Source organism: Photobacterium proteolyticum (assembly GCF_001939735.1).
In the GTDB taxonomy this organism is placed as follows: domain Bacteria; phylum Pseudomonadota; class Gammaproteobacteria; order Enterobacterales; family Vibrionaceae; genus Photobacterium; species Photobacterium proteolyticum.
The window spans coordinates 57,672-115,342 of sequence record NZ_MJIL01000083.1 but is presented as its reverse complement, the minus strand read 5'-3'; the positions used below and the strand labels follow the sequence as shown (position 1 = coordinate 115,342).

47 protein-coding genes (2 of these 47 cut by a window edge) are annotated in these 57,671 nt (G+C 46.2%); 28 read left to right on the top strand and 19 right to left on the bottom strand.

Annotated elements, in window-relative coordinates; all coding sequences use genetic code 11:
* A protein-coding gene (locus BIT28_RS16385; protein ID WP_075765619.1) for an ABC-F family ATPase crosses the window boundary here: on the bottom strand, positions 1-1,090 show its 5' portion. Its footprint begins 506 nt before the window's first position; 1,090 of the gene's 1,596 nt are visible here — the first part of the coding sequence; it begins with the start codon at positions 1,088-1,090; the stop codon falls past the left edge of the window.
* Between the two features lie 221 nt (positions 1,091-1,311).
* Entirely contained in the window at positions 1,312-2,460 is a 1,149-nt protein-coding gene (locus BIT28_RS16380; RefSeq protein WP_075765617.1) for a glycosyltransferase, read from the bottom strand.
* 321 nt (positions 2,461-2,781) lie between these two features.
* On the opposite strand from BIT28_RS16380, the gene BIT28_RS16375 reads away from it, so the two are divergent.
* Positions 2,782-3,735: a glycosyltransferase family 2 protein gene (locus BIT28_RS16375; RefSeq protein ID WP_075765615.1), complete on the top strand. Its 954-nt coding sequence runs from the start codon at positions 2,782-2,784 to the stop codon at positions 3,733-3,735.
* 76 nt (positions 3,736-3,811) lie between these two features.
* The gene (locus tag BIT28_RS16370) at positions 3,812-5,230 is read left to right on the top strand and encodes a lipopolysaccharide biosynthesis protein (RefSeq protein ID WP_083651908.1); all 1,419 of its coding nucleotides are present in this window, start codon (positions 3,812-3,814) and stop codon (positions 5,228-5,230) included.
* A 66-nt stretch (positions 5,231-5,296) separates the two neighbouring features.
* Here the strand turns inward: BIT28_RS16370 and tdh are convergent, their stop codons facing one another.
* Positions 5,297-6,328, bottom strand: a complete 1,032-nt coding sequence (gene tdh / locus BIT28_RS16365) for an L-threonine 3-dehydrogenase (protein ID WP_075765611.1) — start codon at positions 6,326-6,328, stop codon at positions 5,297-5,299.
* A 123-nt stretch (positions 6,329-6,451) separates the two neighbouring features.
* Entirely contained in the window at positions 6,452-7,645 is a 1,194-nt protein-coding gene (locus tag BIT28_RS16360; RefSeq protein WP_075765609.1) for a glycine C-acetyltransferase, read from the bottom strand.
* 190 nt (positions 7,646-7,835) lie between these two features.
* Here BIT28_RS16360 and BIT28_RS16355 point away from each other — a divergent pair, with 190 nt between their 5' ends.
* The 10 genes from BIT28_RS16355 to BIT28_RS16310 all read left to right on the top strand — a co-directional run bounded on the left by BIT28_RS16355 (position 7,836) and on the right by BIT28_RS16310 (position 22,693).
* Positions 7,836-8,759 (top strand): LysR family transcriptional regulator, encoded by a 924-nt coding sequence (locus BIT28_RS16355; RefSeq protein WP_075765607.1) that lies wholly within the window; start codon positions 7,836-7,838, stop codon positions 8,757-8,759.
* Between the two features lie 204 nt (positions 8,760-8,963).
* Complete coding sequence (locus BIT28_RS16350; RefSeq protein ID WP_075765605.1) at positions 8,964-9,407, top strand: DUF4174 domain-containing protein; 444 nt, start codon at positions 8,964-8,966, stop codon at positions 9,405-9,407.
* 156 nt (positions 9,408-9,563) lie between these two features.
* Entirely contained in the window at positions 9,564-11,414 is a 1,851-nt protein-coding gene (gene malZ / locus BIT28_RS16345) for a maltodextrin glucosidase (protein WP_075765655.1), read from the top strand.
* 136 nt (positions 11,415-11,550) lie between these two features.
* The gene (locus BIT28_RS16340) at positions 11,551-12,648 is read left to right on the top strand and encodes an anhydro-N-acetylmuramic acid kinase (protein WP_075765603.1); all 1,098 of its coding nucleotides are present in this window, start codon (positions 11,551-11,553) and stop codon (positions 12,646-12,648) included.
* Positions 12,649-12,824: 176 nt separating this feature from the next.
* Entirely contained in the window at positions 12,825-14,534 is a 1,710-nt protein-coding gene (locus tag BIT28_RS16335) for a GGDEF domain-containing protein (protein ID WP_083651907.1), read from the top strand.
* A gap of 328 nt (positions 14,535-14,862) precedes the next feature.
* Positions 14,863-16,302, top strand: a complete 1,440-nt coding sequence (locus BIT28_RS16330; RefSeq protein WP_075765599.1) for a glyceraldehyde-3-phosphate dehydrogenase — start codon at positions 14,863-14,865, stop codon at positions 16,300-16,302.
* 296 nt (positions 16,303-16,598) lie between these two features.
* Entirely contained in the window at positions 16,599-17,465 is an 867-nt protein-coding gene (locus BIT28_RS16325; protein ID WP_075765597.1) for an ABC transporter six-transmembrane domain-containing protein, read from the top strand.
* A 10-nt stretch (positions 17,466-17,475) separates the two neighbouring features.
* Positions 17,476-18,639, top strand: coding sequence for an efflux RND transporter periplasmic adaptor subunit (locus BIT28_RS16320; RefSeq protein WP_075765595.1), 1,164 nt, complete (start codon positions 17,476-17,478; stop codon positions 18,637-18,639).
* Positions 18,636-21,770 carry an efflux RND transporter permease subunit gene (locus BIT28_RS16315; RefSeq protein WP_075765593.1) on the top strand — a complete coding sequence of 1,045 codons (3,135 nt, stop codon included), beginning with the start codon at positions 18,636-18,638 and terminating at the stop codon, positions 21,768-21,770. Before BIT28_RS16320 ends, BIT28_RS16315 begins: the two co-directional genes overlap by 4 nt.
* Positions 21,771-21,787: 17 nt before the next feature.
* Complete coding sequence (locus BIT28_RS16310) at positions 21,788-22,693, top strand: helix-turn-helix domain-containing protein (protein ID WP_075765591.1); 906 nt, start codon at positions 21,788-21,790, stop codon at positions 22,691-22,693.
* Between the two features lie 11 nt (positions 22,694-22,704).
* Here the strand turns inward: BIT28_RS16310 and BIT28_RS16305 are convergent, their stop codons facing one another.
* Positions 22,705-23,628 (bottom strand): LysR family transcriptional regulator, encoded by a 924-nt coding sequence (locus BIT28_RS16305; RefSeq protein ID WP_075765589.1) that lies wholly within the window; start codon positions 23,626-23,628, stop codon positions 22,705-22,707.
* A gap of 168 nt (positions 23,629-23,796) precedes the next feature.
* Here BIT28_RS16305 and BIT28_RS16300 point away from each other — a divergent pair, with 168 nt between their 5' ends.
* Complete coding sequence (locus BIT28_RS16300) at positions 23,797-24,822, top strand: zinc-binding alcohol dehydrogenase family protein (protein WP_075765587.1); 1,026 nt, start codon at positions 23,797-23,799, stop codon at positions 24,820-24,822.
* A gap of 72 nt (positions 24,823-24,894) precedes the next feature.
* On the opposite strand, the gene BIT28_RS16295 is transcribed toward BIT28_RS16300, so the two are convergent.
* Entirely contained in the window at positions 24,895-25,377 is a 483-nt protein-coding gene (locus BIT28_RS16295) for a hypothetical protein (protein WP_075765653.1), read from the bottom strand.
* Positions 25,378-25,545: 168 nt separating this feature from the next.
* On the opposite strand from BIT28_RS16295, the gene BIT28_RS16290 reads away from it, so the two are divergent.
* A complete protein-coding gene (locus BIT28_RS16290) occupies positions 25,546-25,989 on the top strand; it encodes a DUF3319 domain-containing protein (RefSeq protein ID WP_175577551.1) in 444 nt (147 codons plus the stop codon).
* A 52-nt stretch (positions 25,990-26,041) separates the two neighbouring features.
* On the opposite strand, the gene accD is transcribed toward BIT28_RS16290, so the two are convergent.
* Positions 26,042-26,908 carry an acetyl-CoA carboxylase, carboxyltransferase subunit beta gene (gene accD / locus BIT28_RS16285; RefSeq protein ID WP_075765585.1) on the bottom strand — a complete coding sequence of 289 codons (867 nt, stop codon included), beginning with the start codon at positions 26,906-26,908 and terminating at the stop codon, positions 26,042-26,044.
* Between the two features lie 108 nt (positions 26,909-27,016).
* Here accD and BIT28_RS16280 point away from each other — a divergent pair, with 108 nt between their 5' ends.
* Positions 27,017-27,922 (top strand): LysR family transcriptional regulator, encoded by a 906-nt coding sequence (locus BIT28_RS16280; RefSeq protein ID WP_175577550.1) that lies wholly within the window; start codon positions 27,017-27,019, stop codon positions 27,920-27,922.
* Between the two features lie 39 nt (positions 27,923-27,961).
* On the opposite strand, the gene BIT28_RS16275 is transcribed toward BIT28_RS16280, so the two are convergent.
* The 4 genes from BIT28_RS16275 to BIT28_RS16260 all read right to left on the bottom strand — a co-directional run bounded on the left by BIT28_RS16275 (position 27,962) and on the right by BIT28_RS16260 (position 31,717).
* Positions 27,962-29,149: a MerR family transcriptional regulator gene (locus BIT28_RS16275; protein WP_075765581.1), complete on the bottom strand. Its 1,188-nt coding sequence runs from the start codon at positions 29,147-29,149 to the stop codon at positions 27,962-27,964.
* Between the two features lie 26 nt (positions 29,150-29,175).
* Positions 29,176-29,712: a GNAT family N-acetyltransferase gene (locus BIT28_RS16270; protein ID WP_075765579.1), complete on the bottom strand. Its 537-nt coding sequence runs from the start codon at positions 29,710-29,712 to the stop codon at positions 29,176-29,178.
* 137 nt (positions 29,713-29,849) lie between these two features.
* A complete protein-coding gene (locus BIT28_RS16265) occupies positions 29,850-30,989 on the bottom strand; it encodes a hypothetical protein (protein WP_075765577.1) in 1,140 nt (379 codons plus the stop codon).
* A gap of 140 nt (positions 30,990-31,129) precedes the next feature.
* The gene (locus BIT28_RS16260) at positions 31,130-31,717 is read right to left on the bottom strand and encodes an AAA family ATPase (protein ID WP_075765575.1); all 588 of its coding nucleotides are present in this window, start codon (positions 31,715-31,717) and stop codon (positions 31,130-31,132) included.
* A 157-nt stretch (positions 31,718-31,874) separates the two neighbouring features.
* Between BIT28_RS16260 and BIT28_RS16255 the strand changes: the two genes are divergently transcribed.
* Both BIT28_RS16255 and BIT28_RS16245 read left to right on the top strand, forming a co-directional pair.
* Positions 31,875-32,489, top strand: coding sequence for a LysE family translocator (locus tag BIT28_RS16255; protein WP_075765573.1), 615 nt, complete (start codon positions 31,875-31,877; stop codon positions 32,487-32,489).
* Between the two features lie 613 nt (positions 32,490-33,102).
* A complete protein-coding gene (locus BIT28_RS16245) occupies positions 33,103-33,504 on the top strand; it encodes an H-NS family histone-like protein (protein ID WP_075765569.1) in 402 nt (133 codons plus the stop codon).
* 164 nt (positions 33,505-33,668) lie between these two features.
* Here BIT28_RS16245 and BIT28_RS16240 read toward each other — a convergent pair whose 3' ends face one another.
* The gene (locus tag BIT28_RS16240; protein ID WP_075765567.1) at positions 33,669-34,220 is read right to left on the bottom strand and encodes a dihydrofolate reductase family protein; all 552 of its coding nucleotides are present in this window, start codon (positions 34,218-34,220) and stop codon (positions 33,669-33,671) included.
* Between the two features lie 120 nt (positions 34,221-34,340).
* Between BIT28_RS16240 and BIT28_RS16235 the strand changes: the two genes are divergently transcribed.
* Entirely contained in the window at positions 34,341-34,901 is a 561-nt protein-coding gene (locus tag BIT28_RS16235; protein WP_075765565.1) for a TetR/AcrR family transcriptional regulator, read from the top strand.
* Positions 34,902-34,912: 11 nt separating this feature from the next.
* Here BIT28_RS16235 and BIT28_RS16230 read toward each other — a convergent pair whose 3' ends face one another.
* The gene (locus BIT28_RS16230; protein WP_075765563.1) at positions 34,913-36,049 is read right to left on the bottom strand and encodes a diguanylate cyclase; all 1,137 of its coding nucleotides are present in this window, start codon (positions 36,047-36,049) and stop codon (positions 34,913-34,915) included.
* Positions 36,050-36,322: 273 nt separating this feature from the next.
* Between BIT28_RS16230 and BIT28_RS29605 the strand changes: the two genes are divergently transcribed.
* Positions 36,323-36,472 carry a hypothetical protein gene (locus tag BIT28_RS29605; protein ID WP_175577549.1) on the top strand — a complete coding sequence of 50 codons (150 nt, stop codon included), beginning with the start codon at positions 36,323-36,325 and terminating at the stop codon, positions 36,470-36,472.
* Positions 36,473-36,723: 251 nt separating this feature from the next.
* On the opposite strand, the gene BIT28_RS16225 is transcribed toward BIT28_RS29605, so the two are convergent.
* Entirely contained in the window at positions 36,724-38,967 is a 2,244-nt protein-coding gene (locus tag BIT28_RS16225) for a peptidase U32 family protein (protein ID WP_075765561.1), read from the bottom strand.
* Positions 38,968-39,211: 244 nt separating this feature from the next.
* Positions 39,212-41,581, bottom strand: a complete 2,370-nt coding sequence (gene ppsA, locus BIT28_RS16220) for a phosphoenolpyruvate synthase (RefSeq protein WP_075765559.1) — start codon at positions 41,579-41,581, stop codon at positions 39,212-39,214.
* A gap of 219 nt (positions 41,582-41,800) precedes the next feature.
* Between ppsA and ppsR the strand changes: the two genes are divergently transcribed.
* Both ppsR and BIT28_RS16210 read left to right on the top strand, forming a co-directional pair.
* Positions 41,801-42,634: a posphoenolpyruvate synthetase regulatory kinase/phosphorylase PpsR gene (gene ppsR, locus BIT28_RS16215; RefSeq protein ID WP_075765557.1), complete on the top strand. Its 834-nt coding sequence runs from the start codon at positions 41,801-41,803 to the stop codon at positions 42,632-42,634.
* Between the two features lie 408 nt (positions 42,635-43,042).
* Entirely contained in the window at positions 43,043-43,648 is a 606-nt protein-coding gene (locus BIT28_RS16210) for a hypothetical protein (protein WP_083651904.1), read from the top strand.
* Between the two features lie 296 nt (positions 43,649-43,944).
* Here BIT28_RS16210 and fruA read toward each other — a convergent pair whose 3' ends face one another.
* The 3 genes from fruA to fruB are packed head-to-tail and all read right to left on the bottom strand — an operon-like array spanning position 43,945 to position 47,824.
* Positions 43,945-45,693, bottom strand: coding sequence for a PTS fructose transporter subunit IIBC (gene fruA, locus BIT28_RS16205; protein ID WP_075765649.1), 1,749 nt, complete (start codon positions 45,691-45,693; stop codon positions 43,945-43,947).
* Positions 45,693-46,673 (bottom strand): 1-phosphofructokinase, encoded by a 981-nt coding sequence (gene pfkB / locus BIT28_RS16200; RefSeq protein ID WP_075765647.1) that lies wholly within the window; start codon positions 46,671-46,673, stop codon positions 45,693-45,695. The genes fruA and pfkB overlap by 1 nt, the downstream gene beginning before the upstream one ends.
* Before the next feature lie 32 nt (positions 46,674-46,705).
* Positions 46,706-47,824: a fused PTS fructose transporter subunit IIA/HPr protein gene (gene fruB / locus BIT28_RS16195; protein ID WP_075765553.1), complete on the bottom strand. Its 1,119-nt coding sequence runs from the start codon at positions 47,822-47,824 to the stop codon at positions 46,706-46,708.
* Between the two features lie 273 nt (positions 47,825-48,097).
* On the opposite strand from fruB, the gene cra reads away from it, so the two are divergent.
* Positions 48,098-49,081 (top strand): catabolite repressor/activator, encoded by a 984-nt coding sequence (gene cra / locus BIT28_RS16190; protein WP_075765551.1) that lies wholly within the window; start codon positions 48,098-48,100, stop codon positions 49,079-49,081.
* Between the two features lie 66 nt (positions 49,082-49,147).
* Here cra and BIT28_RS16185 read toward each other — a convergent pair whose 3' ends face one another.
* The gene (locus BIT28_RS16185; RefSeq protein WP_075765549.1) at positions 49,148-50,713 is read right to left on the bottom strand and encodes a methyl-accepting chemotaxis protein; all 1,566 of its coding nucleotides are present in this window, start codon (positions 50,711-50,713) and stop codon (positions 49,148-49,150) included.
* A gap of 513 nt (positions 50,714-51,226) precedes the next feature.
* Here BIT28_RS16185 and BIT28_RS16180 point away from each other — a divergent pair.
* From BIT28_RS16180 to sufB, 6 genes are all read left to right on the top strand, one after another.
* A complete protein-coding gene (locus tag BIT28_RS16180) occupies positions 51,227-53,260 on the top strand; it encodes a S8 family serine peptidase (RefSeq protein WP_075765547.1) in 2,034 nt (677 codons plus the stop codon).
* Between the two features lie 9 nt (positions 53,261-53,269).
* On the top strand, positions 53,270-53,674 hold the full coding sequence (locus tag BIT28_RS16175; RefSeq protein ID WP_075765545.1) for a hypothetical protein: 405 nt from the start codon (positions 53,270-53,272) through the stop codon (positions 53,672-53,674).
* A gap of 302 nt (positions 53,675-53,976) precedes the next feature.
* On the top strand, positions 53,977-55,134 hold the full coding sequence (locus BIT28_RS16170; protein ID WP_075765543.1) for a cyclic di-GMP phosphodiesterase: 1,158 nt from the start codon (positions 53,977-53,979) through the stop codon (positions 55,132-55,134).
* Positions 55,135-55,258: 124 nt separating this feature from the next.
* On the top strand, positions 55,259-56,794 hold the full coding sequence (locus tag BIT28_RS16165; RefSeq protein WP_075765541.1) for a bifunctional GNAT family N-acetyltransferase/carbon-nitrogen hydrolase family protein: 1,536 nt from the start codon (positions 55,259-55,261) through the stop codon (positions 56,792-56,794).
* 134 nt (positions 56,795-56,928) lie between these two features.
* Positions 56,929-57,363, top strand: coding sequence for an SUF system Fe-S cluster assembly regulator (locus BIT28_RS16160; protein WP_075765539.1), 435 nt, complete (start codon positions 56,929-56,931; stop codon positions 57,361-57,363).
* 41 nt (positions 57,364-57,404) lie between these two features.
* Positions 57,405-57,671: the beginning of a Fe-S cluster assembly protein SufB gene (gene sufB / locus BIT28_RS16155; RefSeq protein ID WP_075765537.1), read on the top strand. It continues 1,188 nt past the right edge of the window; 267 of the gene's 1,455 nt are visible here — the first part of the coding sequence; its start codon is at positions 57,405-57,407; its stop codon lies off the right edge, out of view.

Here is a 57,671-nt window from a genome sequence, read left to right as displayed (position 1 = left end):
TATTTAGGAAGGTTGATTTACCGATACCGTTTTCACCGATAATCGCAATACGCTCACCCACTTCAACCAACAGTTTCACACCATTGATAAGGATGTTTTCGCCGTAACCCTGTTTTAGGTTTTCGACCTCAAGTGCGTTACGGAACAGTTCTTTCTCTTGTTCAAAACGGATAAATGGCGACTGGCGGCTCGATGCTTTCACTTCGTCAAGCTGGATCTTATCAAGCTGCTTCTGGCGTGAAGTTGCCTGCTTTGCTTTAGAAGCATTTGCAGAGAAACGGCTAACGAAAGTTTGAAGCTCAGCCATTTGCGCTTTTTTCTTGGCGTTGTCAGCAAGTAGACGTTCACGCGCAGCTTCAGCGGCTGTCATGTACTCGTCGTAGTTGCCAGGGAATAGACGAAGCTCACCGTAATCCAAATCAGCCATATGAGTACATACGCTGTTTAGGAAGTGACGGTCGTGCGAAATGATAATCATAGTGCAGTTACGCTCAAGCAAAACCTGCTCAAGCCAGCTGATAGTGTGAATATCCAAGTTGTTCGTCGGTTCGTCAAGCAGCATGATATCTGGATCTGCAAACAGAACCTGAGCTAGCAGAACACGAACTTTAAGGCCAGGTGCAACTGCACTCATCAACCCAAAGTGCTGCTCTTCTGGGATACCCAAGCCAAGTAGCAATTCACCGGCACGCGCTTCAGCAGAGTAGCCGTCCATTTCGGCGAATTCAGTTTCCAGATCGGCAACACGCATACCGTCTTCTTCAGACATTTCAGGTAGCGAGTAAATACGGTCGCGCTCTTCTTTAATCTTCCACAGTTCTTTGTGACCCATGATCACGGTATCAACTACTGTGTACTCCTCGAACGCGAACTGGTCCTGACCCAGTTTTGCCATACGCTCGTTCGGATCTGTTGAAACAGTACCTGCCGACTGCTCAAGTTCGCCACCCAGAATTTTCATGAATGTCGACTTACCACAGCCATTCGCGCCGATAAGACCGTAACGGTTACCTTCACCGAATTTAACCGAGATGTTTTCAAACAATGGCTTATCGCCAAACTGCATTGTGATGTTAGCGGTAGAAATCAATGTACTGTTCCAATAATGATTTATGTATCAAGCATTAAAAAAGCCGCCGATTTCAGGCGACTTTAGCAACGAAATTGGCGGCAAGGATAACAGAATTCGTGAACTATATCACTATGATTCCCTACTTTTGGCCTTTGATACGCACTCCTTCCACATACAGATATGCATTCAGCGTCATTTAAATAGAACAAGCCAGTACGGCTTGCCTTGAATGTACACATTCAATGTGCCGCAGACTCTATCCACCGGGATAACACTCTAGCTTGCTTGAGAGCATCAAAATTACGTTCAACATTGCGACGCGCATCTTGCCCCATCTGCTGACGCCTTTCAGCAGGTAAACGCAAAAACCGTTCAATTGCCTGGGCCAAAGCTGTTGCATCTTTCTCATTCACCATTAGGCCCGTTCCGGGAGCGACAATCTCTTTACACCCCATAATATTGGTCGTTATCACAGGTACTCCCACGGCCATTGCTTCTTTTAATACTAAAGGCCCGGTATCAACCAGGCCGGATTGTGCGACACAAAAAGGTGCAACCAAACAATCATATTGAGGGAGATTTTCCTGTACCCAACACGGCTCTTTCGAGCCAAGAAAATTGACATGTTTTGCAATACCTAAAGCTAAGGCTTGATGTTTAAGCTCCTCTGACAGTTCGCCGTCTCCAACAATATCAAGAGTAACCGGATACGTTTCACATAAGCCTTGCATACTTTGAAGCAAATAAGTAACGCCTTTAGGTTCGACAAGCCTACCCAAGAAGACCAGTCGTATTTTGTTATGCTTTAGCTTCGACTGGGGCTTGAATAACGAAGTTTTCACTCCACAGTGCAGGAGCTTGATATTGTTATTGCCCAGCTTTAAAAAGTCTTCCTTCATGTCGTTGCACACTGCCACGGCAAAATCACTTCTTTTGAGCTTTAGAGGGATATCAAAGGCATGCTCATAAATATCATGGCCGTGGCTAACAAACGAGCAGGAAATACCAAGCAACTTAGCTGCAGCTATGCTGTGAGAAGTTGTATGTTGGGCAAAATGAGCGTGGACATGTTCGACATTTAACTTCGCCATTTGAGATGCCAATTTGACGCTGTAATAAAATAGAGACCGCTTCGGCATCGATTGTTGTTCCATCACAAACTGAATACAGTTGTAAAGATTACTTGGGCTGATTCGCGCCAAGAAGTTAAAACTAAAACTCTCACCAACCTCATAAATTGGATAACTAAACTTCTGTGCCGAAAGATGTTTCTCAAAGGTCATCACACAAACATCGTGACCGCAGGATTCAATGGAATCAATTTCAGTTCGGATAAACGTTTCACTCAACACCGGAAATGTAGGTGCAACGAAGGCTACTTTTTTCATTATTACGCTCTCTATAGCAAATGTTTACACTATGAAAAGCAATAACTGTTCCTATCTTCTCAACATTATATGGCCGTTTATTCTCGCATTCTGCAATGCAGATAAGAAAATACTGGCAATAAGCAACATATCATCTGGCACACCATCTACTGCACTTCATCCACTCCCCCCTCTCTTCAGCACAGTATAAACACCACTTCCCTCTTTCAATATAACCCATAAAATTCAATGATATAGCAACCAGCCGTTCAGCAACTGATGCTATACGCACGATTTAGGTATGAATTCTGCTTCACCCTATAAAACTAAAGGGAGCCAGCCATGGATAAAGTATCTGTAGTCATACCAACATATAATTGCCTACCTTATCTGCCTAAGGCGATTGAGAGCGTTCTCGCCCAGGATTATAAAAATATCGAGCTTCTTATTGTTAACGATAACAGCAGCGATGGCACTGACAAGTATCTGGCTACCCTAAGCAAAACACATAACAATATTATCGTCATAAACACAGACGGGGTCGGTGCCGCATCAGCCAGAAATATCGCCATCAAACAATCATCAGGACACTACGTGGCTTTTCTGGATGCCGATGACTGTTGGTACAGTGGAAAAGTCTCCGAACAAGTCAGAGTTCATCAAGAAAACAAACACCTTGGAATGACTTTTACCAACTACGATCACCTCAACGAAAACAATGAATTAATTATCGACTGTCTGGCGTACTGGAATAAGTACAATAGTGACCAGAACACTGTTCACTTCTTTGACAACCCGCTCAATGATATTTTTGCCAACAACATTATCGGTACATCAACTGTCATGATTAACAAAGCTGTCTTTCAAAAGATTGGCTTTTTCAATGAAGAGATGAGTTATTGCGAGGACTGGCATTTTTGGTTAAAGGTGTGCGAGCATTTTGATGTTGCACTATTGAAGCACTCTTACACCGGGTATCTCATGAGAGCAGGCTCAATAACCCAAACAGATTCTAAGCGATGGAATAATTTGCTTTCTGTCTCTGAGGTTATTTCACATTATCAGGATCGTAATACATCAATCAGTAAGAAGTCGTTATCACAAGCTCGGGCAAGGCTTCAAGAAGGCTATGCTGACTATTTCAGAACCAAAGGTGATATATATACCGCCCTGCTGCACGACTTCCACTCTTTGCTGATTGATCCCCAAACCAGACGTGTAAAACATACGCTCGGCGACATGAAGAAATGCCTTATGCCATCTCAAAAGCACAAGCAATCAGTACCGATCAAGTAGCTGTCACCATTTCAATTTGGCGACATCGCCAGCGTAGAAATGTATTGGGAATTGATATAGCTAAATAGGGTTTATGATGAGTGCATTAAAACAGTCTGCCTATTATGGCGTCGGAATAATAATGATGAAGGGAGTATCATTGTTCATGATGCCATATGTGACTTCCCGACTGACGCCGTATGAGTATGGTTCGCTAGAGTCACTCATATTGTTGACAGATATCGGCACCATCATTATCGGCTTTGGTATTATTGAATCTCTGTACCGTTATGTCGGCCCGAGCGACGGGCGAAAGCGCAGTGAACTGATTTCCAACTGTTTTCTACTAAGCCTGATAGTCGCACTAGTCGCTAGCTTCCTTATTTGGTTGATGTTGCCTTTGCTGCTGGCAAACCTACCCCATGAATTTGAGCCCTACCAAATCGTACTCATTGCCGTTCCGACCCTGCTGGAGGGATTAATTGCGATTCCGCTGACATTGATGCGTATGGAATCACTAGCCAGAAAATTCTGTATCTACAACGTCGTCAAAGCCATTTTTCAGGCATTAGTTATTATCATCTTACTGGAAGCTGGTTATGGCATTGATGCCTTACTGATTGCCGGAGCCTGCTCAAGCGTACTGTTACTTTTCTTCCTGCTCAAATTCCAATGGGCACAAATGGCAGGTAGTGCCTATTTGGGCTACTCCTTACCGCTACTAAAGTACAGTGTGCCGTTCGTTATCAGCAATATTGGGTTATTTGCCATTACCGGACTGGACCGCTGGGTGCTCGCTGATAAGGTCGGTGTTGATACACTAGCTGTCTACGCGATAGCCGCTAAATTTGCCATGATATGCGCGTTACTGATGCAACCCTTCGCGCTATGGTGGTACCCCAACCGAATCAAAATGTTACAACAGGAACAAGGGCGTGAGCTGTGCGCAAGGAACGCGATCCTTGGCACTAACCTGGGAATATTCTTCGCCGTATCTCTAATACTGACCGTACCGAGCTTCATCTACCTCTTCTTACCCGCAGACTACCATCTCGCCGCCAATATCGTTGTTGGCCTGATTCTGGTGAGCGCACTGAAAAACGCCAGCGACCTATTAAACCTTGGCTGCTTCAGCGGTGATTCCAGCCAATGCCAGATGTGGATCCAGTGGTTATGTTCTGCCTTGGCAGTTGCAGGATACTGGTTGCTCATCCCGCAATACAGCATATGGGCAGCCGTGTTTGTTCTGGCAGGTGTCTATACCGTTCGTTTAGCGCTGTTTTACTACTTTAGCCAAACGAAGCTTTCACTGCCCTACCGCCATTCCGACTGGCTGGCCTGTGTACTGATCGGGGCTGCGTTATACGGCATCAGCCAAGTGATATACCCTGCCCTCAACCTCTGGGCACAGCTAATTGTTGGTGGGTTCTTAAGCCTTTCTATGCTTGTACTGCTTATCAGCATAAAGGTTTTCCCCAGCATAACGCCTTCTCGCTTAAATTTTTCAGCCAACTAATTCGCAGGCATAAAAAAAGCGCTGATTAACAGCGCTTTTTTACAATAGAAACTATCGACTTATCGATTATTCCCAGTCAAGAATCACTTTACCTGACATACCAGAGCGCATTACATCGAAGCCCTGCTGGAAGTCATCAATCTTGTAGTGGTGAGTGATGATTGGGTTCAGATCCAGGCCAGATTGGATCAGGCTTGCCATCTTGTACCAAGTTTCAAACATTTCACGTCCGTAGATACCTTTGATGATCAGGCCCTTGAAGATTACCTGGTTCCAGTCGATACCCATGTCTGATGGTGGAATACCCAGCAGTGCAATCTTACCGCCGTGGTTCATGCCAGTTAGCATGCTGTTGAACGCCGATGGGTTACCAGACATTTCAAGACCGACATCGAAGCCTTCTGTCATGCCAAGCTCGGCCATCACATCTTCAAGCTTCTCGTTAGCCACGTTCACTGCACGGGTGACACCCATTTCACGAGCCAGATCCAAACGGTAGTCGTTAACATCAGTGATAACAACATGACGGGCACCTACGTGCTTCGCAACAGCAGCGGCCATGATACCAATCGGGCCTGCACCTGTGATTAATACATCTTCACCAACAAGGTCGAATGAAAGTGCAGTGTGTACCGCATTACCAAACGGGTCGAAAATTGAAGCAAGATCATCAGAGATTTCATCAGGGATCTTAAATGCGTTGAATGCAGGGATCACCAGGTACTCAGCAAACGCACCTTCACGGTTTACGCCAACACCTGTTGTGTTACGACAAAGGTGAGTACGGCCACCACGACAGTTACGGCAGTGGCCACATGTGATATGACCTTCGCCAGAAACACGGTCACCGATTTCAAAGCCGCGCACTTCCTGGCCGATACCAACAACTTCACCTACGTACTCATGACCAACAACCATAGGGACAGGGATTGTTTTTTGTGACCATTCATCCCAGTTGTAGATATGAACGTCAGTACCGCAAATGGCTGTTTTCTTGATACGGATTAGCAGATCATTGTGACCAAGCTCAGGCTTGTCCACTTCAGTCATCCAGATGCCTTCTTCAGGCTTTAGTTTAGAAAGAGCTTTAATTTTCATGACCTTTATCTCAACAAATAGTATTGCAGTGAAATATTCAGAAGCGGGCTACCACTATTTTTATTCGAGTACATTCTACCCGCTCCTGTTGTTGCATTAGCTCGCTATCGCGACAGATGGCAATTAGATGATACCCATGTCTTTGCCAACTTCGATGAAGGCATCGATAGCTTTGTCTAGCTGTTCACGGTTATGCGCAGCAGACATCTGAGTACGGATACGTGCCTGTCCCTTTGGAACAACAGGGAACGAGAAGCCAATCACGTAGATGCCTTTAGCCAGAGCACGCTCTGCAAACTCAGCAGCCACTTTCGCATCACCCAGCATAATTGGAATGATTGCGTGATCTGCACCGCCCATGGTGAAGCCAGCCGCTTCCATACGAGCACGGAAGTGCGCTGCGTTGTCCCATAGCTGGTCACGTAGCGAACCACTTTCTTCCAATAGATCCAGAACTCGGATTGACGCAGAAACGATAGCTGGTGCGACTGAGTTAGAGAACAGGTACGGACGAGAACGCTGACGTAGCCAGTCAATCACTTCTTTCTTACCAGAAGTATAACCGCCTGAAGCACCGCCCATCGCTTTACCCAAGGTACCAGTGATGATATCGATACGATCGATAACATCGTGGTATTCATGTGTACCGCGACCATTTGCGCCCATGAAACCCACAGCGTGAGAGTCATCAACCATTACTAGCGCATCGTACTTGTCAGCCAGGTCACAGATAGCAGGCAGGTTGGCTACAACACCGTCCATCGAGAACACACCGTCAGTCACAATCAGCTTGTGACGTACACCCGCTTCGTTTGCGGCGATTAGCTGTTCTTCCAGCTCTTGCATGTTGTTGTTTGCGTAGCGGAAACGCTTCGCTTTACACAGACGAACACCATCGATGATTGAAGCGTGGTTCAACGCATCAGAAATAATGGCATCTTCTGCACCAAGAATTGTTTCGAACAAACCCGCATTGGCATCGAAACAAGAAGTATAAAGAATTGTATCTTCCATGCCCAGGAAGTTAGACAATTTTTGCTCTAGCTCTTTGTGAGAATCCTGCGTACCACAGATAAAGCGAACTGAGGCCATACCGAAACCGTGATGATCCATACCGGCTTTAGCGGCTTCAATCAGATCAGGATGGTTAGCAAGGCCCAAATAGTTGTTTGCACAGAAGTTTAAAACTTCTTCGCCAGTTTGGATAGAAACAGCAGCTTTTTGCGCTGATGTAATAACACGTTCTGATTTGTATAAACCTTCAGCTTTTACTTGTTCGATTTGCTGTTTGATTTGGTCGTAGAATGCAGCTGACATGATGTTCCTCTCAATTATGACTGTAGCGAATGTATGTTTAAGCATGCATTCGCCAGACGATAATCCATATAATCAGGTTAGGAGATCTGACTAAAAAAATGTTCAATTAACAGGATGTTTGAACTCTATCCATTCTAATTCAAGCGCATTCAGACTATTATCCCCTGACCTGGAAAAGGACTGTTGAACTATGGACACAAATAAACTGATTGCCCTTATGCCGGAACTGGCTGTTTTTAAAATTGTTGTCGATGAAGGCAGCTTCACAGCCGCTGCAAAAAAATTAGGGGTCACCCCATCGGCACTGAGCAAACAGCTCTCGCGTCTCGAACACACGCTTTCAGCCAAACTTCTTGAGCGCACAACCCGAAAACTCGTGATCACCGAATCGGGTAAAGGGATCTATGATCAATGCTGCGCGATGATTGACGCAACCAAACAAGTTGTCGAGTTCACCAGCTCGGAGCATACAACGCCCTCTGGTGCACTGACGGTGGCGGCCCCTAAGGCATTTTTAAGTATCGTGCTCCAGCCTCTGGTGACCCCTTTTCTCACCAAGTACCCCGATATTCAACTCAAGCTCAAAGCATCAGATGGTGATATAGACCTCGTTTCAGAAGGCATCGACGTCGTCTTCCGTTTGACAGAAAAACCAACTGAAGGTTTGGTACTAAAGCAAATTGGCAAGGTAAGCTTGAGCCTTTGTGCCAGCCCTGACTACTTGGATCGACGTGGTACCCCTATCGTTCCAACCGATTTACTTCAGCACGATTGTATTTTCCTTGGCGAAACAGCCACGGATCATATCTGGGACTTTGTTAAAGGTGATGAATTCCACACCATACCCGTCACCGGTCGCTACGCTGTTAACCATTCACAAATGCGCCTGAGAGGAGTGCTTGATGGATTGGGGATCGGCATTTTCCCAGACTTCGTGATCAAGAAACCGCTTGAAGAAGGAACAGTAACTGAAGTGCTTAGTGACTGGACAATCAAAGGAAATTACCAGGGCGATATTGCACTGCAATTTGCCCAAACCAAGTTTATGCCTGCTCGTCTTCGGGTATTTATTGACTACGTCTCGGAACATTTATACCAGTACACAGTTCATTAGCCACATTGCCTTACCATAAGGGCCGACACAGCACATAATCATCTAAATGAGGTTCTCAAGCCATAGACTATACTGGTTTTAGTACTTATGGCTTTGATACTAGGCGGCAGACACACGATTGATCCAATCTGACATAACTGCCGTTTATATTGATACCAATACAACCCACTCTCCTATGGTATAACCGGGAGCAGGAGAGCTAACATGAAAGCTCTGATTAGTTGCTTATACTCAGCCGTTATTCTCTGTTCGACCAGTGTTGCCTCTTACCCTCTGGATTCTCTGCACTGGAACCACCGCAGTATTCTTTTCTTTGCTCCCGAAAAAGATCAGTACGTACAAGAATTCATGAAACAAACGCTAATGAACGACTGCCTATTACAGGAAAGAGATATCGTAACTATCATTATTACCCGTGATGGCTTCAACCAACCCGAAGACTTGTTCAGCCCTGAAGATATCCGCTTTCTTCAGCAAAAATATAACATTACCCAAGATAGCCACACTGCAATCCTGATTGGCAAAGACGGTCTTGAGAAACATCGCTGGGGGGAAGAAACCAACTGGCGGCATATCACCGACTTGGTCGACAAAATGCCACTCCGTCAGCGAGAAATGACATACCGTCAAAGCCGCTGCGCCATTTAAACTTATACTGCCGACACATCAAGATACCGAGTAAGCATAACCGCTCTACGCCTCTCGTCTACGCCGTCGCATTTTTTGACGAAGGCTGATTTTTTTTTGTGCTTGAAGCAGTATCTTGTTACCCATTGACCTTCCAACTGGCCAGTTATAACAATGATGAAGACACCCTACTTATATCACGGTCAAGATACGGCTTGGGTAACGCGCTCTGAGCACAACTTGAAGCTGACGCTTGTCAGCGAATCTGACCTACTTATCTCTGCTATATTTATTCGCTGTGAACCCGACAACGAGGAAATGCTTGTTGATATGGTACGCGGCAGCACCAATGGCAGGCTTCAATACTGGCATGGTGAAATTCCATTAAACTCAGATAAATCGTTAACCCACTACTGTTTTAAGGTAATGCAGAACAGTCGCCAGTGGTGGTTACACGGTAACGGAGTATCGCCACGCGTTCCCGGCAAAGAGGCCCACTTCAAGTACAACAAAGACGATCAGCCACCAGCCTGGGTAAAAGAACAGGTTTTCTATCAAATCTTCCCCGATCGTTTTGCAAACGGTGATCCGACAATCAGTGTCAAAACCGATGAATATTGCCTCAGAGGTAATGAGAGACCAACTATTGCCAAGGAATGGGGAGAACCCGTTTCGCCACACGGCAGCAATGGCCCGAACGAGTTTTACGGCGGCGATCTCAAGGGCATTCACGAAAAATTCGATTACTTCGAAGATCTAGGCATTACCGCCCTGTACCTTAATCCGATCTTCTCTGCTCCCAGCAACCACAAATACGATACGACCGATTATAGGAACGTTGACCCACACCTGGGAACCAATGAGCAATTCGCCGAGATGGTCGCCGACCTGCATCAACGCAACATGAAGATCATGCTTGATGCCGTGTACAACCACACCTCAGTCAATCACCCTTGGTTCGATATGTACCAAAAGAACCAGGATGAAGCCGGTGCGTATAATCACCCTGAATCGAAGTATCGTCATTACTATCAATTTAGCGGAGACAGCAACGATTACATCGGCTGGAACGGAATTTCAAGCCTGCCAAAGCTCAACTTCTCTAATCCTGAAGTTCAGGAATACATCTACTCAGGACAAGATGCCGTCATCAAGCACTGGCTTCGCCCGCCGTACAATATCGATGCATGGCGATTTGACGTTATTCACATGCTGGGTGAAGGCGCTGGTGCAACCAACAACGCCCACTATGTCAAAGCGTTTCGTCAATCGGCCAAATCTGAAAATCCTGACTGTTATGTACTTGGCGAGCATTTCTTCGAGGCAAGTCAATGGCTCCAGGGCGATCAGGAAGATGGCGCAATGAACTACTACGGTTTCGCCCACCCGATCCGTGCTTTTTTTGCCCACAAAGACATTGCCTACCACAACTGCCAAATTGATGCCGACGAACTGGTCGACTGGCTCAACGAGGCCCGTAGCAAAATGCCTTGGCTCAATCAGCTTTCCCAGCTTAACCAATTGGATAGCCACGATACGATGCGCTTCCTGACCATGCTGGAAGACGATCAGGAAACCATGCAACTGGCATTGTTAATGCTATTTGCCTATGTCGGCACACCTTGTATTTACTACGGAACAGAAGTGGCACTTGAAGGCGGACAGGATCCTGACAATCGCCGTTGTTTCCCGTGGGAGCGAACCGAAAAGCCTCACGCGATGTTTAGCTTCCTCAAACAGCTAATCGCTATTCGCAAAAATCATCACTCCCTGCAGGAAGGCAGTATCCAATGGCTCGTTGCCGAGCACAAGCAGCTCGCATTTGCCAGAACGCTAGGTGATGAGATTACCGTCTGCCTGATGAACAACAGTGAGCATGCCAGGACGATTGAAGTTCCCGTCTGGCAACTGGGTATCGAAGATGCTCAACTTAAGGATCTGCTTACTGGCGACGAATGGCAATCAAAACAAGGCATACTCACACTTACTCTGGCCGGTAAAGAAGGCTTATTGCTGAGCCTCGTCTAACCTTCCGAACCTGTTAACCTACCACACCGGCTAATCTAACCTGGATTAGCCGGTGCAGCCTACCCAATAAGGTTTGCCGTGCTTCTTAGTTCCATGTAAATATAGGACTTATACCCTGCACATAACCGAGGCAATAATGGGATCTGAACGTTACATTGGAATTATGTCCGGAACCAGCATGGATGGTGTTGATACCGTTTTAGTCGACATTAACGGCAGCAAAATAGAGTTACTTTGCGAACATGCTTTTCCTATGGGTGAGAACCTTAAACAGTCCCTTTTAGATGTTTGTATGGGTCAGCCAACCAACTTAAAAGCGATCGGCGAGCTCGATCATCGCCTCGGGCATCTGTTCGCCGATGCCGTCCTCGCGCTCCTGAAAAAAGCAAACGTTGATCCGGCAACCATCGCCGCAGTTGGTAGTCATGGACAAACGGTCTATCACTCTCCTGAGTCAACCTATGCCTTCACCATGCAGCTTGGCGATGCCAACATTATCTCGGCCAAAACAGGCATTACTACAGTAGCCGATTTTCGCCGTAAAGATATGGCCTACGGCGGCCAGGGCGCACCGCTGGTCCCGGCTTTTCATCAACAGCTATTCAGCCAGCCGGACCTCACCCGGGTTGTGCTCAACATTGGTGGTATATCCAACATCACCATCCTGACACCCGATAAACCGGTTACCGGTTTTGATACAGGACCCGGCAACATGTTGATGGACGCCTGGATCCACAAGCACAAGGGGCAGCGCTACGATAAAAACGGAGCCTGGGCACAATCCGGAGTCGTTCACCCGACACTGCTGAAATCAATGCTAAGTGATACGTTTTTCGCCCTTTCAGCCCCCAAAAGCACGGGCCGTGAACTGTTCAACCTAACTTGGCTTGATAACCACCTCGCTAAGTTCAACGTTAAAGCAGAAGATGTGCAACGTACTCTGGCAGAGCTGACAGGCGTCACCATTGCCAATGATGTCCGTTCTGAAGTACCTGGCGAACTACTGGTCTGTGGCGGCGGGGCTCACAACCCTCTGCTCATGCAAAGACTCGCAGAGCTCTTGCCAGATTGGACGGTTATAACAACGGCCGAGCGCGGGGTAGATATAGATAATATGGAAGCCATGGCATTCGCCTGGTTGGCTTACCGTACCCTGCATCAACTACCCGGCAACCTCCCGGAAGTGACAGGAGCCAACCAGCTAACTTGCCTGGGGGCTATCTACCCTTCATAACTCCATCAGTAACACTGTAAAACGCTTATCTCTTTCCACATTGGCAGCGGAGATTCCTTTAGGTAGACTCCGCAGCCCTAAGCACTTCATTTAAAAAATCTATACTTGTAGAAATCCTTAGCTGCAGTATATCCAACCTGGATAAGTAGTTGGTATTAGATAAGGTCTCATACAAGATGGCTGTAAAGTTGATATTGTTTTTACTTTTCTCTCTTCCTCTATTGGCGTGGTCTAAAGAGGAGCCAATTGTGCTTCTTGTTAATTCATATCACCCCCAGTACCAATGGACAACTCAGCAAACTCAGGGCATCAAAGATGTACTGATAGATACCGTTCATGCGGAGAATCTTCATATTGAATACATGGACGAAAGACGATTTGTGGATGATGAGGTTTATCACACCAAACTCATTGAACTTCTCAAACACAAATATCAAGTATACGAACCCGATCTCATAATGACCACCGACGATCATGCGTATAATTTCATGATCGAAAATGGCAAAGACTTATTTCCTGGCAAACCTGTTGTCTATAGTGGCGTCAACGTACCCAACACGAAAATGATGGCGCGCCACGGTAACATTATCGGCATAGCTGAAGGCATGGAGATTGAAGGAAATCTGGATATGATTTTACAGCTTCAGCCCAGAACGATGCGGATCATAATGCTGAGCGACACCACAGGCCTTGGTTTGAATATGGGCAAGAAAGCGAGAGAGATCAAAGCACAATGGCAAGCTGATCCGCATAAAAAGCACGTTACATTAGAGGTTTGGGATCAGTTCTCAATCCCGGAGCTCTACCAAAGAGCGGAAACTGCAGACTTTAATTCTGTTTTCCTGATGCTAGCCATTCATAAGGATAAACTAGGTACCTATTTCTCCTATGAACATCATCTGCCGCTCTTAACTCAAAAAAGCAAAGTACCTGTTTATGGCATGTGGGGAACGATCATTATCGGTTACGGGGGATTAGGTGGGCTCATGAATAACCCCTATGAGCACGGTAAAAATGCCGCAAAAATAGCCATCAAGGTTCTTGACGGTGTTCCGTTGAAAAACATCAAAGTGCCGGGAAAAGCACATTATTCACCCTATTTCGACTATCACCAACTAAAACGATTTGGTATCGACTTAAGCCGCCTACCCGCACCGAGCACCGTCATCAATCGCCCGGTATCGCTCTATGACGAACACGCAAAGCTGATAAACAGCACGATTGCTCTGTTTATCTTCATGCTTGTCGTTATCTCAATACTCACTATCAATATTAAACGTCGGATCACGGCACAACGTAAACTGCACCAATTCAATCAAGAGCTAGAATCAATCGTCCAGCAACGCACCAAAGATCTGGATGAACGCAATAAAGAATTACAGGCTGCATCGAAAATTTTGCGGGCACATGCCTATACCGACGAACTCACAGGTTTGCCCAACCGCAGGGCGGCGTCCCGTGAAATCGTCGCTCATATTAAACGCTACAACATGGACTTCCAGCCTTTGGCAGTCGCCATTTTGGATATCGACTTATTCAAAAGCATCAATGATACCTATGGCCATCAGGCGGGTGACGAAGTGCTGTGCGCGGTTGGAGAAACACTAAAAGAAACACTCCGACCAAACGATCGGGTATACCGATGGGGAGGTGAAGAGTTTCTCATTGTCTTGCCAGATACCAAGAAAGGCTACTCAGCCATTGTCTGCCAGAGGCTCACCAAAAGCATCAGCCAGCTCGATATCAGCAATATCGGCACCATCACTGCCAGTATCGGAGTCTCGAATTTTACCAAGGGTGATTCATTCGAAGCCATTTTACAAAGAGCAGATACCGCGTTATACACAGCCAAAAACAGTGGTAGGAACCAGGTGGCTGCAAGCTAATACAATAAAAACCCACACTTCTTGCAGGATTACCGTCTAGATCTACCCTTGTAAACAATACAGACTGCTAATTGTTTGAATTCATCACGAAAAGTGAATAAATCGTTAAAAAATAAGTTACTAGATCCAGCCGGATAAAAGCAGAACAATCAACTTAAAACTTGATGAAGATCACCAATTTAACCCGACAAAGATCACATTTACAAGTTATTAATTTTACTAGGATAAAAACGACGCAAACGTTACACTTGCGCCCCATAACAACGATAACAGTCCACAGGATATAGTCCTGTTTCTCTTCCCTAAACGTGAAAGGTCCTAAGTAAAGATGAGTCCGGAAAAATATCTTCTAGACTGGCAAACAAGCCAAACCAATGCAGAATCCATCTCACCACTTCTTGGCCAGCTATACCGTCAGAAAGGCGTAGAAATCCTTCTGTTCGGTCGCCAAATTGTCAATGCCTCTGTAATCGATATCATTAAGGCACACCGCGTTGCCCGTCGCTATACCGGTAGCGAGCTCTCTCCTTCTCAAACATTACCGCTGATACAGGCACTGACCGAACTTGACCTGTCACCTTGCCGAATTGATGTCGGTCAACTAGCTTACGAATACTGGAAAAACCAAGACGATGTAAGCAATCTGAATGACTTTTTAAATACAGCCCTTGCCGAATCACTCAGCAGCTCGCAGTCTGTCGAGACTCAGGATGTAGTTCTCTACGGCTTCGGCCGAATCGGTCGTCTGTTGGCTCGCCTGCTTATTGATAAGAGCGGCCAGGGCTATCCGCTTCGCCTACGTGCGATCGTCGTTCGTGGCGGCAAAGATGGTGATCTGGAAAAACGTGCCAGCCTGCTCCGTCGTGACTCTGTTCACGGTCAGTTCAATGGCAGCATCACCGTTGACGAAAGCCGTAAAGCAATCATCGTTAACGGTAATTATATCCAGGTTATTTATGCGAACAGCCCGGCTGAAGTTGACTACACAACTTACGGTATCAACAACGCACTTGTTGTTGATAACACAGGTATGTGGCGCGACGCCGAAGGCCTTGGCAAGCACCTTGAGTGTGCTGGCGCGAAAAAAGTACTGCTGACCGCTCCGGGCAAAGGCGATCTCAAGAATGTCGTATTCGGTGTTAACGAGTCTGATATCCTGGATGAAGACCAGATCATCTCGGCCGCCAGCTGTACAACCAACGCCATTACTCCGATTCTGAAAGCGGTTAACGACAAGTATGGTATCCAGTCGGGACATATCGAAACCGTTCACTCGTTTACCAACGACCAGAACCTGATTGATAACTTCCACAGCGGCGAGCGTCGTGGTCGATCTGCTGCATTGAACATGGTTCTTACCTCTACGGGTGCAGCTAAGGCCGTTGCCAAGGCGCTGCCAGAGCTAGCAGGAAAACTAACCGGTAATGCTATTCGCGTTCCGACCCCGAACGTTTCCATGGCTATTGCCAACCTAAACCTTGATTCTGACGTTGATGCTGAAGCGCTTAACACGTACCTGCGTGAGATGGCTCTGAACTCACCGCTTTCCGGCCAGATTGACTACACGCAATCTACCGAAATCGTCTCTACCGATATTGTTGGTTCTCGCCATGCCGGTGTGGTTGATGGTGCCGCGACTATCGCCCAGGACAAACGTTGTGTGCTCTACATTTGGTACGACAACGAATTTGGCTACAGCTGCCAGGTCGTACACTGCATGGAACAAATGATGGGTGTGCGTTACAAAACCTACCCTGAAGCTAAATAACACTGCTATAAGATAACTATAAAATACCCCTCTTGCTATTTGCCGCCTACGCTCCACTAGGCGGCATTTTTCATTTTATCGCTCCAGAACTATTTCCCTTGCCTACCGTCTTCTCTCGTTGTTCCCATCAAGCAACATAAGAAAAAGGCATCTGTAGATTCAAAAACATATATCTTCCATATAAATAACCAGCATTAGAGCAAAAGCGGACACGTTTTTCAGAATCATGGCAGAGACAATATCGTCATCCCGATAAAACAACTTTTCCTCCTGATTCATTAAAGAGAGAGCACCTAATGTGGCCTTATCACATCAATCTTCTTGCCATTACCAAGCTGTTCAGGTGGCATATGCTCATCACCTGGCTACTGGTCATTGCAGAGAATGTCCTTCTAGCCCTGATCCCACTGTTTATTGGCCTGTCTATCGATGATCTACTGACAGGTGACACTGACTCCTTGCAACTATTGGCAGTCGTACTGTGCAGCATTACGGTTGTCAGTGTGGCAAGAAGGCTGTATGACACCCGCGTTTATGGACATATTCGGGTAGAGCTGGCACGAGAAATCAACGTTCGTCTGTCTCGTCTCCCAGTTTCAATCCGTAACGCCCGGCTTGAAATGTCCCGGGAACTGGTTGATTTTCTGGAAGAGGATCTCCCTCCCCTATTCACATCTTGTATCCAAATTATTGCCGCAATAGTAATTCTGTTTGGTTTTTCCCAATCACTCGCAGTATCAGCCGGTGTATCAACCAGCCTGATGCTGATAATTTACAGTTTATTTCATCAACGGTTTATCAGACTAAACAGCACATTAAACGAACAAAAAGAAAAGCAGATCCGTATTCTGCACAACCGTAACCCGCATCAGTTATTGGCTCACCTTAAACGCCTGTGCCAACGGGAGATCCAGCTTTCTGACTCCGAGGCGATCCTCTACGGTGTTCTCTTTCTTGTTCAGTTCGGCTTTATTATCACCAATCTTTGGCTGGCAGCCTCCTTACCGGACATTTCACCCGGACGCATCTTTTCCATCATCAGCTATTCGTGGGAATACGTAGAAGCCGCAATCATGCTGCCTATCGCATTGCAAACCCTATCCCGCCTGCATGAAATCACAACAAGGATTAACTGTATTCAGCTAACGCCGGCAAACCAATAAGGTATAACGCATGAAATCACTCAAAAAGAAAATCCCCATCACCTTGGCTGTAGTGTCATTTGCTGGTGTCCTGTTGGTGCTGGACTCATTGCCCGATAACTCATTACCGGTAACTACAGGGGCACCCGCTGCTCAAGTCGTGACGGTACTATCATCGTCACCGGCGCAGCGACAGCTCTCCGTATCAACGGTCGGTATTACCCAGTCCCGCTGGCATACAGAGCTAAAAGCAACCACCGGCGGCAACCTGACAGAGCTCAATACTGACATTGAACCGGGTAGCCTGATTAAAAAAGGAGAATTTCTTACCCAAATTGACCCAACCCATATATCAGCCAAAGTTGAACAAGCCAAAAGCCACCTGGCCAGTACACGCCTGAAATTGGAGCGCGAAAAGCACGAGCAGACAGTTGCCAAGAAAATTCTGCTACAAAACGTCAGTACTGCCTTTGCCCGGCGGGAGCCCCAGGTCGCAGCAGCAACAGCCGAGCTTCATCATGCCGAGCAAGCATTGGCCAGTGTCAGACAGCGTCTCATAGAAACCCGGGTTGTTGCGCCATTTGATGCCGTCGTTCTCAAACGGTTTGCCTCACCGGCCCAGCATGTCGAAACGGGCACACCACTCTATGTTATTGCCTCGAGTCAGAGTGTCGATATCAAAGTGTCGCTATCCAAACGCCTATGGCAGAAGCTTGGTGGCAGAATAGACCCAACTCAGATCTCAGTGGTAGATAGAGATAACAACACCTGGCCAGTAAAACTGCGCTACTTAGCCCCGGAGTTTGATGCGGCAACACGCCAGCGCCAATTGGTGCTCGCCGTAGAAAACCCTTTCATGCAACCGAACGTGTTACTGCCACTGCAGCAGGTTAAGATCGTATTCAATATCATGCCAAGTGCGCCTGTTCACCGCCTGCCTATATCCGTTCTGACCCTCGACGGTGAGGTATGGTGCGTCAACAACGATAACAAGCTCGTACTTGAGCCAATTATCCAGCTCAATGAAGACGGCAACGAAGTGTGGTTCCAGTTCACTAACCACCCTGAGCGTAGCCGTAACATCGTCATGTACCCGTTATTGACGATGATACCCGGCACAATAGTCGCCCCTACTTATACCAGTAACAACTCTGCCACCAGCAGCTATGCCTATAACAGCGAGGAAACACAATGAAATGGTTAACACGCTGGTTTCTGGATAATCCGGTTGCGGCTAATTTGTTAATGGTTGCTATTTTGGCCCTGGGCGCGCTCTCGCTGACAACGCTGCGGGTAGAAAGTTTTCCGCAAACCAAACCAACGAGTCTGGTGGTGAGTGTCAGTTATCCCGGCGGAACGGCTAGTCAGGTCGATGAGGGGATCACACAACGAATCGAGGAAGCGATCAGCGATCTTGCGGGAATCAAGCAAATCACTAGTCGTTCTTCGGAAGGGTTGTCTACCGTCCGGGTGAAAAAACGCACCGATACCAACCTGGAGCGCCTGATCGAGGATGTCAGAAATCGGGTAAACAGTATTGTTGGTTTTCCTGAACTGGCGGAAAATCCACAAATCTATCGTGACGAGTTTAGCAACCTGGCGTCATTTGTCGTGATCTCCGGTCAACGAAGTGATGACGAGCTGCAACCAATAGCAAGACAGCTAGAAATTGCGCTAAAGAAACACCCTGCCATTTCTGCTGTCGAAAACTGGGGAAAGCGCTCATCGCAACTGGTAATCGAACCGGATCCGGACAGTCTCCGTCATTACGGGATCGCCTTTAACGACCTTGCGAACCATATCCGCCAGGCCTCGCTGGAAACCAGAAGCGGCACCATTAAAAATGGTCAGGGCAAACTACTTTTGCGGGGGGACGGCTATGCTGATACGGTCAGAAAACTTCGCAAAATCGTTGTAAAAACAACCCCAACCAGCGAAGTGCTGCTTGAAGATATTGCCCAGATCCGCCGTGAATACGTCAAGACTGACGCTCTGGTTCGCAACAACGGTAACAACGCGATTGCCCTACTGGTTTCCACAAGCAGAAAAGACAACCTGTTACGAGTCAGCGAGGCGATAGAAGAAGTCCTGCAGCAGCAACGAGCCCTATTGCCTGATGATATTTACCTCGACACCATGGCCGATATGGCTCCCTATATCGAAGACCAGCTCGCCCGCCTTGGCAACAATGCCTGGCAAGGGCTGCTAATTGTCGTCGTACTCCTTGGCCTGTTCCTGAATCTGAAGCTCGCATTCTGGGTTGCCGTCGGGATCCCGGTCTCGATTGCAGGCACACTCGGTGTGATGGGCTTACCGGCACTGGATTACAGCATTAACGACATCACCTTGTTTGGTTTGATCCTAGTGTTGGGGATCCTGGTTGACGATGCCGTTGTCGTCGGCGAGAGTATTCACCAGGCTCGCACCAAATACTCCAATCCCAAACAAGCCGCCGGAAAAGGTGTGGAAGCTGTTAGCGTGGCGACAGTCTTTGGTGTACTCACCACCATCACCGCATTCTCTCCCATGTTATGGATTGAAAATGAGCTGGCAAAAGTACTGGCTGGGTTCTCGGCAGTGGTCATTCTGGCACTGATGTTTTCACTGGTCGAAAGTAAGTTCATTCTTCCCGCTCACCTGAGCTCACCACCAGAGGGAGAGCCTAAGCATTGGCTAAGCCGACACTTCAAGCACCTGCAGCAATATTGTGATAGGCAGCTTCAGCGCTTTACCTACAAGGTGTACAAACCGATGCTAAATTACGTGATTCACTATCGGTATGCGAGCCTGATTGGTTTTATCAGTACCCTGGTTCTGGCCTATGGCCTTTGGTTCAGCGGCAATATCAAATCAAGTCTGTTTCCGGAAATCCCCGGGCGCTATTTGAGTGCCGATATTTCTCTTGAAGACGGCGCGCCTCATGAACTGCTTGCTCTTCATGCCGATCAGCTTGAAAAGGCGGCAACTTCACTGAACAATAAAATACGCGATGAATTTGGTCTGGAAGAGTCGCCAATCACTAACCTGCTTGTTGCAACAAACGGCAGTAGCAATGTCGAAGCCACCGTTGAGTTGACAACCGAAGCTCTGAGCAAGCTACCCAACAACTACCTGCTAAATCTATGGAAAGGTTCCAGCGGTCATTTTGAAGGTGCATATGCCGTTAAATTTACCGCTGCCGATGACTGGTCTGGCGGCACCGCTATCAGTATCAGAGCCCCCGAACGTCGGATAGCCACGCAAGCTGCGGAGGCGTTACGCCACCAGCTCAGTAAAATCCCGGGAGTTAACGATGTCTATGACAACGGGCAATCCGGCCTGCCTCAGCTTCGTTTTACCCTTAATCGATATGGGAAGCACCTGGGGCTGACCCAGTCAGATCTCGCCAATATAATTAGTGGTGCTTTCGGTCAATATGATATCCATCGACTTCTTCATCATGGAGAAGAAACCAAAGTCGTCCTTCAGTTTAGTGACGCAAAGCGTCGTAGCCTGCAAAGTGTGCTTGATTCGCCGGTATTCTTACCGTCTGGCCAGTTCCTGACATTGGGCGATATTGCCGACGCAGCTTACGAGCAAGAGCCGCATACCCTTTACCGACGTAATCGAAATGAGGTAATTACAGTGTACTGGCGACAGGATCGTTCAGTCCAGGCGCCAGAAGCGGTTTGGGAAACGGTTAAGCAGGATATTTTGCCAACGTTCAGCAAACAATACCCAAGTGCCATTGTAAAACCCGTAGGTGAGTTTGAGGAAATCAACGAAGTACAGGCCGGCTTTAAAAAAGCCATGATACTGACATTGTTATTGATATACACCCTACTCGCCATTCCGCTTAAGTCTTACTGGCAGCCATTGATCATTATGGCCGTGATCCCGTTCGGCTTTGCGGGTGCCATCTTTGGCCATGCCCTAATGGAGCTGCCGATCAGTGTGCTGTCTTTGTTCGGTATGATGGCAATGACTGGCGTTGTTGTGAACGACTCACTGATACTGATCACTAGGTTCAACAGTAACTATCGTAATGGGATGCCAAGGCTCGAAGCGCTGATTAATACCGGCACCAGCCGAGTCAGGGCCATTTTCCTGACGACTGTTACAACGGTGTGCGGTTTACTTCCGCTTCTTAGCGAAAGCTCGGAGCAGGCACAGTATCTAAAGCCTGCAGCGGTCTCACTGGTATTCGGCGAGCTATTCGCAACCAGCGTTACCCTGTTGCTGATACCAATACTGCTGCGAATTTTTACCCGCAAAGATCGTTGCGATACAATTTCTGATACTCCGGCGGCTCAGGCTTTGCCCAGCACAACCGCTCATGAAGGATAAATACAAAGGTTAACGTTATGGATACACAACACCTTGTTCCCGAGCTTGCTCTGATTGAAGAATTACCGGAACACTGGAAAAGCCGGTTCGAAAAAGCGATCTATATGCTGTATAAGTCGTCGGAACAATCACCCGCGTTGGCCTGGGAAGAGATTGCCGTTGCCTGTGCAATCTCGCCTCACCATTTCCATCGCGTTTTTCGTGCAGCATTCAACGAGGCACCGGGGCAATACATGCGAAGACTTCGCCTGCAAACCGTTGTTGAAAAACTGGTGTATAGCTCAGATAGCATTACCGATATTGCTGTCGGAAGTGGCTTTTCATCTTCGCAGGCACTAGCCAAAGCACTGAAAAGAGAGCTTAATACGTCAGCCAAGGCGATACGAAAATTACGAGACTCGAAAGACTTTGATGATTTAGCAGAAATTTATAAGAAGCTTGGCCATCCGACGGCACAATCACATCAAACGATAGAATCACAGATCGCCGAAAAGCTTGAAACCGAGCTACGCACTTACCCTGAGCGTTTTCTCCCGGCCCAAAAATACAGTGTTCCTGATTTTGAGAAGCTGATGAATGCACCAAGTGATGGAGAAGAGTATGAAGTTATCGTCACGACGAATGTTGAAGAGCTAAGCAAGCATTTTAACGATATTACACTTCTTGTCGGCGAGGCTTTTACGACGGCTGACAAAGCAAACTTTACCGTATCTGCTGGCGCATTCTTATGCTGCAAAGCCCTTATCAGTAGTGATGTTGGATACCACGCAGTATGGGATGAACTCTACCGCCGAGCTATCCTCGAGGGCTATGAACTCAGCGATCAAGGGCACACCATCGAATATTTACGAAACGCACCTAAAGGGAAACAATTTGACTTAGAGGAAATAGAGCTTCAGTTACCTGTCGAAATCGTAAGCTAACAGCCATGCAATCAGCGTACAGACTCGCTTTCGAGCAAGTGCTTAAACTTCTCACGCAACTTATCCCGCAGTAATAATACTGCGGGGGTCACCTGTTTGCGGCTGGGGCAAATCAACCACAAGCTCGTTGATTTTGCTCTAAAACCGGGCATGACTTCTACCACTCGCCCGGCTTTCAGATCAGAAAACATATCCAACCTTGATTTCAACGCTATACCTTTACCGGCAACCACCCAACGCCTGACAATATCACCATCATTACAGACCCGGTTGCTGCTCACCTTCACTTTCTTTGAAGATTCTGATTGCCCGGAGATCTTGCTCGTAAACTCCCACTGGTTGAAAATCTGATCGCCAAGCCGATATAGCAAGCAATTATGCTCAAGAAGCTCATCCGGAGTCTGTGGTGCGCCATGACGCTCAAGATATTCAGGCGCCGCGCACAAAATCCGATCTACCGCTGTTAACTGGAAAGCCACCATCGAGGAATCTTCCGGCTGGCCGTAGCGCAGAGCCACATCAACCCTGTCCATATAAAAATCAGCCAGCGAATCTCCCAGGCTAAGCTGTACACTGAGTGCCGGATTGCTATCCATCACTTCATCCAACCAAGGCAAAATCATGTTGCGTCCCAGATCCGAAGACACCGACATACGGACCTCACCTGCTATCTCTCCTTGCATTTCGACGAGTGATGCCTTGGCATATTCCAGCGATTCAATTGCCTGACGGCAATGCAGCAGAAAACGCTCACCTTCCGCGGTAATGCGTAACTGACGGGTCGAACGAATAAAAAGCTCAACCCCTAGTTGTTTCTCAAGCCGCTTCAACGCCGCACTTGCTGCAGCCGGACTGGTATCCAGCAAGCCTGCCGCGGCAGTGATACTGCCGCAATCAGCGGTTCGAATAAATAGTTCAAGATCAGACGTATTCATAGCATGCAATATTTTCAAAAATATATTGAAAAAGTTTAAACCATTACCATCTTTTTGCTTAGCACTTTCTCTCCTATTATCACTGCAACAATTCAATATCCAACAAAGCTAGCGCCAGTGGCTACCATACTTTAGCGTTAGCCCATATACGAGAAAGAGAGAATAGTCATGAAAGCCATCGGATACCTAGCCCCAAAAAGTATTGACCAGCAAGATGCACTCGTGGATTTCGAGCTACCGACACCAACGGCGACAGGCCGTGACTTACTGGTAAAGGTAAAGGCGGTTTCAGTCAACCCGGTCGATACCAAGGTCAGAGCAAGTGCCGCACCAGAGGAAGGTCAGTATAAAGTGCTTGGCTGGGATGCTGTTGGCGAAGTGACTGCCGTTGGCGAAGAGGTTGAGCATTACCAGGTTGGTGATAAGGTTTGGTACGCCGGTGATATTTCCCGTTCCGGAACAAACGCTGAATATCATCTTGTTGACGAACGTATTGTCGGCAAGCAGCCAACCACAGTCTCTGACACCCAAGCAGCAGCCCTACCTTTGACCGCAATCACTGCCTGGGAATTGCTCTTCGATCGTCTGCAGTTCGATCTTACTCCTAACGCCGAAACATCTGCCAAGGTACGTTTGCTGATCATCGGTGCATCTGGTGGTGTCGGTTCAATCCTTACTCAGCTTGCAGCCAAACTAACCAATGCCACCATCATCGGAACCGCTTCTCGGCCAGAAAGTCAAAAATGGGTGACCGAGCTTGGCGCTGATTATGTGATTGATCACTCCAAACCGTTAACGGAAGAGCTAAAACGAATTGAGGTTGATGACGTTACCCATGTGATCAGCTTGACACACACTCAGGCTCATTTTGACCAGATTGTCGAAGCATTAGCACCGCAAGGACATCTAGCACTCATCGATGATCCAACAGAGCCTCTGGATATCATGAAGCTAAAAAGAAAATCGCTATCTTTGCACTGGGAACTGATGTTCACCCGTTCTCTCTACCAGACAGAAGATATGGATAAACAGCGCCAACTATTGAATTCAGTTTCATCAATGATTGACGATGGCGAGCTTGTCACAACTCTTGGCCAGCACTTTGGCAAGATAAATGCCGAGAACCTAAAAAAGGCCCACGCGTATATCGAGTCGGGTAAATCAATCGGGAAAGTGGTACTCGAAGGTTTTTAAACCCTGTGCATTGTAGTTTATTAACCCGTCAGATGGCGGGTTAATTACTTGCGATAAGAGTAAACGCAACCCTCAAAACTGATAACCATTCGCCCCTGCCACAGCGCCAAGCACAGCAATCAAGCTTAGGCTGAGCAATACTTGGTGCATTCGATGCAACCAGACAAATGCCCGCTCGCTGTTTTTTTGTGCTTGTTGGTGAAACCAGCGATGCAATACCAAAGGCTCCAGAACAAACAGTACCATAGTGAAAATCATCCAGACGAACGTCATTAAATGCATCCACCAAAACTGGGGTAATAGATAACGATCCCAAGCGTTCATCACCTCCAGCATATAGTATCCCGACGCGCCGGTTATCAATGTGGTGATTTTCGCCTGAAAACTGAACCGTCCTTCTAATTGCTCAAACAAATCCAAGCGGTTTTCCGCATTTGACACTCTTCTCAGCGACGGGATAAGTACCGTCGTCACAAACGCGACGCCGCCAATCCACATCACGACACCAAACACATGCAATACTCGCGCTAACACAAAAAAGTCAAAATCGTTCATATCAACCATCACCACCGTTACTGCGAATGCGATTAATAATATATATCATATACATGTTATAAGGAATAGCGTTATCAGCTTCCTTTTTTCTTCCTTATTCTGTCCTCATTTTCTCCAACATTAGAAATTAAGGTTATTTATATTCAGAAATTTAGGGAATAAATGACAATGTCTATCAAGCAACTGTTTTCTAATCTCCTTAGTTCTTCTAACCACTCAATGGTATCTAAACGCGGAGAGTCGCAGCTCCCACTACCACCAGTAGAAAGGCGTTCTTACGGGGACTTCCTACTAGAGAATGCAGATGGCGGTATTGATAGCTGGAAGGCAAAAATAAACAATAATGTCGTTAGTGGTGATCTGGACTTTATCAAAACCAGTATCGATTGGTGGTGTGATAGAAAAATGATTTTGCCGCAAAAAGAAGCCGACACAATCATTCCTCCTCCCCGCATACGCCGAGAAATCGTCATCTATCGTGGGTTCAAAATCATCAACGATACCGGTGAAAAAAATGGCTGGTACATGCTGCACAAAGGTAAATTACTTAAAGGCACTAAATCTGCCATTGAAGAGCAGATAAACCTCGCCATCAGAAGGACGAGGTACTAGCAGGTTAACTTGAAACAGCTTGTTGAGCCCGCTTCGCTACAGAATCTTTAAACTATGTTTCTAGTGAAACGGTAGTATTTGTCATTTTAGCTATTAGTCCTCCAACTCGTTTGCGCATATCACGTCTATCAACAATCATATCTAAAGCACCATGCTCCAGAAGGAACTCACTTTGTTGAAAATCATCAGGTAACTTTTCTCGTACCGTTTGTTCAATCACACGACGCCCTGCAAAACCAATTCTCGCGCTGGGTTCACCAATATTGATATCGCCCAGCATAGCTAAACTTGCCGATACACCTCCAAAAGTTTGATCGGTTAGTACAGATATATAAGGTAATCTTGCATTTGATAAACGGTTCAAAGCTGCACTCGTTTTTGCCATTTGCATTAAAGCCATTAATGACTCTTGCATACGGGCTCCACCACAAGCCGAAAAACAAACCAATCCACAATTTGCGTCTATTGCGGCATCAACTGCATGTACAAAACGAGCGCCGACAACTGAACCCATTGAGCCCGCCATAAAAGAAAATTCGAATGCACAGGCGACAACAGGTAAGCCCAGAAGCTTTCCTTTCATCGCAATTAAGGCATCTTTTTCCCCTGTATTTTTCTGGGCTAGAGCAAGGCGCTCCTTGTAACGTTTCAGGTCCTTAAAATTCAGCAAGTCTTTAGGCTCATGCTCTCTAGCAACCTCAACCCGCCCTCCTTTATCCAGAAAACTGTCTAAGCGAGGTCGTGCAGCCATTCTCATATGATGGTTGCATTTCGGGCACACCTCCAGACTCTCCTCGAGAGCTTTACGATAAAGAGTCTGACCACATGAAGTACATTTAGTCCATATACCCTCTGGTATCGGCGCTTTACGTGTACTAATAATGTTCTTTTTATCAAATAGCTTTTCTAGCCAACTCATGGGCAATCTTTTCCAGATAACTTTAGTAAGGAGTATTGTATAAGCCTATTTATGATAATAAAGTGCCTGTTATGGGCTTAATAATCCAACATTATGGGATTAACGGAAATGCTTGAGAAGATTGACCAGCAATGGATAAAAAGTTTTCACTGTGTCTATGAGAACAACAGCTTTAAGAGAGCGGCGGAGTTTCTTTGCTTGCCAACATCAAATGTCAGTCGCCATATTGCTTTACTGGAAGAACGACTGGGTACACGACTATTTGACAGGACCACTCGCAAAATTGCTCCGACAGATGCAGGGGAACACCTTTATTTGCGAACACAGCCATTGCTGGACAAGTTAAATGATGCACTTGAGGAAGTGACGCAACACTCCCATAAAGTCATGGGACAACTCAACATTCTAATGCCAGACTCGCCTGCTTTAGCCCAAGCAGTGGTTTCTTTTTGTACCCAGCATCCCTCAATTTCATTATGTTGCGATACGAGCATCAGCCCGAAAGAAGATTTACTCGATGGGTTTGATGTCATTTTAAGCTTTCACCGAGGAAAGCTCGAAGACAATAATTGGGTAGCCAAGGAGGTTAAACGCTGGCCAAGTGCTGTTGTCGCATCCCCAAAACTCCTACAAACCTTTCCAAGACCTTTTCAGGTTACCGATTTGAAACACGTTCCGTGCATCAATAGCTTTACCGCATTAAATGGTACACCCTGGGTTTTCAAAAGCGCTAAAGGTGAACTTATTACTCAAAAGGTACAGTCTTCATTTAAGGTCAATAGCGGGTACCTTGCCAAATCAGGTGCATTAGCTGGTTTTGGGGTTGCGATACTACCAACCGAATCCTGTCGTGATGAGATAGAAGCTGGCTCTCTGGAAATTCTACAATTGGAATACGAGCCTGAAGATCTAGTTTTGTACGCCTTTTATGCTTCCAGAAAACACTTAGCAAAAAAGATCCCTATGTTTATTGAACATTTACGGCACCAAGCAAATATCGTTAAAAGTGCGTAGATACAAAGAACAACTGTAGTGACATGCTTTGTCTGAATATCAATTACAAGCCCTAAGAATAAACATCTGATAATCAAACTCGTCTGAGTGAGAATGAAAGGCCGACAGCTCGCGCCTAAAATCGTCTAATGCAATAGAGCCTTGCAACTGCTCTTTTAGTGCATCGACTCTGCTCTCCAGCGGGGCATAATAATTCCGCCAGCTCTCATCACATAATGCAAAACTATCTATTACTTCGTAACCAGCTTGCTCTGCCTGTTCTATTCGCTGAGCTGCCGTTGTCATATCCGGGTATTCCTTTTGCCAAAATGCTAAGGCATTTTCACTTGGTGAGGTGTTTCTCCAAACCAAATCACTAAATACTAATACTCCGTGTTTTTTCAGCAAAGGACGCCAAGCTGTTAGGGCATTGTTTACCCCCATGATATATGCACTACCCTCACTCCAGATAAGATCAAAACTCTCTGGTTCAAAAGGCAGTTTTTCCATATTGGCACATACTGTCGAAACCCGATCACCAATCCCTTGCTCTTTCAGCGTATTCATCAAAGTTTGCAGAGCAAATTCTTCATTATCCACGGCGGTAATTGTTGCTTGGCTATGCTGTGCTAAAACCTTGGCTGCTAGCACCTTAGTCGCAACTCCCTGTCCACAGCCAATTTCTAGTACTTTTTGCGGGTTATAAGGCAGCCGTTCAAACGCCTTAAGCGTATCAGCCTCAGATCCCGGTCCCCATCGCTCCAGCGCTTTGAAAACCAAATTAAAATCGTGCATGTACTGTTCGTGACTATTCATATCTTTCGACAACCATTTCAGTCTCATCGCCTGCTTCTCATCGAAGCCTTGTTTGATTAACCATTCCAAGTGCGCCTCGGGCGCTTGCTGCTCCAGCATTTCATGCCAGTCTGTCAGGCTGCTTTCACCCAACAAGGCAGCAAGTAGTTGACGTGACTTCTGCTTCTGAGCAATCTCTTCATCCAATTGGCGCAAGCGTTCAACCAAAATACCGCGCTCAACCTTTTCATCCAGGCAGGCCTGACACTCTTTTAGTGTCAAGCCTCCAGCCTGTAGCTTTTGCAGCAGCTTTAGTCGTTGTAAGTCTTTGTCGGTATAGCTCCGATAACCATTATCCAGCCGCTGCCCCTGGATCAACCCCTGCTTTTCGTAATACAGCAAGGTTGTTCTTGATAATCCCAGCATTTCAGCCAGTTGAGATATCCGATACATATTAAAGCCTTACACTCTGCTGCGTTTTACCACAACGCTTGTTTGTTAAACGCCGGAACACACTTCGAGCACCCGGCAATAGGTGTTAGCTCTTGCTCGGTCAGAGACTGAGCGAGCCAGCCATGCGGATAAGATAAAGACAATGGCGCTTTAAACTGATCTTCAGTTACCTGCCGGAAGCCTACTTTAGAGTAAAAAGCAGGATCACCATAAGTGAAAGCTAACTCTGCACCTTGGTTCTTTATCGCCTGCAAGCCAACCTTGATCAGTTCCTGACCAATACCCTGCCCCTGATAGTCAGTACGCACCGCTACTGGGGCTAGCAGGAATACCAGTTTGTCAGATTCAAACGTCAGTCGGGTAAACAGAATGCTCCCCACCACTCTGTTGTTGTCATTGGCCACAAAGACATATAAGTCATTGCTATCGGTTGTCTCGATCAACTCTTTGACCAACTCACCAATCAACTTACCTTCGGCCTCCCCTTCTGAATCAGAAAAAGTCTGGGTAAATAAGCCAATAACTTCTTCAGCCTGACTTGGCTCATACGGGCTATAGTTCATTGTTTAGTCCTCTCTTAATTCATGCTGCCAAGCATAAACTGTAGAGCTGTAGACAGGTCAAGTATGGATAAACGAAAAGTCTATCAAGAAAAGATATGCCGTCATAAATCCATTGTTCATGCTGAGAACTTAGACAGCTAACAGCCTGTCATACCTTTATCTAAATATGTCATTATCAGCGCCATGAGTGCGATGGTTTTTTCATCTATTTCAGGGTCTTCTGCGAAGTAATGATCACTGCCAAGAGCAACAATCGTCATGCTATTGGGCGCAATCGCATCTGTAAGTAAAGTGAGCCCGTCATTGGGGCCCTCAGGCTTCAATAATGGGTACTTTTCTATAGAGAATTTGCTTAGTTGGCCGGAGAGCGGAATACCTAAGTAGTTAATGATTAAAAGATCAGACTCTATCCTTAGGCGAGAAAAACGACTTCTGCTGAGGCTAGTTCCCATACTTAAAATAGCTTCTTTATCCCAGCCTTGATCCCAGACAGCAAGATTGAAAAACCAGCGGTGAGGCCACTTTTGGTAGTAGTCAATCAGAGGGCTGCCCTGCAGTATTCCACCGAGATTAAGCCAGGCCTTAACCACTCCCCTCTCTTTTTCACTGAGCAACTCTGCTAGAGCAAGATGGATAGCGGGGCCCGCCGAACTAGCACCAGCAAGAATGATCCCTTTCCCTGCTCGGCCATGGTGAATAATATCCTTTGCCAGATACTCTGCATTTTGTTCAACAGAGCCTGTAGGTGGAAGCTCAACAAGATAATTTTCAACCCCTAGCTTGGTTGCCATTGCCCGGGGAGCGTTGAAATCCGCCCCGGTCAAATGCCCACTTTCTGCATAGTCCCAACCTGGTACAAAAAGCAGTGTATAGGAAGAATAATTCAAACCAGTGATGGCTGGATTGTCCAACTGAAGCATGAATGCTTTATTCAGTTTTTTATTGCATTCATTCTTTAATAAAAGATCAGCAAGAAACAGTGAGGCAAAATCGACAGAGTATTCTTGTGAAATGCCTTTCAGTTCTTCGCGCGATGGGATGGTATGTCTGTGTTGGCTGTAAAGCCCTGAAATCCTCCTATCCAGCTCCCGGTTGCTGCGCTCACCTTGCAGGTAATTATCGAGATAGTAACGAGCGACCTCAGAATCTACTGTTGTGAACACATGCTCACCAAACAGCGTACTATCGACAAATGTCTTTGGCGTGGAGGAGCTACAGGCCCCTAAGAAGACAAGAGCCAACAAGAAGAATAAAACAATGTAAAGATTTCTATTCATACCACGATAAGCCCAGTACAAAGTCTCCGGATATCACGCAGCCTCGAGTTATCACTGTTCGATAAAGCCAAGATAAAATATAGAATCCATACTAATTATTGTGACTCAGGCTCTGAAGTGGCTATACCAGCTAGTTTGCCTCACGGTCTACGGTGCATGTTTATCACATTCTCTATAGTCATGATGCCAAACATGATCTTGCGAACAAAAGACTCCGAGCTACTTACAAAATAGAAATGAGGATGCCTGGACCAAATCTTTTGCAACTTAACATCTAATTGAGCGGCCTGATCTGTAGACTCGTTTCTTACCGGGTTGTTACTGCTAATGTCATGCCCGGTGATTGCCGCTGATTCAAAAAAAATCACGGCATCGTAGCGAGCAATTTCATGCTCAAAAGTTGAATTTACCCCCTTAAAAAAATCAGTCTCCGTACCTGGCCAGTAGGCCAGCCCGTCTAATGACCCGCGATCACAAACCAGCAATCTATCCGGAAACTGCTTCTTATGGATTTCTTCGAAATTTTTCTGCAACTGGAAAATCGTTTTCTGAATTATCTTAACCATTTGCTCATTGTCAGAGCGCGGTATACCTCCGGAGAAAAGGACAGTTGCAGCCTCGGGAACAACGGCAATTTTATCGCCCAACTCTCTGCGAAAGAGATCCAACGCTGTGGTTTTTCCTCCACCCGGGCCACCCGTTACCACAACTTTCAGCTGTTTTTTCATATTTGGCTCTAACTCGCTTCCTGTGATCTAAGAAGCTTAGCCAATAAAAAAGACATCTGTTGGACAATGGTCTTGCTGAAGTTCTCCCCGTTTGATCTTGGTATGGTAAGCTGCCTATCAAAGTATAAAAGGATTTTAGTTTCGCAAGGAAGACATTATGGAAATTTGGAAGTTGCTGCTCTTTATACCTGCGTGTTTTGCACTCAACATGACACCGGGACCTAATAACCTTTTATCTATGAATAACTCAAGATGCTATGGATTCAAATCCGCTTTTATAGCTGGACTAGGCCGAATCATTGCATTTTCAGGAATGATTGCTCTCGCAGCTTCAGGGCTAGCTGTCGTGTTATACACATCGGAAGCATTGTTCTTTCTTATTAAACTGGCGGGTGCAATTTATTTGCTATGGATAGCCTTTAACCTTTGGCGTTCAGAATCCAGTCCAGTCGCTGATATCAAGCGAAATAAAAGTCTTCCAGGGTTAGCAAGGCAAGAGTTTGCACTGGCAGCAGGTAATCCAAAAGCTATCCTAATTTTTACAGCCTTCCTGCCCCAGTTCGTAGACGTAAAAGCTAACGTAAACGCGCAGTTTTTCATGTTGGGTGGTACATTTCTCCTATTAGAAATGCTGGCAATCTCAATCTACGCATTCTTTGGCTTATACCTAAGGCATTGGTTCTCGAAACCAAAAATGGCAAAGCGTTTTAACAAGGCTTGTTCACTATTTTTAGTCTTTTCTGGTGCTAACTTGCTGTTTAGTCGCCAATAGGTTCAACCTATCAAATTGATAAGCCTAAACGATTATAACTATCGGTATGAACACTCCATACTTATTAAACCAAAGAGGACAAACAACTCGAAAAATATGGAGTACCGTTATGACTGTAGACAAATTAAGAGATAGCCTAACACATGCTCGTGCCAACTACTGGATACTGACTTTTGTTTGTAGCGCTATATTAGCGTTATTCTTAAATGAGCTAAATAAGGACGTAAACCCAAGCTATTTAATGACATACTCTATCTCGCTTGCTATAGGCTATTACCTATCCACAGCGCTTAAAAAAACGATAACATCAATTAAGGTTGAACTAGATAATCTTATCTTATAATGATTGGTTAATAGTCCGGCATCACCACCTCTTCAATTGATATCAAGCCAGATCAATTAGACAAACAATCCGCAACCTTGGGACAGATGTCGAAGATACATGAGGATTGCTGACAATATGTAGATCTAGTTTTTTGGGGAAAGAAATCGCTCATATCTCATCTTCCCTCGCATAAATGTCCAAAAACATTACAAGTATTTTTGTGATTAATAGTCCAATGGCTTGATTTAGTGTAAAGTACCCGTTTTATTGACTATCAACATTAATATTATGAGTGACATTTTTAAGACACTACTAAACCTGCGTTCTCTGCGCGCCGCTGCACGAGAAGAATTCACGCTAGAGCAACTTAAAGAAGCCCTTGAGAAACTACAAACTGTGGTTACTGAGCGTGAAGAAGCTGAAGCAGAATCTCGCCAGGCAGACAAAGAAAAAGAAGAAAAATTAAAAGCATACCGCGAGATGTTAATCGCAGATGGCATCGATCCAGAAGAGTTGCTAGCTACTCTGGCCGACGCACCTAAAAAAGCAAAGCGTGCACCTCGTCCAGCGAAGTATAAATTCACCGTTGATGGTGAAGAGCGTACCTGGACAGGCCAAGGTCGCATGCCTTCACCTCTGAAGGAAGCTATCGAAAGTGAAGGAAAATCACTAGATGATTTTCTGATCTAATCAGTAAAGCCCCGACTCGCGGGGCTTTCACTTGCGCTCACACTTTTTATACCCAAGCTACCTGTTCCCAAAAAGTATGACTTCTTACCGTAGCACATCCATATAACTTGAAATCATCTATACCTAAACTATCGCAAGGTGCTCGTTATTAATGGAACCTTGGTTCATTGATAGTTAACCATATACGTCACCTGAACAAAATCGTTAGCAAATGCAGTCGCCTTCGCTTGTTCCAGTTTGATCTCCTTTGACATTTTACCAAACAGCGGGATCCCTTCGCCCAATAGCACTGGAGCACGGGTAATGGTGATTTCATTGATTAGCTCAAGGTTAAGAAAAGCCTGAATAGTCGCACCACCATCGATATAGGCATGCCTATGACCTTCGCTCTCGAGGCGTGTTATCAAAGAATCAATATCACCAGAGTACATCTCTACTCTACCCTTCATATTGTCTGGCGCTTCTTTCAGTGTATTGCTAAGCGCAATGATCCGCATATCACCATACGGCCATTGCTCAGGTGTCAGGTCCATAGCGGAAATAACGTCCATGGTGGAGCGGCCCATAATCAGGCAATCAACAGAAGCTAAATAGTCATCCCAGCCGGTATCGACCTCAACGTCAGGCTTGCCAGCTGTGTGTAACCAATCAACACTGCCATCCTTTTTTGCAATAAAACCATCAACACTGGTTGCGATATATACTGAACATTTCATATTTTTGCTCTTTCTAATTATTACCGAACTCACCTTAGCCCCTTTCTTGGCTTTAAGTTCAGTTTGAGTTACAATTAATTCTACATCGTAGAATTAATGTTAGTCTAGCGAGGAGAAAGAATGTCTGTCAAGGATAAAAAACGCGGACGACCTAAAGGATCGAGCAGCCAGCTCAGTAAAGAAGCCATCATGGACATGGCAAAGAGATTGATGCAGGAAGACGGGAAGATCCCCAGTATCCGTAAGCTAGCAGCAAGCCTCAGTGTTGATGCAATGGCGATTTACCATTATTTCAACAACAAGAATGCACTCTTGGAAGCGATCACTACTTCATTGATCGAAGATATCTTTGAGCCGAAGGTGAGTGATGACTGGAAATCAGAACTCAATCAACTGTGCAAAAGCTACTTAACGCTATTAAGCCGTTATCCCGGGTTGTTAGAAACACTGCTAGGTATGGACTCACACAGCCCTGCAGAGGTATTTATCGAGCGATTCCGTGTCGTAGTCGAACCATTAGACCTAGACCCTGAATCAGCGAAGAACGCACTGGATCTGTTGGCCGACTATCTTCACGGCTATGCGCTTGCGTCACAGTGCAATAAGAGTCATTCGACGCTGAACATAGAAATGATCAAAGGTCCCCTCGAGTTGTATTGCATAGCGCTGGAAAATGCTTGAATTTAGCCCTATTAAACAACAACGATATTTCGGCCTGAATGTTTAGCGTAATACAGCTTTTCATCAGCACGGGATAAAGCCTCCTGAAAGGACTCATCGTCATCATTGATTGCAACCCCCGCGCTGATCGTGATATCAAAAGCGACGTGATTATGTTTGAATTTTAATCGTGAAGTTTTCCGCCTTACACGCTCTGCACAGTTAAAGGCGGCTTCTTCATTCTCGAAAAAGCCTACAATCACAAACTCCTCACCACCAAAGCGAACGCAATAATCGTTACTCCTTATATTGTCTACCATTACTTTCGCAACCTTGGCTAACACCTCATCACCGCACTTGTGGCCAAAGCGATCATTAATCGATTTAAAGTGGTCAATATCTAAAAAGATAATCGCCAGGAGATTCTCTTTGTCTCGTTGTCGTCTACTGATTATGGTGGGTAATATTTCACCTAGAAATCTTTTCGTATAAAGGTTCGTTAAAGTGTCTCGAATGGCCACATCTTCAAGCTGTCGAACAAAATAATTGACGAGAAGCAACACCAGAACAACAAAAGAAATAAAGCTAACAAGTAAAACGCCTGATGCTTTTAATATTATACGATGGATATTTTCGAGCATATCATCAAGATAAATGCCCGTTCCAAGCGCCCAATCCCAAGGTTTAAAATAGGATATATAGGAAATCTTGGGGTATTCCAGATCTGAATGTGGCTTTGGCCAAGAGTAGGAAACCCATCCTCCCCCGTTTTTCGCTTTCCCAATAAAGTCCCTGAAAACTTGCGCACCATTACTATCAACCCAATCAATCTGGTTGATACCAACTCTCTCTGGAGTGTAGGGCTGCATAAGCAATACACCATCTCCACTATTAATCCAATAATATCCATTTTCACCGAATGTCGCCGACTCAAGCGCGTTCATCGCCAGGGTTTGAGCATCCTCAACGCTGACCTCTCCTTGCGAGGCCAAAATATAAAAAGACTCAATAATACCGATACCCACTTCGGAGATATATTTGGACTGCGCTCTTTTTTCCTCCTTGAGGCTATTTGAATATGAGAGAAAGAAAAAGTATAGAAAGGCCAAGGCACCTGCACTGATGAGCAGAAAAACTGAAATCAGCCTCTTATAGATTACTGAGTACATTGTCAGTTATACATCTCTCAAATTAGAAAATCCATCAATAGAGACCACATATTTTGGATTATACCAACCTCGCAAATCGTGATCTTCACCCCGAAAATCAACCTTCGTTTTGTTGATTTATTACAATCTCAAGCCTACCTTGAGCACATGTGCGCATATTGATCTAGCTAAAAATACAGCTAGGATCACCTTTATCCACATTCATGCTATTCATGCGTATCCTTTTACCATTACCATTTATATGCATCGCAGGGTAAATAGAAAGGCAGCACCATGGAATATTCACATAAACAAGTTCCCATGGAACCAAAAGAAGACGATAACAACGTAGAAAAAAAACCAATGGATGAAGTGCTCGACAGAGTAACCAAATTGGCATTAGAAACGATAGAACAGTTATCCTCTAAAAAAAGTAGCTCATAATAATTAGCACCTCTTAATAAAGGTCACCATAGTGGCCTTTTTATGAAAAATGAATCAAACCAGTGTTTATTTTATAAGAATGGAGATGGTATTAACTTACATAAATACAAGTATTTACTATTCCAGATACGCTTTCGAATAATTCTAACGTGAATTACAATATAGATTTCCAACTATGCCGCCTATGCTCTCTACACAAGACGGCATCTTATTGTATTTCCCTATCCTCTTAACTAAACGCTCTTAATGGCCTACAGTCCTTTCTTATACTGCGCGTTGGTTGTCGGATAGATGGCATGCCCTAGCGCCTGCTTGGCCTCTGTCTCTCCATGGATTAGGCTCTGGAAAAGCTCTACCAGGCTAGCTTTATCTTCTTTGACGCTGGTTTGCGTTTTGATATCTCTTAGATCGACAAAGAAGCTCGAAAACATTCCTTCGAGATCAGACGGAATCTCGGTATTCAGGAAGTTGTGTTCGCTATAAAGCGAGTTGTGATCGCCCTTTTGCTTATCAAGAACGAAAGAGGCTTCTTTCAGATTGATAATCGACGCTGACTTTTTGCACTTCCTAAGACACTTCGCATCAAAGGCTTTCTTCTTACAGCCCACTGTCTGGTGGAACAGGCACTGGCGGCTGGTCATCAGCAGAATCGGGTGATAGATACTGTAGAACAACTTGAAGTTGTCTGGTCTTGCAATAGGCTTAATCTGCTTCTTGTTGATTTCATTAGATATGAATGAGCCAACACAATTGAACTCTTCCTTCATGCACAGAAGGCTGAAAGAGTTCGTTACATTGAGGTAAGGTCCAGCAATCCAATCAATACCTTTTTCAAAGGCCGCGTATGCAATACCTGTATTGTTGGTCACGATCAGTTTTGGTTGTACCTGCTCAAGAAGCTCAACAGCAGCGGTATAGTTGTCGCCAATCAGAATTGACGGGAACCACGGGATCAGCTGTTCATTCTCAGTAAACAGCTCAACCAAGCGTGGAAGTTCATGATGAAGAGAATCTGGTAACTGATAATAAATATCCGCCGAGGTAGAAGCACACAGGTCGATATCTTGTTTCGAGGAGATCAGTACCGACAAAGACGGCTTGTCCTGCAGTTTAGGTAACTTCTTCACCTTTGGCGCATCAATCGGTGCAATACGAGCTTTATCGCCATTTAAATTAAAGAATATTTGTTCCTTAATCGCAGTCAACTCATTAAACGGCAGAAATACGCCTTCCTTAATATGGTCTACGCACAATGACTCAATATAGAATTCAGCATTATTCAGATTGTTAAGCCATTTCTCTATTACATCTTGTTCTAGCGTATACTTATCTGAGTGAATTACCGGGTTGTCTGAATATACTTTAAATGTCCGACCTGGTGTCGATACCGATACAGTTAATGGACAGTTCGCCTCTACAGACACCTTTATATTTAGCGGAAGCTTATCTGTATTAAAGTCTTTAATTTTCTCTGCTACGGTCGAGATAATAGCGGTTTTATCATCATAGAGCTTTTTCTTGACTTGATTTACGCTCTCTTCCGTTGTGCAGTTATAGACTTTGGAAAAGTGCTTGGCTGAGTGGTCGCGAGGGTTATCAATAAACATATTTTTATTGATATCACCGACCAGATAAGAATTTGAGAAGTCACGGTTGAACACCGTATAGAGTTCAGTGGTATCAGTAAACAACTCATTGCCATCACAAAAATTGTCAATTTGTTTGCGCCAGTTGTCTACGACTGTATACACATAGTGTGACTTCTTAATTCGCCCCTCAACTTTAAGCGAATACACCCCAGCATCGGCTAGCTCTTCAAGGTTCGAATAAGCCGAGTTATCTTTAAGATTAAGAGGATAATCTTTTCCAGCCTCGGTCGTCTGGTACTTGTCTCGACATGGCTGGCTGCATCTACCACGGTTGCCCGAACTGCCGTTTTTTACCGAACTGATATAACACAGGCCAGAGAAGCCAATGCAGTAAGAGCCGTGAACAAACACTTCCATCAGGACATTATTTTCATGCCCTATATGAGCCAAATGCTTAATCTCTTTGATATTCAGCTCACGAGATAAGTTAACTCGACTTGCTGTTAATCTATTTAGAAAGAAGATTTGACCATCGTTATGGGTATTAGCCTGTGTCGAGGCATGAACATCAAGATCTTTAAAATGTTCTTTTAGTATATAAAACAGACCTATATCTTGAACGATAACGCCATCAATCTTGGTGTTCACCAGCTTGTTCAGCAATCGAATAATCGCTGGAATTTCACTTTCCAAAATGATGATATTTAATGTTAGAAATATTTTGCAGTTATGTTCATGAGCCAGTCTGACAACGCCACTTAGGTTATCAAAAGTTAAATTTGTCGCTCTATTTCTGGCGTTGAAGTTATCGAGTCCGCAGTATATCGCATCTGCACCTGCTGCTATGGCCGCTTTTATCGACTCAATATCGCCACCTGGTGCCAATAATTCAAACTGATTTCTCATTGCGATATAACCCACTTTCTAACATTGCATATTTCAAAGGGGCGTATTCTACGTGGTTCTTTTATTCATTACCAATGTTGCCATTCAGGCTGTTGGTAATGATAACCAAACGTATTTACAAGCTATTTATGAAGTGCTTGGAGATTCTTAGAAAAGTATTTCTCGGAACCAGAAAATCAAAAAACCTGCATCACCCTTAATATGCAAAGGTGATACAGGCTTTACTTAACGGCAATTACTTCGCTTAGTTAGATTTACTACCTAGGTGCAGCCAAGTTTCGACAACGGTATCAGGGTTAAGTGATACCGAATCAATACCCTGCTCCATCAGCCAGTCAGCTAAATCTTCATGATCCGATGGTCCCTGACCACAGATACCGACATATTTGCCTGCTTTGTTGGCAGCTTTAATCGCCATCGCCAGCATCGCTTTAACCGCGTCATTGCGCTCATCGAACATGTGGGCAATCTCACCCGAGTCGCGGTCAAGGCCAAGTGTCAGCTGAGTCATATCGTTCGAACCAATCGAGAAGCCATCAAAGTACTTGAGGAATTCTTCTGCCAAAATGGCATTCGACGGTAGTTCGCACATCATGATAACTTTCAGGCCATTTTCTCCACGACGAAGGTCGAACTTCGCCAGCAGGTCAATAACTGAAGCCGCTTCACTCACAGTACGAACGAACGGGATCATGATCTCAACGTTCTTCAGCCCCATACGCTCACGCACGCGCTTGATGGCTTCACACTCCAGGGCAAAACAGTCCTCGAACTTCGGTGAGATGTAACGTGATGCACCACGGAAACCAAGCATCGGGTTCTCTTCCGTCGGTTCGAAGTGAACACCACCAACCAGATTACGGTACTCGTTCGACTTGAAGTCTGACATACGAACAATGACACGTTTCGGCCAGAATGCTGAAGCCAACGTCGAAATACCTTCGGTCAGTTTCTCGATATAGAATTCGACAGGATCTTCGTAGCCCACAATGCGCTTGTCGATCTCGGCTTTCAGCTCATCAGACTGTGAATCATAGTTCAGCAGCGCTTTCGGGTGGATACCGATCATCTTGTTTATGATGAACTCAAGACGGGCAAGGCCCACACCTTCATTCGGGATACAGGCGAAATCAAATGCACGGTCAGGGTTACCAACATTCATCATCACTTTTAGTGGCAGTGTCGGTAGGTCGTCAACCGCTGAGCGACGAACTTCAAACTCCAGCTCACCTTGGTAGATGTAACCAGTCTCGCCCTGAGCACATGAAACCGTCACTTCCTGTCCTGTCGACAGCAGTTCGGTCGCATTGCCACAGCCAACAACGGCTGGAATACCCAGTTCACGCGCGATAATCGCTGCATGACATGTACGTCCACCGCGGTTGGTAACAATCGCAGCAGCTTTCTTCATCACAGGCTCCCAGTCAGGGTCTGTCATGTCAGCCACCAGCACGTCACCCGCCTGCACCTGATCCATTTGGCTTAGATCCGATACTACACGTACCGCGCCAGAGCCAATTCGCTGGCCAATAGCACGACCTTCAGTAAGTACGGTGCCAGAACCATTTAGGTGGAACCGTTCCATCACCTGAGCATCATCACGGGAGCGTACCGTTTCAGGACGGGCCTGAACGATGAAGAGTTCACCGGTCACACCATCTTTCGCCCACTCGATATCCATCGGACGGCCGTAGTGCTTTTCAATGATCATGGCCTGCTTGGCTAATGATTCAGTTTCAGCATCAGTCAGAGAGTACTGCTGACGCTCTTCATCCGTAGTATCAATTATTTCTACCTGCGTACCCAGTTCTTTACCTTCAGCATAAACCATCTTGATTTGCTTAGAACCGAAGGTACGGCGTACAACGGCAGGGTTACCAGCCTGCAGGGTTGGTTTGTGAACATAGAATTCATCCGGGTTCACGGCACCTTGCACAACCATCTCACCCAGCCCCCATGAAGAGGTGATAAACACAACCTGATCGAAACCAGATTCAGTGTCCAGGGTAAACATCACACCCGAAGAGGCGATATCCGAGCGAACCATGCGCTGGATACCCGCAGACAGTGCAACACCTTTGTGTTCGAAGCCCTGGTGAACACGGTAAGAGATGGCACGGTCGTTAAACAGAGAGGCAAATACATGCTTCACTGCTTCAATAACGGCATCAATGCCACGTACGTTAAGGAAAGTTTCCTGCTGGCCTGCAAACGAGGCATCAGGTAAGTCTTCTGCCGTTGCCGATGAGCGTACAGCAACAGAGAGCATCTCATCGCCTTCACCCAGTTCGCTATAGCAACTACGGATTTCCTGTTCCAAATCGGCCGGAAGCGGTGCTTCTAGAACCCAATTTCGGATAGTTTCTCCTGCCTGCTGCAGCGCATTCACATCATCGACATCTAACTTATCAAGCAGATTGTAGATACGATCATTCAGGTCATTTGCATCAAGAAACTGGTTAAATGCATATGACGTTGTCGCATAGCCGTTAGGCACTTTTACGCCGGCACTGGCAAGGTTTGCAACCATTTCACCCAGTGATGCATTCTTTCCACCCACTTTATCAACATCGTTCATTGATAAAGCATCATACCAAACAACATTCTGTTGCACGGCAACTCTCCTTTAATTGGATTCAACAGTTTATGTGGGCAACCTCTCAACGAAAACGATTGCATTCGCAGTCAAAAAAATACTGCGTACAATATGCCTCCGTCTAGGTATTCTTCTCTACATAGTATATGTAAAAGAAGAATAGATACCCTGTAAGGTTATTGTTATTAGTATTAATGAGCTTAACGTTACAGATATTTTTTAAGGATTCAACTTTTTATGCAGCGCAAATCCAATTTTCGTGATGTATTTTACGTTTCTGACGGTACAGCGATTACTTCTGAAACACTTGGGCATGCAGTTTTGGGTCAATTTCCCATTGAGACCCGACAAACAACCCTGCCCTTCGTCGAATCAGTCGATCGCGCCCTCAACGTGCAAAAACAGATCAATCGAATCTATGAAGAAACAGGCGTAAAGCCCTTGGTTTTCTACTCGGTGGTTATCCCGGAAGTAAAAGCGATCATTGAACAATGCTCGGCCAATCTCTACGACGTATTGAATGCGCTTGTGGATCCACTCAAGGATGATCTGGATATGGAACCAATGCCCCAGTTGCAGCGCTCGCACAGTATCAACAAAGATGCTGCCAGCTATCAGGATCGTATCGCTGCCATCGAGTACACCCTCGCCCACGACGACGGTGTTTCACTGAACAATCTTGAACAAGCCGATATCATTCTGCTTGGGGTGTCGCGATGCGGAAAAACCCCAACCAGCCTGTATCTTGCCATGCAATTCGGGATCCGGGCCGTCAACTATCCGTTCATTGCCGAAGACATGACGAGCCTGAAATTACCGCAGGCTATTGAGCCATTTCGCTATAAAACCTATGGCTTGACCATCGATACCGGTCGTCTGGTAGCTATCCGAAACGGACGCTACGCGAACAGTGATTATGCCAGCCTGCAGCAGTGTGAATCCGAACTTAACAAAGTCGAAAGTATGTTCCGCCGCGAAGCGATTCCTTACCTCAACACGACCTCTTTGTCGGTGGAGGAAATCTCAACTCGCTTGCTGGATATGAGCGGTTTGAAACGCCGCATGTGCTAATGATAAACATTTTTATCCTTACAAAATAACAGAGTAGTTTAGTCAGGAATTTTTGTGAGACGCACAGCGATATGAATGCTTGCCGTCCTTTGCGGCGAGCACCTCTCAAACGCCGTTTCCAATTTTGCCTAGTTGACTCAAATGGGATAAAAAACATGCCTACTTCTGCATCTTACTGATGTCTCATCATATTTTCTCACTCTTGAGAGCCTTATTAAGCCATAAATTCAGTCACTTACTAAAAACTCAATTTTCTCCCTGTTATTCATCAAAAAATCACTAATTCTTGCAATATGCTTACTTTGAGCTTCGCAAATAATTACAACAGAGGTTCCTAACATGATTAGGCCAGCGCTCACAATGTGTATTGCTTTGTATATTACAGGATGTGGTGGAGACAGTAGCTCAGTGCAAGAATTATTGCCTGAGAGTGAGCTTGGCGGCTCGCCGCAAGTTGACATCGATTTCGTCAATACAGCGAATAAATCCGTTGACTACTTTGTTAAACAGTCCGGCGGTACAGAAACACTTTTTGATCCCAATACGCAGGTTGCTTCGAACAGCAACTCAGAAGTCGCTAGCCACTCAGTGAGTTGGTCAACCCCCACGCCGGTCGTTCTTGATATCGGCGCCTGGGACACCAACACTCAGTCGGAAACGAGCGAATCTTTGGAAGTCATGCTAAACCGCGCAGACAAACTCTGGGCGATCGCATGGTTAGACAATGATGAACTGGCTCTTTCTACCATCAGGCAACAACCTTCTAGCCAGGAAGGGAAATACAGTGTTCGGGTGTTCAGCCATTCAGATTCGCGGGTACAGGTTATCTCGTCGGTTATTTCTGCCATAGAAGCAAAAAAAGGACAGATAACACCTTACCTGACACTTGAGAACTGTAGCGGTGAGTTATTTTTTGCAGCTGAATCAATCAGCTTGTGCAATTTGGACCCAGGGAAGTCCTATTTACTGGTCACCGATGGTGAAGATCTGCTAATGGCAGCAGAAGAAAAATAACAATAAATAATAATTATAATTTGGGGATAACAACAATAAATAAAACTAAAGCGCTATTACAGTGGCAACACTGTTTTGCAAACGCAGGGAAAGCCTACAACTTATAAAAGATGTGTTTGTTCTTAAGAGCTCTGTTGTGCATTGGCACACTGTGCCGCCGAAGGGGAGAAAGAGCTCAGTCGATCGGCGTTGTCGGTCAAGAACAAGCCCTATCAATACGTAGGCAGCGGTGGCAAAAGCCCCGGCATGATTATCATGCCGGGGCTTTCATTTTTACCGAATGGCTCTACTCGATCTTATTTAGCGGTTGCTGCAACTAGCTGCTCTTCATCTGATTTTTTCAAGAAGGCATAAGTTACGCCAGTCACAATCGTACCGGCCGCAATCGCAACCAGGTACATCAGTACTGGAGTAATCGCATTCGGGATAAACAGAACAAACAGGCCACCGTGTGGTGCCATCAGTTTTGCACCAAACAGCATAGATAGCGCGCCCGTTAATGCACCGCCCGCCATACAGCTTGGAATGACACGCATTGGATCACGCGCGGCAAATGGAATCGCCCCTTCTGAGATAAAACAAAGCCCCAATACGAATGATGCTTTACCCGCCTCTGCCTCACTGGCATTGAACTTACGCTTGGCGAGGAAAGTCGCCAAACCCATACCCAGAGCCGGAACCATACCGGCTGCCATGATTGCCGCCATTGGCGCATAAGTTTGTGAAGCCAGCAAACCGACACCAAATGTATAGGCTGCCTTGTTAACAGGCCCCCCCAGGTCGAAACACATCATGCTGCCAAGAATAATACCCAGCAATACTGCATTAGCAGAGCCCATGTTGTTCAGGAAGTCAGTCAGGCCATTCATTGCCGCAGATACCGGTCCGCCAACAATGTAGATCATGATAAGACCGGTAACCAAGCTTGATAGCAACGGAATGATCAGGATAGGCTTCAATGCTTCCATAGACTGAGGCAGCTTGAGGTTATCAGCAATAAACTTGGCGCTGTAACCGGCCAGGAAGCCGGCAACAATACCACCCAGGAACCCTGCTCCCGTCGAGCTTGCCAGCATACCGCCAATCAGACCCGGTGCCAGGCCCGGACGGTCCGCAATCGAGAAGGCAATAAAACCTGCCAGTACCGGCACCATTAACGCAAATGCTGAACCACCACCAATTGTCATCAGTGCGGCAGCCAGAGTACCCTCTTCTTTAAATGCTTCAATACCAAACACGAACGACAGTGCAATTGCCAAACCACCGGCAACCACAAGCGGAAGCATATGCGAAACCCCGGTCATCAAGTGTTTGTAGGCGCCTGTCTTTTCCTGCTTCTGACCAGCACTTACTGAACTGCCCTCGTGCTTATAATCAGTTGCTGACGAGAAAGCTTTTTCCAACTCCTGAGAGGTTTTCTTCAACGCCAGACCGGTGCTGGTTTTGTAAAGCTTCTTACCATCAAAACGTGATAAATCAACCTCAATATCAGCAGCAATAACGACCAAGTCAGCGTCTGCAATTTCTTCAGCTGTCAGCTGATTCTTCGCCCCCACTGAACCGCGAGTTTCAACCTTGATGCTATGCCCCTGGCGCTTGCCCTCTTCTTCCAGGGCTTCTGCTGCCATAAAGGTATGCGCCACTCCTGTTGGGCAGGCTGTGATCGCAACAATTTTCTTCGAGCCTGATGTTGCCTCTGCAGGTGCGCTAGCAGGTACTACCGCCTGTACATTCTTCAGTACTGATGCTTGCGCGATAGCTTGCTCAAGGTAAGCTTTTGGATCCGCCAGACAGGCATCGACACCTGACTGGTAGACCTTTTTGCCTTTAAAGCGAGTTGTATCTACTGCCGTATTGGCTGCGATAACAATACACTCCGCCTCGCTAATCTGTGCATCTGTCAACGCCTTGACTGGCATGACTGTCGACTGACATTCAATGTTAGCGGTTAGTTTGAGTTCTGCAGCGGCTTTTTCCATTAAGCCTGCGGCAATAACACTGTTTGCAATACCACTCGGGCAAGCTGTTACAACTGCAATTTTCATCATGATACCCTCTGTTCCGTGTTAGCGTTCACATTGCTATCTAGTAGTTGGACACTTTCTTTGATTGCCAATACTGCATCGAGATCGTCAACGCCGACCCCAACCTGACTCACAGCCAATGCCGAGAGTGCAGTGGCAAAACTCAATGTCTCTTGCTTATTCCAGTTATTGAGTTGCCCCCAGCACAGGCCTGCCACCAATGTGTCACCCGCGCCAACAGTACTCACAACATTCATTTTCGGTGGCTGCGAACTTAGCCATCCGTCGTTATCCAGCCACATCACTCCTTCGGCACCCAAAGAGACCACAACATTCGCAATCCCTTTTTGTCCAAGTTGTTCTGCAACCTGTGTTAAATCTTGTTTGGTCGACAATGCGCGACCGGCCCAGTCCGACAGTTCCTCATCATTGGGTTTCACCAACCATGGCGCAGCGTTCAAGCCCGCGGTCAGTGCCGCTTTGCTGCTGTCAAAGAAAACATGCTTGCCTCGCTCCTGAAGCTGAGCAACCCAACTGGCACACAGCTCCGGGGAGATACCCTTCGGCAGGCTACCTGCCATCACAAACACTTCATGGCTGTCAGCCAGAGCGAAAAGCGTTTGCTCAAAGGCCTGAATGTCTTGTTCGGATACTGCAACACCAGGGAAGTTGATATCACTGACCTGTCCGCTTGCCTCGACCAGTTTTACATTTATCCGGCTAGCACCGTTGACTCGGACAAACTGATCATTAGCTCCCAAGGCTTCAAACAGCTGACAAAACGGTTCCTGGTTATCGGCACCAAGCAAACCTGTTACCGTGACATCCGCACCAAGCTCAGCCAGTACCTTGGCCACATTCACCCCTTTGCCCGCCGGGTGCAGACTTCCTTTTTCAACCAGATTCACCGTACCTGCGGTTAACACATTCAGGTTACCGGTCAAATCCAGAGCAGGGTTTAACGTTACTGTTACGACCTTTGGCTTTTTACTGCTTGCCATGATTTGTTCATTCGCCACGTTAAGCTCACTCATTACTTACCCTCACCCAAACCATCGGCAATGGCCTGCCCGATAGCAGCCAGTGCCGCTTCAGCATCGTCACCCTGGGCAGTAAATTGCAGCTCGTGCCCCTGCTTCACACCTAGGGCAATCACTTTCATCAGGCTCTTGGCATTTACTGCCTTGCCATCACCATTGAGATTGGCAACCAAAATATTCGATTCGAATTTCTTGGCGACGCTGACCAGCATGGCCCCGGGACGGGCATGCAGGCCGTGAGGATTGCGGATTTTAAATACGTCGCTATTACCTTCGATAACTTCTTGCGTCAGCAGCGATACGACTTTTTCTTCATCAGCCGTAAATAACTTGTCGGCCTGCTGTTTGTATAAAAGCTGCGCCAGGTAGTTCATGTTGTTCAGGTGAGCGCCGTTGCATGCTGCCACCATCAGCAGCCCCTTGACCTGTCTGCCCTGCTCATCGAATTCTGTTGCCGGAGTGACAAAGGACAAAGCAGTTTTAGTCACCTCTTTGTCGGTTTTAGCAAGCCATAAGCCTTGTCCGAGGTAGTTCGCACCTGTTGCGATGGCATCAGCAACACTGGTGTTACCCGCAGCCTGGCGATTTTTGATTAATCCAGCTGCAACCGCTGTAAGCTGAATCAGATCTGTCGCCGGAAAGGCCAGTTGAACAAGACCAGCATCAAACTCAGCTTCTAGCTGTTCGTCCCCGTTCAGAATGGCAATCAATCCTTCTGCGCTATCGCAGTGCTTTAGCTTTTCTTCCACGCCGTCGGCTGACAGGACTTTCGTCAGTTGCTTGAGGATCCCAAGGTGCTCATCCGATTTTGCCGCAATACCAATTGCAAGATAGGCTGTCTTTCCCTCTCCCCAATCCACACCTTGTGGAAAGTGATGTACGCGAACACCAGTTTGCTTCACCAAACCGCGGGTATCTGTTGTTCCGTGAGGGATTGCAATGCCATTGCCCAGAAACGTGGAATTTTGCGCTTCCCTGTCCAACATGCCGTTGACATACCCTGTATCAACCAGCCCTTGTTGCTCCAGACCGGTAGCCAATGCCTTGATAGCTTGTTGCTTATCAGCAGCAGATTGCTTTAGCTGAATATCGCTCTTTGATAATGACAGCATGAACTCTCTCCAGTATTCGATGACTCGGCGAAATGCACTTTCGTCCTATCTACACGTCTTTAATTCTAGTTAACTTCAGTAAGAGCTGAATCGATTCAGCTTTTACTGAAAATAAAAGCTTCAGCAGAACTTTGCTCAAGTAAAATTAGCTTTGCTGAAACCTTTCAGCTGACATGCTGAATGGTTTCAGCTAATATTGCAATTGTTCTGTGCCAGATCATTTGCGAATATATGATCAGGCGCACAAATTCTACCAAAGACTAAGAATCGAGAATGAAGTTAGACGAAATAGCCAAACTGGCTGGGGTGTCACGAACGACAGCCAGCTATGTCATCAATGGCAAAGCGGCAAAGTACCGGATCAGCGAAAAAACCCAGCAAAAAGTTATGGCTGTAGTTGATGAGTTTAACTACCGGCCTGACCATGCCGCCACTTCTCTGCGAGCCGGAAGCAGCCGCTCTTTTGGCCTGATCATCCCGGATCTGGAAAACAGCAGTTATGCCAAGCTGGCGAAACTACTGGAACGCGATGCCCGCAAAGCCGGTTATCAGCTTATTATTTCCTGCTCGGATGACGATATCGACACAGAAATGAAAGTCGCGGAAACCCTACTGAGCAGACGCATTGATGCCTTACTGGTTGCCAGTGCACTGCCTGCCGATCATTCTTTCTATAAAAAGATCCAGGCCGGTGGTGTACCGGTTATCGCGATTGACCGTGCCTTGGATGACGAAGAGTTTGCCAGTGTGATCAGCGAAGACCTCGAAGGGGCTTTCGAACTAACGCAAAGCCTGCTCGCCAAGAACATCGCCAGTATTGGCCTGGTCGGTGCAGTGCCGGATCTGGGCGTATCAAAAGAGCGTGAGCAAGGCTTCTATTCAGCCATTCATACTCAGCACCAGGAGCTGGAAACACTTGTCACCTATGGCGATCACTTCAGCCAGCAGCAAGGCCAACAACAGGTCCAGCAGTGGATCGACAACAATACTCTGCCCGACGCTATACTGGCGACCTCATACACACTGTTCGAAGGTATCCTAGACTGCCTGTTGGCCAATCCTGAGCTGATGCAGAAAACCCACCTTGCCACTTTTGGTGATAACCGGTTGCTGGATTTCCTGCCGATTAAGATTCAGTCTCTTCCGCAACAATTCGAGCTGATTGCTGATAATGCCCTGGAGCTGGCATTGAATGCTGCTGCCGGACGCTACCGGACAGGGATTGAAGTGGTGCCGCGGAAAATCAAGCGCCGCTGACATTAAACGCTACGCATTAAAAAGCCCCTGAAAAGGGGCTAATTATTAGGTGGAAAGATAAATTGGCTAGCGGCCTATTTTAAAAGAACCGACATGGCAGTCTAACGTTTGAGCCAGCTCTGCCAAATCCTGGCTCGACCTTTCCAGCTCTTCGCTGGCAGCAAGCCCCACTTTTACCGAGCTATCTACAGTGTCCATATTGAGATTGATCTCATTGGCAACACTCGTCTGCTGCTCAGTTGCAGTAGCAACCTGAGTATTCATATCAAGGATGGTCATCACCAGTTGAGATATCTTTTCCAGTGCCTGCTGCGCTTCTTCTGTTGCCTGAGAACCTTCAGCGGTTAACGACTGGCTGCTATCCATTGCCTCAACCGCGTTTTTGGCTTCATTCTGCAACTGATCAATCATGGCCTGAATTTCATTGGTTGACTGGGCCGTTTTGGTCGCCAGGTTTCTTACCTCATCGGCAACCACCGCAAAACCACGACCGGCTTCGCCTGCACGCGCCGCTTCAATCGCCGCATTCAGTGCCAGCAGATTAGTCTGCTCCGAAATACCTCGGATCACTTCAAGAATAGAACCGATAGATTGAGTTCTGTCTGCCAAAGAAGTGATCACCCCTGACATGTCATTCATTTGATCGGCAAGGCCAGTAATAGTTGTTGTGGCTTCCTGCAGGATCCTCTGCCCTTCCTGCGTCTCGATATTGGCATTCTCGGCAGACTCCGCGGCACCCGCCGCATTTTGTGAAATCTCACCGATGGTCGCAATCATCTCGTTCATTGAGGTAACCACCAGCAGCGACTGCTCGCTCTGTTCATGACCACGTGACAATGCCTGCTGAGACTGGCCTCGTAGCTCTGTGGCGGTTCGGCCAAGATCAACACCGGTATTTACTACTTGGCCAATAATCTCATTGATCTTACCAACGAAGATATTGAAGGCCGTTGAAATATGAGCAATTTCATCATTACCGCGAACAGGCAACCGGATAGTCAGGTCGCCATCCCCCTTCGATATATCCTCCAACGCATGCTGTAGTCCCGAAAGTGGCTTTAACAATTTGCCCAGCAAACCCATTAATACACATCCGCACAGAATGAAGATACCCAAAATAGCTACCAGCTGAGTGATGACAATACCTTTCGCTGCCTCACTGACTTCTGTAATGGGAATACCGATATCAAATGTACCGTATAGTTCTCCATTAACATAGATTGGAGAAAGAATGTCATATACCCAAACTTGCTGCACGTCGGCATACCATTTGGAATGTTGCGGTATGCCTCTCGTAGCCCCGTCAACCGTGTAGTTATCTTTGTAGACTTTGTTTAGCTTTTCGGCGTCACTATGGGCGACGGCTTGAACGTTTTTATCGATAACAACCGCGTAGCTAATATCCGATCGCGTTTTCAGTGACTGCACCAATTTTTGCAAGTCATCCAGCGGCTGTGAAGATGTGCTCAGTACATACTCCACATTTTTAGCCAGCAACTCAGCTTGAGCCTGTGACTTCTTCAAAATGATCTTGTCAATTTCATGATGGGATATATAAGACGTTGAAGAAATACTCGTTATCGCTGCGATTGCAAACATGATGCAAACAGCAATTAATATGGTTTTTTTCATCTACTCGTACCTTTCTGCCACTAACAGCACTATGCCGCTGTCTTTGTCTGAAAATACTACACAATAGAATTTCATATCACTTCAACGCATAGCAAAAAGGTTGATATAGCTCTCTGTATTCGTACAAATACTCTAATATACCCAGGCAGCAGCATCAGTTTTGATGAGATATTAAACAGTCTTTCTTGTTATCACTGACAAAGTCATTAATAACCCAGCAAAATAACCCGCCACAAAAAGCAACTAAATATTCACACAGGGTACATAACTTTTCAGTTTATTCCCCCAAACAATCCATTAAATACAAGATATTCACAAATTCAATGTTAACTTTTCTAGTTGATAATCTGACACCCTCCCATTTTTCTAACATTTTTTTTAAATAAATTTTTCAACCCGGATGACTTGACGCTATATGTAACACGTTGCCTATGCAGTGTATTTATTCAGCATTAATGAATAGAGATCATTAGGTTACAAAACCTAACATTGCTCAATAAAAGGAAAGAGCGAATGAATAAGAAGAATAAAGTGACCGTTGTCAGTTGTCTCTTACCGCTCGCAGCCCTTGCTGCTGGTGCTAGCACAACCGCAACCGCAAATACGTTGGCTACGTTTGACAAACCAAATATCCCAGTGAAATACATTGTTAAATTCAAAGAACAACCGGAAAGCGGACTTTCTCTCAGGAGTGCAAGCTCGGTGTTCTCAGGTGAACGCGTTGCCCAGCGATCGCTGCTCGACCGCCTAAGTGCCGACAATATCGAAAAGTTCGGCAATGAAGCAACATACAGCGCTCAGCTGGACAAGAATGCGATAGAGCAACTTCAAAGCAATCCTGAAGTCGAATATGTCGAGATCGACCCGCCTCGCTATCTGCTATCACAGACCCTGCCATGGGGGCAAACATTCGTTGGTGCGACATTGCTTGATGACAGCAATGCCGGTAACAGAACGGTATGTATCATTGACTCGGGCTACGATCTTGCACACAACGATCTTAGCGGCAACCAGGTCAGCGGAACCAACGATAGCGGAACAGGCAGCTGGTCTTCACCCGGACAGCATAACGCCCATGGTACCCACGTTGCCGGTACCATTGCGGCAATCTCGAATACTGAAGGTGTGGTAGGCGTATTACCAAACCAAAATGTCAATTTGCATATCGTTAAGGTATTTAATGAATCAGGTTGGGGCTATTCATCCGGTCTGGTGAAGGCCATTGATACCTGTGTCGCCAACAACGCCAATGTGATCAACATGAGCCTGGGTGGCAGCAACTCCAGCCGGACCGAAGAAGCGGCACTCAAAACCCACTATGACAACGGCGTGTTATTAATTGCCGCAGCGGGTAATGACGGCAATACCGCTCATAGCTACCCGGCGTCATACGATTCGGTCATGTCTGTTGCTGCCGTGGATAACCAAAAACACCACGCGGATTTCTCACAGGCAACCAATCAGGTTGAGATTGCAGCGCCGGGCGAGGCAATTCTGTCTACCGTCACTCTGGGTGAAGGCCGCCTTGCCGATATTAACCTGGCCGGACAAAGCTACTTCGACCGCGGTGTTGTCCCTCATAACCGCCTAGTGAATATCAACGGTAACTATGAGCCAAGTCCGGTTCCCGGCTCTGTAACAGCCGAACTCGCCCGCTGTGATGTTTCATCTAGCGTTTATAACTGTGGCAATATGAGCGGCAAAGTCTGTCTGACAGAGCGTATCGGCAACCAGCTATCTGGTACCTACCCTGAAGTTGATGCTGTCAAAGCCTGTTATAACGCAGGGGCATCTGCTGCTATTGTTTACAGTAATGCCGAACTGGCCGGTCTACAGAACCCATTCCTTGTCGATACTAACAGTAGCTATGATCTTGTGTCGGTCTCTGTTGATCGTGCCCTTGGACAAGAACTAGAAAATGCCGTAGGCCAGACAATAACGGTTAATAGCTCTATTAACGAAGACTACGAGTACTATAACGGGACGTCCATGGCAACGCCGCATGTTGCAGGGGTTGCAGCCTTAGTATGGAGCTACCACCCTCAATGTACTGCCAGTCAGGTTCGTGGTGCGATGACCGCGACCGCTGAAGATATTGATGTCGCTGGCCGTGATAACCGTACCGGCTTTGGTCTAATTGATGCTGTATCCGCCAAGGAATACCTCGACGCCGGGTGTAACGGCCCTGAAGGCAATGGAAATGGCACCAGCTTTGAAAATACTCAGGCTACAGCCATTCCTGATAACTCACTCTCCGGTATTACCAGCGAAATCAACGTAACCCGTGCAGGCGATGCCAGTGTGCTAACCGTTGATCTCAACATAACTCACACCTACATCGGTGATCTAAATGTCAAATTGATTGCCCCAACAGGTGAGTATGTTGTCCTGCATAACCACAGCGGAGGCTCAAGCAACAACATCCTGAACTCTTATACGGTTGACTATACTGGTATCGAATCTCAGGGGACTTGGCAGCTAAAAGTCTATGATAACGCCCGCCGCGATACAGGAACACTCAATAGCTGGCGTATCAACTTTAAATAAGGTTGGCATATGCAAAATAAACATGCTTCGACGTTATATTCAGGTATAAAGCCCATTTGTGGATTGGTATTGAGTGCTGCGCTTTTTTCTAGCTTTTCGGTTCAGGCCTATAACAAAGGTATGCCTGCTCCCGGTGCAAAAAAGCAAGCCGAGCTCAGCCAGGAAAACAGTCGGGCAAGCTATTACCTGAAATATAAACCCGACATGGAAACACAAGCGAAATCTTTGGTAGCCAAGCTGGGTGGAACAATCACAGACACAATGCCGGAACGGCGTGTTTTGATCGTCTCACTCGACAAGAGTGATATTGATAATCTCACTGCTAATCGAAAGCAATATAGCGATATCATCGATTACGTCGAGATCAACCCACAGCGACAGTTACTCGAGAAGAAAACCAGCTTATCTTACTAAGAAGCCAAGATAGTGGGGCAGTTGATGATTAGTTGCGATCATTCGTGAACATATCAACTCTTCATTATAAGCAATAAGAAAAAGGGATGTGCATTTGCACCTCCCTTTTCTTTGTAAGTTAATGGATTCGCTATAGATTAGGCTCAGACACTTCCTTTTAAGCGCTTTTTAATGAAACTTGAGTCATACCCTTTCTGACGTTAGATCTCAGTTTCGAATAATTGCCCTGATATCAAACGACTGTATCTGACTTTTGATCTAACATGTTCAATGGACTATGCAAGGATGGTGGTTAGTCAATTATGGTTCAGGCAGTTGCAGTTGAAGACCTCTGCGAAGGATTATTTGTCGTTGCGCTGGAAAACGCCAAAGGCCGATTACGAGTCAACAAGCCGGGTAGAATTCACTCTATCGACTTGATTAACCAGATAAAGACCAATGGCATTAAAACCGTTTGGGTGGACTTCGAACTATCAGACTTAAGCTTCTATGTACCCGATCGCCATCTACGCAACCCGAAGCCTCCCAAGACCACCTCGATGGATACCGAGCGAATAAGAGCCGAGTCGATATTAGTCAAATCGAAGGATTTGCTAAGCAAGGCTATTGATAATTTGTATGAAGGCAAAAATATCGATATTGCTCCAATTGCCGACCTTTCTGAAAGTATTGTCGACTCCATTCGCTGTAATCCCGATGCCATTCACTGTGTCGCGGCATTACGGAGCAAAGATAGCTACTTACTAGAGCACTCCCTCAACGTTGCTTTCCTGATGGTAAGCTTTGGCCGCCATCTTGGTTTGAATCAGCAGGTACTCAAGCAACTGGCCATCGGCGGACTATTGCATGACATTGGCAAAACCCAGGTCAAACTTGAGGTACTCAACAAGCCAGCTCGATTGACCCCGGAGGAATTTGAGCACATGAAGCTCCATCAGGTGCTGTCTGAACCTCTATTAGATTGCATTCCGGGCCTGTCCGATATGAGCCGACAAGTCAGCCTTCTCCACCATGAAAAGCTTGACGGAAGCGGCTACCCCCGCGGTTTATATGGTGACGAAATCTCACTGGTAGGCAGAATGAGTGCCATTGTCGACATCTACGACGCCTTGACCGCTACCCGATGCTATAAACAATCTATGAGCCCTACCGCCGCATTCAAAATCCTCAAATCCATGACGCCGAAGCAGCTCGATGGTGAGCTATTGAACGAGTTTATTCGCAACATCGGCGTCTACCCTGTTGGCTCATTGGTCGAATTATCAGATAACCGTGCCGGTTTAGTGTGGGAGTCCAATGACACCTCCTTCCTGCAGCCTGTTGTAAAATGCTTCTATTCATTGAAATACGGGCGCTATAGCGATATCGAGATGGTTAACCTTGCAGACAGAACCGATCTAGCCATAGAGAGAGGGCTCAGTCCGGGGAAGGAAAACATAGACCCAACACCCTATCGTTAATTGGAGTCCAACATTCAGCACGTTAAGTGACACTGAGTTTTTTAATCCAATTAGCAATAATCAGAACAATTAATCTAATTCTTTAATTCATACTGTATATATTCTGAGCGCTGAGATAGTTGAAATGGATACCAATACTCCCTTGCTAAACCTTCGTACTATAGCCTCTAGTGATTATGACGAGCTGGCTGCCTTGATGAACTTGGTGTTTGATGATGTCGGGGGAGCATGGCCACGGATGACGATTATGGATCTGATTCATCAATTTCCCGACGGTCAGATCTGCATTGAAGATAGTGGCAAAATCATCGGAGCGGCCCTGACTATCAAGGTGGACTATAACCGCTTTTCACTCAACCACACCTACACCGATATCATCAACGAGCAAAATGTCATCCAGCACCAAGACAGTGGTGATGCGCTATACGGTCTGGATGTATTTGTACACCCTGATTACCGAGGACTTCGGCTCGGACGGCGTCTTTACGATGCTCGCAAGGAGCTTTGCCGAAACACTAACCTTAAAGCGATATTAGCCGGGGGCCGAATCCCACACTACCAGCCTGTTGCCGACCAGCTATCTGTCCTTGAGTACATTGAGAAAGTCAAACGAAAGGAGCTTCATGATCCTATCCTGTCTTTCCAGCTAGCCAATGATTTTGATGTTAAGCGACTGATGAAGCACTACCTGCCAGAAGACACCAAATCTTGCGGTTATGCCACCCTGCTTGAATGGGATAATGTTTTTTATGATGAAGTTGCTCCGTCAATCCTCGATACAGAGAAAACCTTGGTGCGTCTAGGCATTGTTCAATGGCAAATGCGGATGATGGTATCGGTTGACGATTTGATTGATCAGGCTGAGTTTTTTGTCTCATCCCTTTCTGGCTACCAAGCCGACTTCGCTCTTTTCCCGGAGTTTTTCAATGCCCCTCTGATGGGGTTGAAACCTGAGCATAGCTCAGTAGAGGCTATCCGATTTTTGAGCGAATTTACGGAGGAGATAAAACAGCGGTTTTCTCAGCTGGCAGTCACCTACAATATCAACATTATCTCGGGAAGCATGCCTGAGCTGAAAGACGACCGCCTTTATAATGTTTCTTACCTGCTACACCGCGATGGCAGCATAGACGAGCAGTATAAAATCCATATTACTCCCCACGAACAGCGGGACTGGGTGATTGATGGCGGTGACAAGGTGAAAGTGTTCGAGACGGATGCCGGGCGCGTTGGTATCCTGATTTGCTACGATGCGGAGTTTCCCGAGCTCGGCCGTATGTTAGCCGAGCAAGGCGTACAAATTATGTTTGTGCCTTTCTGGACTGACACCAAAAATGGCTACTTGCGAGTCAGGTTATGTGCACAGGCAAGAGCAATCGAAAATGAATGCTATGTTGCCATCGGAGGCAGCATCGGTAACTTACCTCGGGTCAATAATGTTGACATCCAATATGCCCAGTCAGCAGTATTTTCTCCATCCGACATTTACTTTCCCCACGATGCGACAATCACTGAAGCAAGCCCAAACACCGAAATGATTATTTTTGCCGATGTGGAGCTCGATAAACTCAAATATCTCAATACGGAGGGATCTGTCACCAACCTGCGCCATCGCCGGCTTGACCTTTACGGCGGCTTCACCAACTCCAAACAAAAATAAATGGTTGTTTCTACGCAGTCCTACCCTCCTAAACAGTATAAGCAGTACATTGTTAGATGTAATCAATCTGGACAGTAACGACCTGCCTCATGAAGTAGGACTATAATAGTCCTATATAAAGTGAGGTTTTTCCTATGCTGCGAGTAAGCAAAATGACTGACTATGGCTCTGTGCTATTGACCTTTATGGCCCGCCACCCTAATCAAATCTTCAGTACCGCATCGCTGGCCCGTGCTATCTACTTACCGCCGACAACGGTAAGCAAATTGCTAAAAATACTGCACAGCAGTGGCCTTGTGCATTCAACGCGCGGGAAGAAAGGCGGTTACCGACTCGCCTACCCGGCCCAGCAGATCACTTTAGCCCAAATTGTTGATGCCTTAGAGGGAAGCATCGCCGTAACAGAATGCTCAATAAAAAAGGATTTGTGCCAGATAGAAAAGCACTGCGAGATCCGAGGCCACTGGTTGGGTATAAACAGAGTGATCTACAACAGCTTGGCCCAGGTCACGCTGCAGGACATGATCTCACATGAGATCAAACCGGAACCACTGACACTAACAAGATAACAAGTCGATGGACGTACATGGTGTTAACTGGAGGGGTCGTAATGGCAACTCGAACACAAGATCTAAACCATTTCGTTAATGACGACTATCCGCACGGGTTTGTTACCGATCTGGATGAAGATCGCCTTGAGCCTGGGCTTAGCGAAGAGGTGATACGCTGTATATCTGCCAAGAAAAACGAACCGGCCTTTATGCTTGAGTGGCGGATTCAGGCCTACCGACACTGGCTGACTTTGAAAGTCCCTACCTGGTCTAAATTGTATTACCCGCCCATCGACTATAACTCGATGATCTATTATGCAGCACCG

Excerpts from the sequence above, each read along its gene's own strand:
- BIT28_RS16380 (WP_075765617.1), bottom strand. The coding sequence starts at position 2,460 with ATGAAAAAAGTAGCCTTCGTTGCACCTACATTTCCGGTGTTGAGTGAA.
- BIT28_RS16375 (WP_075765615.1), top strand. The coding sequence starts at position 2,782 with ATGGATAAAGTATCTGTAGTCATACCAACATATAATTGCCTACCTTAT.
- BIT28_RS16370 (WP_083651908.1), top strand. The coding sequence starts at position 3,812 with ATGAGTGCATTAAAACAGTCTGCCTATTATGGCGTCGGAATAATAATG.
- tdh (WP_075765611.1), bottom strand. The coding sequence starts at position 6,328 with ATGAAAATTAAAGCTCTTTCTAAACTAAAGCCTGAAGAAGGCATCTGG.
- BIT28_RS16360 (WP_075765609.1), bottom strand. The coding sequence starts at position 7,645 with ATGTCAGCTGCATTCTACGACCAAATCAAACAGCAAATCGAACAAGTA.
- BIT28_RS16355 (WP_075765607.1), top strand. The coding sequence starts at position 7,836 with ATGGACACAAATAAACTGATTGCCCTTATGCCGGAACTGGCTGTTTTT.
- BIT28_RS16350 (WP_075765605.1), top strand. The coding sequence starts at position 8,964 with ATGAAAGCTCTGATTAGTTGCTTATACTCAGCCGTTATTCTCTGTTCG.
- malZ (WP_075765655.1), top strand. The coding sequence starts at position 9,564 with ATGAAGACACCCTACTTATATCACGGTCAAGATACGGCTTGGGTAACG.
- BIT28_RS16340 (WP_075765603.1), top strand. The coding sequence starts at position 11,551 with ATGGGATCTGAACGTTACATTGGAATTATGTCCGGAACCAGCATGGAT.
- BIT28_RS16335 (WP_083651907.1), top strand. The coding sequence starts at position 12,825 with ATGGCTGTAAAGTTGATATTGTTTTTACTTTTCTCTCTTCCTCTATTG.
- BIT28_RS16330 (WP_075765599.1), top strand. The coding sequence starts at position 14,863 with ATGAGTCCGGAAAAATATCTTCTAGACTGGCAAACAAGCCAAACCAAT.
- BIT28_RS16325 (WP_075765597.1), top strand. The coding sequence starts at position 16,599 with ATGTGGCCTTATCACATCAATCTTCTTGCCATTACCAAGCTGTTCAGG.
- BIT28_RS16320 (WP_075765595.1), top strand. The coding sequence starts at position 17,476 with ATGAAATCACTCAAAAAGAAAATCCCCATCACCTTGGCTGTAGTGTCA.
- BIT28_RS16315 (WP_075765593.1), top strand. The coding sequence starts at position 18,636 with ATGAAATGGTTAACACGCTGGTTTCTGGATAATCCGGTTGCGGCTAAT.
- BIT28_RS16310 (WP_075765591.1), top strand. The coding sequence starts at position 21,788 with ATGGATACACAACACCTTGTTCCCGAGCTTGCTCTGATTGAAGAATTA.
- BIT28_RS16305 (WP_075765589.1), bottom strand. The coding sequence starts at position 23,628 with ATGAATACGTCTGATCTTGAACTATTTATTCGAACCGCTGATTGCGGC.
- BIT28_RS16300 (WP_075765587.1), top strand. The coding sequence starts at position 23,797 with ATGAAAGCCATCGGATACCTAGCCCCAAAAAGTATTGACCAGCAAGAT.
- BIT28_RS16295 (WP_075765653.1), bottom strand. The coding sequence starts at position 25,377 with ATGAACGATTTTGACTTTTTTGTGTTAGCGCGAGTATTGCATGTGTTT.
- BIT28_RS16290 (WP_175577551.1), top strand. The coding sequence starts at position 25,546 with ATGTCTATCAAGCAACTGTTTTCTAATCTCCTTAGTTCTTCTAACCAC.
- accD (WP_075765585.1), bottom strand. The coding sequence starts at position 26,908 with ATGAGTTGGCTAGAAAAGCTATTTGATAAAAAGAACATTATTAGTACA.
- BIT28_RS16280 (WP_175577550.1), top strand. The coding sequence starts at position 27,017 with ATGCTTGAGAAGATTGACCAGCAATGGATAAAAAGTTTTCACTGTGTC.
- BIT28_RS16275 (WP_075765581.1), bottom strand. The coding sequence starts at position 29,149 with ATGTATCGGATATCTCAACTGGCTGAAATGCTGGGATTATCAAGAACA.
- BIT28_RS16270 (WP_075765579.1), bottom strand. The coding sequence starts at position 29,712 with ATGAACTATAGCCCGTATGAGCCAAGTCAGGCTGAAGAAGTTATTGGC.
- BIT28_RS16265 (WP_075765577.1), bottom strand. The coding sequence starts at position 30,989 with ATGAATAGAAATCTTTACATTGTTTTATTCTTCTTGTTGGCTCTTGTC.
- BIT28_RS16260 (WP_075765575.1), bottom strand. The coding sequence starts at position 31,717 with ATGAAAAAACAGCTGAAAGTTGTGGTAACGGGTGGCCCGGGTGGAGGA.
- BIT28_RS16255 (WP_075765573.1), top strand. The coding sequence starts at position 31,875 with ATGGAAATTTGGAAGTTGCTGCTCTTTATACCTGCGTGTTTTGCACTC.
- BIT28_RS16245 (WP_075765569.1), top strand. The coding sequence starts at position 33,103 with ATGAGTGACATTTTTAAGACACTACTAAACCTGCGTTCTCTGCGCGCC.
- BIT28_RS16240 (WP_075765567.1), bottom strand. The coding sequence starts at position 34,220 with ATGAAATGTTCAGTATATATCGCAACCAGTGTTGATGGTTTTATTGCA.
- BIT28_RS16235 (WP_075765565.1), top strand. The coding sequence starts at position 34,341 with ATGTCTGTCAAGGATAAAAAACGCGGACGACCTAAAGGATCGAGCAGC.
- BIT28_RS16230 (WP_075765563.1), bottom strand. The coding sequence starts at position 36,049 with ATGTACTCAGTAATCTATAAGAGGCTGATTTCAGTTTTTCTGCTCATC.
- BIT28_RS29605 (WP_175577549.1), top strand. The coding sequence starts at position 36,323 with ATGGAATATTCACATAAACAAGTTCCCATGGAACCAAAAGAAGACGAT.
- BIT28_RS16225 (WP_075765561.1), bottom strand. The coding sequence starts at position 38,967 with ATGAGAAATCAGTTTGAATTATTGGCACCAGGTGGCGATATTGAGTCG.
- ppsR (WP_075765557.1), top strand. The coding sequence starts at position 41,801 with ATGCAGCGCAAATCCAATTTTCGTGATGTATTTTACGTTTCTGACGGT.
- fruA (WP_075765649.1), bottom strand. The coding sequence starts at position 45,693 with ATGAAAATTGCAGTTGTAACAGCTTGCCCGAGTGGTATTGCAAACAGT.
- pfkB (WP_075765647.1), bottom strand. The coding sequence starts at position 46,673 with ATGGCAAGCAGTAAAAAGCCAAAGGTCGTAACAGTAACGTTAAACCCT.
- fruB (WP_075765553.1), bottom strand. The coding sequence starts at position 47,824 with ATGCTGTCATTATCAAAGAGCGATATTCAGCTAAAGCAATCTGCTGCT.
- cra (WP_075765551.1), top strand. The coding sequence starts at position 48,098 with ATGAAGTTAGACGAAATAGCCAAACTGGCTGGGGTGTCACGAACGACA.
- BIT28_RS16185 (WP_075765549.1), bottom strand. The coding sequence starts at position 50,713 with ATGAAAAAAACCATATTAATTGCTGTTTGCATCATGTTTGCAATCGCA.
- BIT28_RS16180 (WP_075765547.1), top strand. The coding sequence starts at position 51,227 with ATGAATAAGAAGAATAAAGTGACCGTTGTCAGTTGTCTCTTACCGCTC.
- BIT28_RS16175 (WP_075765545.1), top strand. The coding sequence starts at position 53,270 with ATGCAAAATAAACATGCTTCGACGTTATATTCAGGTATAAAGCCCATT.
- BIT28_RS16170 (WP_075765543.1), top strand. The coding sequence starts at position 53,977 with ATGGTTCAGGCAGTTGCAGTTGAAGACCTCTGCGAAGGATTATTTGTC.
- BIT28_RS16165 (WP_075765541.1), top strand. The coding sequence starts at position 55,259 with ATGGATACCAATACTCCCTTGCTAAACCTTCGTACTATAGCCTCTAGT.
- BIT28_RS16160 (WP_075765539.1), top strand. The coding sequence starts at position 56,929 with ATGCTGCGAGTAAGCAAAATGACTGACTATGGCTCTGTGCTATTGACC.